Genomic DNA, 56998 nt, shown 5'->3' on the forward strand with positions numbered 1-56998 from the left:
ACGCCGATCACCGGAGCGTCCTCGCGGAGGAGGGTGCGCTGCAGGAGCGGCAGCGCCTCACCGGCGAGCCCACGCGGGGTCAGTCCGTCGCGGGCGATGAGCGCCGCCGCCGTCCCCACCGCCTGGCCCTGGGTCGCGCAGGTCGCCATGACCCGCGTGGACCCGAACGCGACGTGCGACGCGGAGATGTTGCGACCGGCGAAGAGCAGGTTGCCGACGTCCCGTGAGTAGAGGCTGCGGAACGGGATGCCGTAGGTGCCGTTGCTGAAGCGCTGCTGGGCGCCGGCGGTCTCGGCGTAGACGCCCTCGACCGGGTGCAGGTCGATCGACCATCCGCCGAAGGCGACGGTGTCCTCGAAGTCGACCTGGTCGAGGAGGTCGTTCTGCGTGAGCGTGTGGTCGCCCAGCAGCCGACGGTACTCGCGCTTGCCCGGGATCGATCCGACCCACTCGAGCGTGAGGGTGTCCGCGTCGAATTCGCCGGAGTTCTTGATGTAGTCCCAGATCCCGAAGACGACGCTCCACAGCTCGTCGCGGATCTGCTCGTTCTCGGCGACGGTGTCGAGTTCGCCACCCCACTCGATCCACCAGTAGTTGCAACCGTTGTCGCCGGTGCGGATGATCCGGTTGGTGAGGATCGGGGTGTCGCGGATGTCGCGGGCGATGTCGGGCGCGACGAAGCGCTCGGGTCGTCCCGTGTCCTTCGTGTAGAAGAAGATCGAGCTGCCGAGGAGCTCGTCGTCCGCCACCTCGGGCGCCCAGGGTTCACCGTGCTCGGCGCGGCCCTCCCGGCCGATCCGCGAGGTCGCGCCGGCGAGGTGGCCGACGAGTCCGTCTCCGGTGCAGTCGATGAAGACCGGTGCGATGAACTCGGTCTCGATCTCGCTCCCCATCGTCCAGCCGGTGACGGACGCGATCCGCGGTCCCTCCGACGACTCATCCCCCGTCGGCTCCGCCATCGTGACGATGCGGACGTCCGTGTTGAGGTGCAACTGCACGTTCGGCTCGGCGCGCACGAGGTCGAGGACGGTCTGGTCCCAGTAGAACGGGTTGCCCTCGGGGTTGCGGTACTGGTTCTCCAGGAAGAGCTCGCCCATGATCCCGGTCTCGCGGGCGAACCGCTGGTGGCCGTGCGCGGTCGCTCCGACGACCCACACGCGCACCTCGCTCGAGGAGTTGCCCCCGAGGACCGGGCGGTTGGTGATGAGCGAGACCCGGGAACCGAGACGGGCGGCAGCGACGGCGGCGGAGACCCCCGCAAGACCTCCGCCGATGACGACGACGTCGGCGGACTGGGTGCGGTGCTGCATGGACGACACTCCTTCGTGATGCGTGATCCTGGAAGCCGTCAGATCGGTGTCGACCTGCGGGCTGCTCCCACGCTACCATTCAGCGGTACGAGTTTCCCATTCAGTGGGTATGCTACGTCAGCAGGTGAACTTCCAGACACCCCGACAACGATGTGAGGACCGATGGACGACAGCAGGACACAGACCGAGACCCTGGCGGAGGCCGCCGCGCACAGCGCGCAGACCCCCTATGACGACGCGGAGCGCTCGCGCCGCATGCGGAAGGTCATCTGGGCCGCGGGAGCCGGCCACTTCGTGGAGTGGTTCGACTTCGGGCTCTACGGCACCCTCGCGACCGTCATCAGCCTCAACTTCTTCGAGCAGGGCAACCCGCAGGCCGCGCTCCTGTCCGCGTTCGCCGTGTTCGGAGCCGGCTTCGTGATGCGCCCGCTCGGCGGCCTCTTCTGGGGATCGCTCGGGGACCGCATCGGACGCAAGACCATCCTCGCGACGGTGATCCTCGTGACGTCCGGGGCGACCGTCGTCATGGGTCTCCTGCCGACGTTCGACATGATCGGCCTATGGGCGCCGATCCTGCTCGTCATCGTCCGGCTCGTCCAGGGCTTCGCCGCCGGCGGCGAGAGCTCGGGCGCCACCACGCTCCTCGCCGAGTACGCCCCCTCCAACCGGCGTGGCTTCGTGACGAGCTTCATCGACGTGTTCGGGTTCGCGGCCTTCGTCGTCGGCGCGGGTCTCGTGCTCCTCTTCACCTCGACACTCGGCGCCGAGGCGCTCAACGACTGGGGCTGGCGCGCCCTCTTCTTCCTCGCACTCCCCCTCGGGCTCGCTGGGCTCTACCTGCGGAACAAGCTCGAGGACACCCCGGAGTTCCAAGCGATCCAGGCCAAGGGCGCCGTCTCGAAGTCACCGCTGCGGACGTCGTTGCGCACCTCGTGGAAGGCCCTGCTCTTCTGCGTCGGCTTCGTCGTGATCAAGGCGGTCGGCCACTGGATCCTGCAGACCTTCATGCCGTCGTACCTGCAGACCGACCTCGGGTACTCGCAGCCGCTCAGCTACGGCGTCACGGTCCTCGGGCTCCTCGCGATCGCGATCCTCGTGCCGTTCATGGGCCTGCTGAGCGACCGGATCGGACGGAAGCCGGTGATGATCGCGGGCTGCGTCGGGTTCCTCGTCCTGACCTACCCGACCCTGATGCTCATGAGCGCAGGCAACTTCGCCGCAGCCGCCGTCGCGATGGTCATCCTCGGCGTGTTCATGGCCGCGTACGACGGTGCATCGAGCGCGGCGATGGCGGAGCTGTTCCCGACCAGCATCCGCTACGGCTCGATGGCGATCGCGTACAACCTCTCGGTCGCCGTGTTCGGCGGGATCACGCCGTACTTCGCGACGTTCCTCATCGCCTCGACCGGCAACCGCTTCGCTCCGGCGTTCTACGTGATGGCGGCGGCGCTCATCACGCTGATCGTCGTGCTGCGGGCGCGGGAGACGGCGAAGCTGCCGCTGCCGCGCTGAGCGGACCGGAACGAGCGCCGGCGTCGACCCGAGGGGTCGACGCCGGCGTTGCCGTGTGGGGACGACTCAGCGGGAGAAGTCGCGCAGATCCAGGTCGGGATCCTCGAGGACGTCGGAGGTCTCGATGGAGTCGCGAGGTTCGTACGCCGTCGTGGACGGGCGGATGTCATCGAGGTAGCCCTGGAGACGCGATTCGGCCTCACTGAAGTCCGGTACGGCCTGATCCCAGGCGTGCGGCACGGACAGCACGTCGTTGCCGAGACCGATCACGAGCTGAGCCGATGCGTCTTCGACATCGGAGTCGACGACGATCGGGATGGTGACCGCTTCAGCGCGGCCGCGCTTCGCGAGCTCCGCCGTCAGTTCGACCAGCAGAGCCGCGACCTCGTCGGTCGTCACAACATTCTCACCCGCGTATGTAATGCATCGCATGCATCCACCCTGCCGGATCGAGCCTGGAAGCTCAGGCCCCTTGACACCCGGCGGGGCCGGATGACTAGGCACCCTCGCGACTGAGCTTCCTCGTCCGGAAGGAGCGCCACGCTCCCGTCGACCAGAGCGCCCACACGACGAGGAGGGGTTGGAAGAGCAGCCGGATGGCGCGGGCGGCGTCGCTGTCGAGCCCGAAGGCGTCGGTCCCGCTGACGAACTGCTCGACGTTGCCGGGGAACACGGCGACGAAGAAGGCCGCCACGACCCAACCGACCACGACCCGGTGCCGTCCGAGGAGCAGGAGCGAGAGGCCGAGCAGGATCTCGACGACCCCGGACGCGAGCACGACGAGGTCGACGGGCAGCGGCAACCACTGCGGCACCTGGGCGACGAACGACTGTCGAGCGAAGGTGAGGTGGCCGACGCCGGCGAACACGAGGGCGGCCCCGAGGAGCAGGCGTGCGGCGGTGCGGACGACGCCCATCTCAGTTCGCCGCCGTCACGGCGTACTTGAAGCCGCGGTGCGAGCCGACGAAGCCGAGACGCTCGTAGAAGCGGTGGGCGTCGATCCGGGCCTCATCGGAGGTCAGCTGCACGATCGACGACCCCGTCGCGGGGGCGGCGACGTCCGTCACCCAGCGCATCATGGCCGAACCGACACCGCCGGACCGCAGCGCGGAGGAGACCCGCACCGCCTCGACGAGCATCCGGGTCGAACCGCGTCGGGCCATGCCGGGGATACGGGTGAGCTGCATCGTCGCGATGACGGCACCGGCGGCGTCCTCGACGAGCAGGATCTCGTTCGACGGGTCGTCGATGAGGTCCGCGAGCGCGCGCTCGTAGGCGGGCAGGTCGCTCTCCTGGGCTTGGTCGCCTCGCGCGGCACTGATCGGGTCGTCGGCGAGCAACGCCATCAGGGCGTCGAGGTCGCCGAGGCCGGCCCGGCGGAGGACGAGCGTCTGCTCGCGGGTGGTCAGGGTGGCGGGGAGTTCGAGTGCGGCGATCACCACCCCAGCCTCCCACCTCCGTCGACCTCGGTGGACGAAGGCCGACAGGCACGCGTCGCCGCGATCTGCGAGAGTTGACGGGTGAACTACGACCTCAGCGCTCCCGCTCGCCGCGACATCAAAGGTCTCACGGCCGCCATCGAGTCGGCCGAGGACACCGCTTCCCTGCAAGCGCGTCTGAGCGTGCCCCGCTACGGCGTGTTCGACCTCGCCGGCCGAGCCCGTCGGTCACCGATCATCGGCGGCCTCCTGCTGGCCGGCACGGCACTCGATCAGAACGGCAAGCCGACGAAGCCCCTGCAGGTGCTCGAGACGATCCCCGAGCTGGATCCCGTCGACCCCGACCCGGGCGCCGTCACCGCTCAGCTCGCCGAGCTCACCCACGGCGACCTCGTCACGGTGCGGTTCTCCGACGGTGCCTACGGCGATTTCGGCGTGACCGGGATCGCCGTGTGGTCCGTCCCCGGCACGACGTTCCTCGTCGGCGGTTGGCTCATCGGTGAGGCCGGCGCTCCGGCCCCTCGGGTCACCGAGCTCGTCCGCCTCGCGCCGGTCGGCGACCACCCGTGGCCGGTGCCCGCGCAGATCACCGTCGTCGGCGAGGACATCGGCATCGACTGAGCGCGCTTCGTTCGCCCAAACATGGGCGAACGAACACACACTCGCCCAAACATGGGCGAATGAACGGCGGCCGGGCATGGGCACTCCTCCCCATTCGGTGTTCGACGCGCTCGACCTACGCTCGTGATGTCCGAGCAGTCGAACGAGAGGAACATCATGACCACACGAACGATGCGCAGCAGGATCGCCGTCGCGGGTGCCGCCCTCGGCCTCGCGATCGCCGGCTCCCTGGGCGGTGTCGCGACCGCCGCACCGGCGTCCGCCGCCGGCCAGTGCGTCGACTACCAGTACTCCGTCGGCGGCGACGGTGGGTGCGTCGCCAACATCCAGACGCTCCTCAACGCCTTCGGACCGAGGATCCCCGGTGGTGTGTCCAACCTGGAGGTGGACGGCCAGTTCGGCGAGCAGACCCGAGCAGCCGTCGTCGCCTTCCAGACGTACTGGGGCATGCAGGTCGATGGCGTCGTCGGTGCCGAGACCTGGAACATCCTGTGCGCGCCGCAGATGGGACCCGGTCCGGTCGACTGGTTCCCCTACGACGCGGCTCGCGCCTCCGGCTGCAACATCTGACCGAAGCTCGCGCGACCGAGGACTCCCCCGCCTGAACCTGGGCAAGGGAGTCCTCGTCCGTAGCGGCTAGTCCGCGTCGAGCGTGAAGAGCTGCGCCTGCTCGGGGGCGAGGAGCGGCATCGCAATCCCGACCTCGGCCAACGCGCGGCCGGTGAGCACGATCGAACCCTCGGCCAGCCACGTCGGCGGTGCGTCCTGGATCGACCGGGCGGGCGCGCCGAGGTCGAGCGGACGGACGCGATAGAGACGCTCGGGATCGAGGCCCGGCACTCGGAGCGGCGCAGGAACAGCCGTCCGAGGTGCGGCGAGCGCCACCTGCGCGACGATCGCGGAGGAGCGGTCCTGGGCGATCACCCCGTGCGCCTGCAGGGCGGGGTCCGCGCCGTCCATGCGGACGACCGCGCCCGAGTGCAGCAGCGGGCGGAGGCGCTGGTAGTGGCCGATCCAGGCCGCGATGAGGTCGAGCTCGTCCTCGCTCGCCTCGTTGAGGTTCCACTCGATGCCCGCACTCCCGAAGAGTGCCGTGGCGAGCCGGAACGCGAGGTCCGAGGTCCGCCAGGTGGTGTGCGAGCGGGCGGCGCCGAGGTGTCCGCCGAGATACTCCGGCGGGATCACGAGGCCCGTGTACCGCTGGATCGACTGGCGCTCCAGCGGGTCGTTCGTGTCACTCGTCCACACCCGCTCGACGCGCTCCAGGATGCCGAGGTCGATCCGCGCGCCACCCGAGGCGCACGACTCGATGTCGACCCCGGGGTGCAACGCGCGCACCTCGTCGAGCAGTCGGTAGAGCGCCGCCGTCTGCCGGTGTGCCGAACCGCCGAGCAGGTCGCGGTTGTGATCCCACTTGAGGAACGCGATGTCGTACTCGGTCAACAGTGCGTCGAGTCGGCCGAGGAGGTAGGCGAACGCGTCCGGATGGTCGAGGTCGAGCACCCGTTGGAAGCGCCAGGTCGGGGCGTCCGGGTGCCCCAGCACCCAGTCGGGGTGGGTGCGGGCGAGCTCGGAGTCGGGGTTCACCATCTCGGGTTCGACCCACAGCCCGAAGTCCATGCCGGCACCGGTGACCGCGTCGATCAGTGGTGAGAGCCCGCCGGCCCAGCGTTCCGGGTCGACGAACCAGTCGCCGAGTGCGCGTCGGTCGTCGGTCCGGCCCGCGAACCACCCGTCGTCCAACACGAACCGCTCGACCCCGACGCGCTTCGCCTGCTCGACGAGCGACAGCAGGGTGGGCAGGTCGTGGTCGAAGTACACGGCCTCCCAGGTGTTCAGCACCACGGGGCGGGGCTTCGTGATCGTGCTCCAGGAGCGGATCCAGGGGTGCAGTCGCGCGGAGACGCCGTCGAGACCCGCGTCGGAGTATACGGCGACCGTCCATGGCGATTCGTAGCGCTCGCCTGGCGCCAGGACGACCTCACCGGGGGCGAGGAGTTCGCCGGAGCCGGTGGCCGCGGGTCCGAGCGCCGAACGCTCGGTCCAGAGCACCTGGTCGCCGCTCCAGGCGAGGTGGGTCGCCCACACCTCACCCGTGCGGAAGCCGAAGCCTGGGGCTCCGACGACGGACAGGAAGGCGGCGTCGTGCCCCGGCCGGCCGTGACGGTGCTCGCGGGTCCAGGCGCCCTGGCCGAGGCGGGGACGCTGCGGCGTGCGCTCGTGGGTCCAGAGGCCCGTGAAGTCGAGGAGTTCGGTGGCGCGGTCCGGGACCGGCAGGACGACGGCGAGAGCGTCGACGGCGAGCGGTCGGTCGACCTCGGCGTCGACCTCGGCGTCGTTCCGCACCGCGTGCCGGACTCGCAGCACGCCCTGCGGGGTCAGCTCGATCGTCGAGACGACCGTCACGGCGGCGCGCTCGTCGGACGTCGTCAGGATCAGGGAGGTGTCGGTGGCCTGCTGGTCGAGCAGCCGCAGTGCGAGCAGGTTCGACGCATCCGGTCCGCCCGGCCGGTGCACGCCGACACCCGGGCGGCCGCTCCAACCGTCGAACACGGTGGGCAGCAGGCTGAGGCGGGGCGGGGCGTCGATGGACGACGGCGGGATCGCGGGCGTCAGGCCATCGGCGAGTGCGGTGAGGGAGGCGGCGGCGAGTTCGCCGACATCGGCTCCCCAGTGGAGGATGGTGGGCACCTCCGTGCCACGGGCGTCGACGATCAGGCTGACGCCCGCGGCACGAAGGTGATGGATCACGGTTGCATTACTCCTTGACGGGGATGGACTGCGCCTTCAGGGCGTCGATCGTCGCCGACTGGCCCTTGGTGAGGGCGTCGAGCAGGGTGCCGTTGCCGGACACCGCCGCCTTGAAGCCGTCGGACACGTCGTTGTACGTCTGCGTCATCGTCGGACCCCAGGCGAAGTCTTCGGACACCTCGGAGGAAGCCTCCGCGAAGACATCGTAGATCGGCTGGCCGCCGTAGAAGTCGACGCCCTCCTTGAGGACGGGGAGGTTCAGGCCTTCCTTCGTCGCCGGGTAGATGTTGGCGCTCTTGTTGAGCATGGTGAGCGCCTCATCGGAGGTGTTCAGCCACAGGGCGAACTTCGCAGCCTCGTAGGGGTGCTCGGAACCGGTGAAGACCGCGGTGGACGAGCCACCCCAGTTGCCGGCGGCGGAGTCGCCGGCCTTCCACTGCGGTGCCTTCGCGACGGCCCACTTGCCGGCGGTGTCGGGCGCACCGGAGGCGATGGAGTTCGCACCCCAGACCGCCGAGTTCCAGGTCCACGCGGCGCTGGAGTTGTAGGCGTTGTCCCACTCGGTCGTCCAGGTCGGCACGGTCGAGACGAGGTCCTCGTCGATCAGGTCCTGCCAGTAGTCGGCGACCTGCTTGGAGGCGGGGTCGGTCAGGTCGACGGTCCAGTCGCTGCCGTCGTTCTTGAACCAGCTGCCGCCGGCCTGCCAGACGAGACCCGCGAACTGGTTGATGTCACCCTGCGAGAAGTTGGTGATGTAGGCGCCGGTGGCACGCACCTGCTTGGCGGCCTCCTTGTACTCGGCCCACGTCGTCGGGATGGCGATCCCGTTCTGCTCGAAGAGGTCGGCACGGTAGAACATGGCCATCGGGCCGGAGTCCTGCGGCACCGCGTAGACCGAGTCGGACTCGCCGAGGGAGACCTGACCCCAGGTCCAGTCGACGAAGTCGTCCTTCGCGGCCATGACCTCGTCGCACGCACCGAGGTCCATGAGGCCGTTCTGCACGCGGAAGTTCGGGAGGGCGTCGTACTCGATCTGACCGAGGTCGGGCGCGTTGCCGGCCTTCAACTGGTTGAAGAAGTTCTGGTACGTGCCGCTGTTGCCGTTCGGGCCGGTCTGGACCTTGACCTGGATGTCGGGGTTCTCCTTGTTCCAGACGTCCACGACCTCCTCGATACCGGGGATCCAGGAGGTGAAGCTGAGGTCGACCTTGCCCTCCGCCGGGGCACAGGACGCAGCAGCACTGCCGCCGTCCGACCCGGTGGAGGAGCAGCCGCTCAGGACGACGGCCGACAGCACCGCTGCGGCGACCGCTGTTCTCTTGAGGTTCATTGCGAATCCGTTCTTCTGTGAATGGTGAGGGATGGTGTTGCTGGTGCGGGTGGTTCGGGAGGTGCTGATTGTCGGGCGGTCACTTCACGGCGCCGGCACCGAGGCCGGACCGCCAGAACCGCTGGAGCAGGAGGAAGGTGATGACGAGCGGGATGATCGACAGGAACGCGCCGACGAGCACGTACAGGCGCAGTTCGGGGATCTGGTTGACCTGCGAGTTCCACGAGTAGAGCCCGAGGGTGACGGGGAACAGGGCTTCGTCGCGCAGCATGATGAGCGGCAGGAAGAAGTTGTTCCAGATGGCGACGAACTGGAAGAGGAACACGGTGACGAGCGCCGGGAACATGAGTCGCACGGAGATGGTGAAGAAGGTCCGGACCTCCCCCGCACCGTCGAGCCGAGAGGCCTCGAGCAGTTCCTCCGGCACGCTCGACGCCGCGAAGATGCGGGTGAGGTAGACGCCGAAGGGGCTGACGAGTGACGGCAGGAACACGGCCCAGAAGGTGTTCGTGAGACCCACCTGGCTGAAGATCAGGAACAGCGGCAGGGCGAGCGCCGTGGCCGGCACGAGCACACCACCGAGCACGACGTTGAAGATCAGGTCGCGGCCCGGGAACCGGTACTTGGCGAGCGCGTAGCCGCACATCGCCGCGAACAGGGTGCCGAGGAGTGCGCCGAGCCCCGCGTACAGCACCGAGTTCAGCATCCACTTCAGGTAGACGCCGTCGCGGTAGGCGACGAGCTGTCCGACGTTCTCGAAGAGGTTGAAGTCGGCGAACCAGAGCGGCGCGGTGTTCGAGAACTGCGACGACGACTTGGTCGACGCGATGAACAGCCACCAGATGGGGATGAGGAAGTAGAGCGTGAAGACGAGCATCACGATGAGCGCGCCGGCACGCGACAGGCGGCTCTCCTGCGGGCCGCGGCCGGTGGACAGGATGGCGGTCATTTGCCTTCCTTTCGCTGCGTGAACTTCAGGAACCCGAACGAGAGGACGAAGGTCGCCAGCGCGAGCACGACCGAGAAGGCGGCTGCGAGGTTCACGTTCGGGATGGACGAGGTGGTGTAGACGGTGAGGTTCGGCGTGAAGGTGCTGCTCACGGCCGAGCTGAAGGACCGGAACACCTGCGGTTCGGCGAGGAGCTGGAGCGTGCCGATGATCGAGAAGATCGCGGTGAGGACGATCGCGGGCATCACCAGCGGGATCTTGATCGACCAGGCGATGCGGGCCTGGCCGGCGCCGTCGAGTCGCGCTGCCTCGTAGATCTCCGTCGGGATGGAGAGGAGCGAGGAGTAGATGATGAGCATGTTGTAGCCGACGAACACCCAGGTCACGACGTTCGCGATGGCCCAGAGCACGAGGTCGGCGGAGAGGAAGTTGACGTTCTGCGTGATCGCGGTGAACGGCGACAGGTTGGGCGAATAGAGGAAGCCCCACATGATGGCGGCGATGACGCCGGGGACCGCGTACGGCACGAAGAAGGCCAGGCGGAAGAACCGCTTGCCGCGGAGCAGCGGCGAGTCGAGCAGCAGGGCGAAGAGGAGAGCGAGGCCCAGCATCACGGGCACCTGGACGACACCGAACAGGAGCACCCGACCGACGGACTGCCAGAACGGTCCGTTCTGGAAGACCTGCACGTACTGGGCGAACCCGCCGAACACCTCACGGGCCTGGCCGAAGGTGCCGTCACGCTCGATCACGAGCAACGACTGGTAGACGGCGTAGCCGATCGGCACGAGGTAGAACAGGGCGAACAGGACGGCGAACGGGACGATGAAGAAGGCGATCGCCCGCTTGTGCTGCACCACCGCCTTCGGCAGTCGCGCTGCCGTCCGCCGGCGGGACGGACGTGGTGACGTAGCCTCCGCCGTCTCGATGTTGACGCTCATCGCGTGCGGTCCTCTCTGATGACGCGCACGGCGCCGGCTGGCACGCGTGCGATGGAGTCGACGGGTTCGCCGGTGACGAGCTCGTGCCCGGTCGCCGGCAGCTCGACGTCGTGCGTCGAGTGGTTGATGAGGAAGCGGTAGCTGCGGTCGTCGCCGACGCGGCGGATGACCTCGAGGCCCGGCAGCCGCTCGTCGCCCTGCGGCACGGCGCCCGCGCCTGCTGCGGCGTCGCGCAGGACGTCGTCGAGGGCGTCGGCGTCGAGGTTCGTCGCGAGGTACCAGGCGTCCCCGCCGCGCGCGAGGCGGTTACGGGTGATCGCCGGCCGGCCGATCGAGGGGCCGTCGGCGAAGGTGTCGAGGACCTCGGCGCCGCGGGCGCGGGTGCGCTCCGACCAGGCGGTCGCGGTCTTCCCGGAGGCGAGCGTGAGCGGCTGCCCCGGCAGGACGGGCGCGAACTCCTCCGTGTTGACGCCGAGCAGCTCGCGGAAGGCGCCCGGGTACCCGCCGGGGCGGACGCGGTCCTCTTCGTCGGCGATCCCGCTGAAGAAGGTGATCACCGCGTGACCGCCGGCCGTGACGAAATCGGAGACGACCGCGGCCTCGCTGTCCCGCACGAGGTAGAGGTTGGGGACGACGACGAGGCGGTACGCGGAGAGGTCCGCTCCGGGACGGACGACGTCGACCGTGTGGCCGAGTCGACGCAGCGAGGCGTGGGCGGCGTGCACCTGCGAGAGGTAGTCGACCGCGTGGGTCGGGCGGCTCTCGCCGTCGGCGGCCCACCAGTTCTCCCACGAGAACATGAGCGCGACGTCGGCCTGCACGCGCGTCCCGACGATCTCGTCGAGTCGATCGAGGGTGCCGCCGAGCGCGACGACCTCCCGCCAGACGTCCGAGTCGGTGCCGGCGTGGGGCAGCAGGGCGGAGTGGAACTTCTCGGAGCCCTGCAGGGAGGCCCGCCACTGGAAGAAGCAGACGGCTTCGGCTCCCTTGGCGACGTGCGTCAGCGAGTTGCGGGTCATCTCGCCTGGCGCCTTGGCGAGGTTCTGCGGCTGCCAGTTGACGGCACCGGTCGACTGCTCCATGAGCAACCAGGAGCCGCCGCCGGCCAGCCCGCGCGTGAGGTCGCTCGCGAAGGAGAGCTCCGCGGTCGGGTCGGCGAGCCGGTTGTCGAGGTAGTGGTCGTTCGCGACGACGTCCATCTCGGGGGCCCACTGCCAGTAGTCCATGTTCCGGATGTGCGCAGTGACCATGAAGTTGGTGGTGACCGGCACGGTGCTGTGGCGACGCAGGACCTCGAGCTCGGCCCGGTAGTAGTCGAGCAGTTCGTCGGAGGAGAAGCGGTGGAAGTCGACGACCTGGCTGGGGTTGCGGCTGGACAGGGTGAGACGCGGCGGCAGGATCTCCGCGAAGTCGCTGTACTGCTGGCTCCAGAACGAGGTGCCCCAGGCGGTGTTCAGGCGTTCGATCGTGCCGTAGCGGGCGCGGAGCCAGCCGCGGAACGCTTCGGCGGACTCGTCGTCGTAGCAGAGCGCGTTGTGGCAGCCGAGCTCATTGGAGACGTGCCAGAGCTCGACGGCCGGGTGGGCGCCGTACCGCTCGGCGACCCGCTCGACCAGTTCCAGGGCGTACCGGCGGAAGACCGCGGACGACGGGCACCAGGCCTGGCGGCCGCCGGGGAAGCGCGTCGTGCCGTCCTCGGTCTCGGGGAGGATCTCGGGGTGGCGGAAGGTGAGCCACGGGGGTGCTGAGGCGGTGCCGGTTCCGAGGTTGACCCGGATGCCCGCCGCGTGGAGCAGGTCGAGGATCTCGTCGAGGCCGGAGAACTCGAACTCGCCCGGGCGCGGCTCGAGGTGCGACCACCCGAAGATGTTGAGGGCGACGAGGTCGACGCCGGCTTCCTGCATGAGGGCGACGTCTTCGCGCCAGACGGACCGGTCCCACTGCTCGGGGTTGTAGTCGCAGCCGTAGGCGATGCCGTCGTGGCTGAACGTGGGGGTGGAGCTCATGGTGCCTTCCGCGATCTGTGAACGTGCACAGATCGAAGAGCGACAACTCCACGTTGAGAGTCTGTGAACGTACACAGAGTACGGTCGGATTTCAGAATCTGTCAACACGACGAGCGCCGTGGCGCGTTCGGCGCGGCGCTAGGGTGGAGCCGTGACCCCTCCGCCGACTCGACGCAAACGGGCCACCGTGCACGATGTCGCGGTCGAGGCCGGCGTCTCGCGCGGCACTGTCAGCCGGGTCGTCAACGGCGAGCGGTACGTCTCGGCCGAGGCCCGCGAGGCGATCGAGGCCGCGATCGAGAAGGTCGGGTACGTGCCCAACACGGCCGCCCGGAACCTCGTCATGCAGCGCACGCAGGCCGTCGGGTTCGTCGTGCACGAGCCCCACAGTCTCTTCGTCGACGATCCCAACATCGGCAACATCCTGCTCGGCGCGAACGAGGCCCTCTCGCAGGCGGACCACCAGCTCGTCTGCCTGGTCGTCGACTCGGAACGCGACACCGACCGCATCACCCGGTACCTCTCCGGCGGCTTCGTCGACGGGGTCATCATGGTCTCCGCGCGCGAGAACGACCCGATCACCCGGGTGATCGAACGCCTCGGGCTCCCGGCGACGTTCGTCGGCCACCCGCCCGACCTCCGCGAACTCCCGTTCGTCGGGATCGACAACCGTGCCGCGTCTGCCGACATCACCCGCGAGCTGATCGGTGCCGGCCGGGGGCGTATCGGCATGATCGCGGCGGCGCTCGACCGCGACTCCGGCTCAGACCGACTCGCCGGATTCCGTGACGCGCTCGGCGACCGGTTCGACGAGCGGCTCGTCGTCGAGGTCCCGTTCTACTCCCACCAGGACGGCTTCTCCGGCATGACCGAGCTCCTCGCACGAGTACCGGAGATCGACGGCCTCTTCGCGGCGTCCGACGCGGTCGCAGCAGGTGCCCTCGAGGCGTTGCGCGCCGCCGGTCGGCGGGTCCCTGAGGACGTGTCGGTCGTCGGCTTCGACGACTCGGCCTGGGCCCTGCGCTGCCACCCGCCGCTCACGACCGTCCATCAGCCGGCAGCGGCCGTCGGTCAACGCGCGGCCGAGGTGCTGCTCGCGCAGTTGCGGGGCGAGACCATCTCGCCCACCGGCTCGTTCGTCCCGACGTCGATCGTGCGTCGCGGGAGCGTCTGAACCCGTCAGCGGTAGCAGCCCTCATCGGAGATCAGCACCACGTACTCCCGGGCCCCCTCGGTGTACGCCTGCACACCGAGGGCGTCGTCGAAGCTCTGCAGGTCGATCGCCTCGGCCGACTCCGAGAGGTCGAAGCTGATCCAGGTCGGCTCGTCGGTACCACCGAGGTAGACCGGCCAGCCTTCGTCGGCGAAGAAGTCGGCGATCGTCTGCTCGCTCGACTCGCTCGTGCCCGGAGCGACCTCGAACGTCTTCATCGAGCGCGCGAAGGAGACCTCGCTGCCGTCCGAAGCAGCTGAAGAGCACGCCAACTCATCCCATTCGCCCTCTTCACTGATGATCGTGTTGAACGGGATGAGGGAGGAGGCCACGGTGAGCGTGGCGTTCGCCTGGGCACGAGCTTCTGCAGGCGAGGGCATCGACTCGTCGATGAACCCGTCCTCGAGGAGGTCTTCACCGGTGAACCCTCGAGCGTTCAGCTCGGCTTCGACGGCCGCCGCGAATGGAGCGGCGCCGGCGATCATCATCGCGAGCGGTGCCGCGTAGCCGACGAGCTGCAGCACGACCGCCGCGATGATCACGGTCACCAGGCCTCCACCGAGCGGAGGTCGATTCGTCGACGGCGGCGAGTGTTGGATCACGGAGTGCCCTTTCGTCCGGGCCCGGTTCACGCGGTTGCTCCCGGAGCAGGCAACCGCGTCGTGCTGCAGATGGCGACACGACGGATCGCGTACCATCCGGGCGACACTGCATGATCTCAGATCTCGCCGCGGCCGATCGACGACCCCGCGCCATCATGTCGAACGGACCGACCCACACGGATCCCCCAGCAGGGCACGCCTAACGTTGGTCTGATGATCGGCTCGGGAATCACACGGCGCCTCCGCGCCACGCTCGTTGCGGCCACCGTGGCTGCCGCGGCGATCGGTCTGTCGGGATGCTCACCCGAGCAGATCGAGCAGCGCTCCGACGACGCGTCGATCCAGGCGCAGCTCGACTACGTGCACGCGCACTGGAACGCCTACAACGACGCCGAGTACGGCGCGCTGCCGGACTCCGACTGCGTCAACTTCGCCAGTCAGTCACTCATCGCTCGTGGGTGGCAGATGGACGATGGCTGGTCGTTCGACACCGATGCCGACGGCGACCACGAGTATTCGGACGCGTGGGTGAGCTCGACACTGTTCGAGCGCTATCTCCGGGCCCACCCCGAACGGGCGACGGAACTCGCCGCCACCGACCTCAGCGCGTTGCAGCTCGGCGACATCGTCCAGTTCGATTGGGACGACTCCGGCGACGAGGATCACACCGGCATCGTGACGAGGATCGTCGGTGATGGTGCCGACCGGCAGGTGTACTTCGCCGGCCACACACTCGACAGCCACTACCGTTCTGTGACGAACGCGATCACCGAGACCTATCCGGGCGCGCGAGTCACCTACTGGCACCTCGCAGCGCCCGCGAGCTGAGCAGCCGCTCGCGCATCCCCTTCATTCGCCCATGCTTGGGCGAATGAGCACTCCGTCGCCCAAACATGGGCGAATGAACGCTGGTAGAGCGAGTCAGAGCAGCAGCGTTGGGCGCCGGACGGCGGCCCGCTTCGCCTCGTCGAAGGTGTCGACGTGCAGCCATTCGGGCGGGCTGGGCGCCACGATGAGGACGTCGTACCCGGTGCCCTGCGCCTCCACGTAGGCGAGTCGACATTCGGGCGATGACGGGTCGGCGTCGTTCGAGATCCGCCACTGGCGGGTCCCGATCGGGACGACATGATGACGCTCGGCCGAGTCCTCGACACGTGGGAACGGCGACTCGAGCGACACTGCTTGAGCATGCTTCGTAACCATGCCCTCAGGCTAGGCGGCCGAGTGGAAGGCGCCTGCAGGCTTGACTTCCCAGGTTCGCGGCGACGCGCCGATGGTGGGCCTGCACTCAGCGGCTCGGGCGGCGCACGGTCTCGAGGCCCAGCAGCACGAGGGCGAGCACGATCGGCCCGTAGACGAAGACGTCGGTGAGCGTCAGCGACTCCCCGAGGAGCAGCACCGCGACGAGCACCAGCAGCACCGGTTCCAGGTAGCTGAGCAGCCCGAAGACGCCGAACGACAGCAGGCGGCTCGCGACGAGGTAGAGCACGAGGGCGACGCCGCCGATCACGCCGAGCAGGAGGATCCCCCACCCCAGCTGCGGGTGCGCGGCCAGCACATCGAGCGACGACGGTTGCAGGGCGAGCACGACCGCGACGGGCACCAGGACGAGCAGCTCGAAGCAGAACGCGCCGATGGAGTCGAGCCCGGCCCGGCGACGGATCGCGAAGTACACCGGGTAGCCGAGCGCGACGGCGACGGTCGCCCACGAGAGTCCGCCGGCGACCACGATCGCCGCAGTGACCCCGACGGCCGCAGCGGCCACCGCGGCGATGCGCAGTGGGGCGAGGCGTTCCCGGTGCAGGACGACGCCGACCACGACCATCGCCAGCGGCATCAGCAGGTACCCGAGCGCGAGCTCGAGTCCGTGACCGGTCTGCGGTGCCCACCCGAACAACCACAGCTGCACCGACAGCAGGAGCCCGTCGAGCACGATCACCAGGACGAGGAGCGGGCGACGAGCGAGACGGAGCGCGATGTCGCGGACGTCCCGCCACCAGCCGAACGCACCCACGAGTGCGGCGAGCACCGGCACCGTGGCGATCACCCGCCAGGCGAGGATCTCGTTCGCCTCGAACGGTTCCAGCAGCGGCGGCAGGAAGAACAGCGCCGCGAACAGGAACGAGGCGACGACGGAGACGAGGACCCCGCGAGGCGTCGTCTCGCGGTGCTCAGGGGGAAGGGCGTCCGTCACGGGTCCTCACCCTATCGTCGGTCGTGTCCCGGGGATCCGGCTGCGGATCACTCGCGGTCGAGGTCCTCGTGCGCGCCATGGCCGGTGCCGCCCCGCGGTCGGTCGCGAGTCTGGATTCGCAGCTCATCGTCCGCGAGTCGACGGCGCCACCGCGACGGTCCTGAGCCGCCGGCATCACGCCAGGCGTTCGCGCCCACCCCAGCGGTGGAGTCGTCCGACGGCGAGACCCGCCACGAGCGCGCAGGCCGCCAGGAGCCCCCACATCACCGCGAGCGGTGCCGGTGGCGGCGTCTGCGAGAGGATCGCGTCGAGCGTGCCGACGATCCACGTCGAGGGGAGGACGCGGAAGATCCCAGCGGCCCACTCGGGGAGGACCGAGAGCGGGAAGAGCGCCCCGGACGTCACGAGGGCGAGCATCGGCAGCAGGTACGTCAGCTGCATCGCGACATCCGGGTTCGACAGCCGGGTGGCGAGCAGGTATCCGAGCCCGAGCAGCATGGCACCGCCGAACAGGACCGTGACCGCGACGGCCACGAGGTCGCCGAGCGGACGCTCCGGCGACGTCCAGGCCGCGAGGGCGACGATCACGACCGTCTGCCCCACGACCACGCCGAGGCGGATCGGCAGGTGCCCGAGCAGGTACGCGTCATGACGCGCCGGCGTCGTCGACAGGGCGCGCAGCAGGCTGGTACCGCGATGCCGGACGAGCGGGACCGTGGTGAGCATGAATGCGACCGCCATGAGCCCGGTCGTCGCCACCAGGGGCAGGCCGCGCTCGAGTACCCCGGCCGGGGCTCCACCGGCTCCCGCCACGATGACGTCGACGACCCAGAGCAACCCGATCAAGCCGAGGAAGCTGGCCACGAGGATGATGGCCGAGCTCGGGTCCCGGAGGAGGTCGCGCGCGTGGGCCGTGGTGAAGCTCCGAAGCTGCGACCGGAACGTCTGCATCGTGCTCGTGCTCACCGCTCGTGCGCCCGCTCGCCCTCGGCCGAGGATCGCGGGCGGTTCGCGAGGTCGATGAAGAGGTCCTCCAGCGAGCCGTGCGCGACGCGGAACCCCCGCGGCCGGAGGCCGGTGGAGAAGGTGAGTCTGCGGAGGACGGCGTCGGGATCGTCGGTCACGACCTCGACGAGGCTGAGCGCGCCCTTCGCCGTCACGGTGATCGCACCGGGGATGTCGTGGGATTGCAACTCGGCGACCGTGGTCGCATCGGGGATCTCGAACGTCACGGTCGCCGTGGAGGCGTGCTCCCGGACCAGTGTCTCCGGCTCCCCCATGGCGGCGATCGACCCGTCCACGAGCACCGCGATCCGGTCGCAGACCTGCGTGGCCTCGTCCATGTGATGCGTCGACAGCAGGATCGTGGTGCCACGTTCCTGCTGGCGCCGGATGATGGACCACAGGTTGCGGCGAGCCTGTGGGTCGAGTCCGGCGGAGGGTTCGTCGAGCACCACGATCTCGGGGTCGCCGATCAGGGCGATGGCGATGAGCAGGCGCCGCTCCTGCCCGCCGGAGAGGTGCTTCACCCGCCCCCGGCGGGCGTCGCCGAGCTCGAGTTCGTCCAGGACGTCCTCGGGCGGGCGGACGCGGGCGTGGAACGAGGCGAAGAGCTCGAGCGTCTCCGCGACGGTCAGCGTCGGGAACAGCGTGGCGGCCTGCGGCTGCACCGCCAGGCGCTCCGTCACGAAGCGGCGGTCGCTCGCGGGGTCGTGGTCGAGCACCCGGACGGTTCCGGCGCTGGGTCGCCGGAGTCCGACGATGGTCTCCAGCGTGGTGGTCTTCCCGGCACCGTTCGGCCCCAGGAGTCCGAACACCTCGCCCTCCCGGACGCTCAGGGAGACGTCGCGCAGGACGGTCCGGTCTCCATAGTGCTTGCTGAGCCGATCGACGGTGATGACAGCTCTGGCGTGGTCGTTCATCGTCGTCCTCCAGACGGCGGGGCATCGTGTTCGCCCGGGAAGAAGATCTCCTCGATCGGGCGCGCGAGGAGGGCGGAGACACGGAACGCCAGGGGCAGCGACGGGTCGTAGCGGCCGGTCTCGAGGGCGTTCACGGTCTGCCGGGAGACCCCGAGGGCCTCAGCGAACTGGACCTGGGTCCATCCGCGTTCGGTGCGCAGTGCGCGGACGTCGTTCTTCATCGGTTCGCCCGGAACGAGAGGACGCCGATGCTGACGCCCCAGACCGCCATCCCGCCGATGAACACCCACCACTCGGGCTGATCCACGACGATCGCCGCGGTCGAGAGGAACACGATCACGAGGCTGATCAGCATCGCCGCGCCGAACCCGATCGCGAGGCTCAGGAGCAGGAGTCCGCGTTGCAGCTCGTCGACACGGCCGACGTGGCGGATCAGCGCGACCGCGATCCAGACCACGGGGACGAGTGGGACGAGCGCGACGACCACGCCTGCGGCGGAGCCCGGTTCGGTCCGGACGATCTCCGGCAGGAAGAGGAAGGTCACGAGGAAGCCGATGGCCCCGGCCGCGATCTCCCACAGGTACCGCAGGGACGCTCGTCGCTCCTGCGGGGTCGATCCCCGGTCGGTGTTCGCTCTCATGCTGTGACCTCGCTTCGTGTGTCGGATGTCTCGGATGTCTCTGATGTCTCTGTCGCGCCCGGCCGGCGTTCGGACTGATCCCACTCGAACCGCCGCACGGCGAGCGCCCCGGCGGCGACGGTGACGACGGCCATGAGCCCCCACAGCGCCGGCACGGGCAGGAAGGGTTCGGCCCCGGTCAGGGAGGCGCTGGTGGCGGCCACGAACCAGGTGGTCGGCAGGCAGTTCATGACGACCTGCACCGCAGCGGGCAGGATCGCCTGCGGCAGCAGCCCTCCGGACGCGAAGACGAGTCCGAGGGTCACCATCACCATCGTCTGCTGGGTCGCCTCGGCGTTCCGCGATCGGGCGGCGGACGCCAGCGCGACGGCGAACAACATCGTCGTCCCCAGGAGGAAGGACGTGCCGAGGGTCAGCAGGTCGAGCCCGTCGACGTACCGGCGCCACACCGCGACCCCGGCGGTCAGGAGCAGGACGCCGACCGCGACGAACGCGCGGAGCGGGAGCTGCGCGAGCAGGAAGGTCGAGCGCCGGAGCGGTGTCGTCCCGAGCAGACGGAGGAGTCCGCGCTCCCGCATCGCGACCAGAGGGACGGTCGTCCCGATGAACGCGACGCTCGCGACCCCGACGAGCACCACGATCCCGAGGTTCTCCTGCAGGGGGTCGAGCTCGACGTCGCCCTCGTCGTCCACCACGGTCACGGCGTCGGCACGAACGCCCGCATCGCGGAGGCCCAGCCAGATCGGATCCCAGGCGGCCTGGTCGGACGCGTCGAGGACGACCAGCGCCTGACCATCGACGACCGTCACGACGGTGTTCCGCTCGGGTGCGTCCTCGGCGACCACGCGGACGCCGGCCCGTTCGAGGGCGGACGCGATGCGGGGGTCCGCAGCATCCACCGAGGCGACCGGAGCGGGCCCGAGCACGACGAACGCCAGCCACATCGACACGTAGATCACGAGGATGATGCCCGTCATGAACCACATCGAGACCCCGGTCAGGGGATTCCTCAGCACGTCGCGGGCACTCATCGTGGCGAGCCGCCGGAAGGCTTCGCGGCCGTGACCCTCGCGTCCGCCGGTCGCGGGCCTCACCGGGGCACCTCGACGGCTGGGACCGGAGTGACAAGGAAACCTGACATGCGTCAAGTGTGCTTGTCATCCCCGGGAGTGTCAAGTCCCCTTGGCATCCATTGAGGCGGCACACTGAGACCATGTTGAACCGACTGGGCCTCCTCCGCATGTCCGGCCGCGACCCCGGTGAGGGCCACCGCGTCGCGAGTCCTCTGGAGTTGCTCTTCGACCTCGTCTTCGTCGTCGCCGTCTCGCAGGCCTCGCAGAACCTCCACCACGGCATCGTCGAGGGTCATGCCGCGGAGACGACCGTCTCCTACGCGATGATCTTCTTCGCCATCTGGTGGGCGTGGATGAACTTCACCTGGTTCGCCTCCGCGTTCGACACCGACGACTGGCTCTACCGGCTGACGACCATTGTGCAGATGGCGGGCGTCCTCGTGCTCGCGGCCGGCGTGCACTACGCCATGGTGGAGGGTGATTGGGCGATCATCACCGTCGGCTACGTCATCATGCGCCTCGCGATGGTGGCGCAATGGGTCCGGCTCGCGCTGTCCGACCCGGAGCAGCGGGCGGTCGCCCTCCGGTTCGCCATCGGCATCAGCCTGGTGCAGGTGCTCTGGGTGGCCCGCCTGGCCCTGCCGGTCGAGGGGCAGTTCTGGACCTTCTGGCCGGCCATGCTCCTCGAGGTGCTGGTGCCGGTGTGGGCCGAGCGGGTCCATCGCACGCCGTGGCATCCCCACCACGTCGCGGAACGGTACGGCCTCTTCACCCTGATCCTGCTCGGTGAGAGCCTGCTCGGTTCGGCGAACGCGATCATCGACGCCGCCAACACCGACCGGCGCATCGACGGTCTCGTGGGCCTCGCCGTCGCCGGGATCGTCCTCGCGGCCGGCATGTGGTGGATGTACTTCAGCCGCGAGCAGGCGGACCGGCTGACGTCAGCACGGCAGGGCTTCACCTTCGGGTACGCGCACTACTTCGTCTTCGCCGCCGCCGGAGCCGTCTCGGCCGGGATCGAGGTCGAGCTCGACCTCCTGACCGAAGCCGGCGAGCATCTCACTGCAGCCGACGCCTCGTTCGCGCTCACGGTGCCGGTCGCCGTGTTCATGGTCGCGGTGTGGTTCGTCCTCCTCCGCGGGCGGATCTCCATCGGCGCCTCCGCGCTGTTCCTCGTCGCTGCGGCGGTCGTCCTCGCGTCGGCAGTCCTCCCGGTCGTGACCGTGCTCGCAACGGCCACTGCGGTCGGCATCGCGGTCGTCGTCCTCGAGGTGCAACGCGTCCGCGAGCGACGGGAGCCCGCGCGCTGAGCGATCCCGGACACGACGAAGGCCCCCGATTCCTCGGGGGCCTTCGTATCACATCCACTGGTGGGAGGGTTCATGAAATCCGCGATCCCAGTCGGGAGTAGGGCTCGCAGAAGGGGGTTTTGGCGCTTTCCACGCTAAGCCCCGGGTCGTGTGCTCATGCTGCCATGAACGTCGCCTTCACGCAGGAACGTGTTGCTGCGCGCACAGTGTCCGGTAGAGCTCGCATCTGTCGAGGAGCTCGTCGTGCGCACCGACGTCCACGATGCGTCCGTGCTCCATCACGATGATCTTGTCGAAGTCGCGTACCTCCGCCAGACGGTGGGAGGCCATAACGATGGTCTTCGCCTGCGCACGCTCCCGCAGCAGCGACGACAGTCCCTCGGCGGAGATGGCGTCAAGGCTCGATGTCGGTTCGTCAAGGAGCAGCATCTCTCGGTCAGAGAGCAACGCTCGGGCAACACCCAGCCGCTGCCGCTCACCTCCTGAGAGGTTGCTACCTGACACTGCGACAGGTCGGTCGAGGACGTCCCCGCCTATGCTGGCGAACAGCCCCACGTCCGCCAACGTCTGCAAGAGCGCACTGTCCGGAAGGCCGCGGTGCTCGATGTCGAGATTGTCTCGAACGGTTCCTCCCACCGGCGGCGAGTTCTGCGGCACCCACGCCATACGAGCTCGGTAATCGCCGAGCGGGCCGTCGTGAGCCGGCACTCCACGCATCCGTATGGTGCCACTGCTGGGTTCGTAGAACCTCTCGAGAAGAGCGAACACGGTGGACTTCCCAGACCCGGACGGGCCCACGAGAGCGACGTGCTCACCGTCACGGATCGTGATATCGAGCGGCCCGATGCGAGTCGCCGACGCGGCCGACGCTTGCGGATACTCGAAAGTAACGCTCTCGAGTTCGACGAGCACCTCACCCGCGCACCCCAAGTCGGTATGAGTGCCATCCGACAGGAGATCGCTCTCTTGCGGCGCGGAGACAATTTCATCGACGCGGTCTATCGCCGCAAGTCCCGTCTGAATGCTCACGAACGTCGAACCGACCTGAGAGACCGGTCCGACCATCATCATGAGGTACATCATGAACGCGATCAGCCCTCCGAGTGACAGGCTGCCCTCAGCGACTCGGACGCCACCGAGAGCAAGCGTGACGATGAGGAGTGCTTGGGTGGCGAGGGTCATGACTGGTTGCATGTATGCACCCAACCGCGCCACCTTGATTGCGTTCGTCCTGACGTCACTAGCGTCGGCTGCGATGAGGGCAAGCTGCTGTCGGCCCACTCCGTAGGCTCGGATCAGCGGCAGCGCAGTCAGCGTGCGTTCGAAGCTGCCTGCGAGCGTCGCGGTCGCCGCCTGAGTTCTCCCGGACGCTGAGCGCACCAGTCGCCCCATGACGGTGGACAGCACCGTAGCAACAACGGTGATCACCAACGACAGAGCGAACAGAATCGGGTCGATGGTGGCCATGAGGACGGCCGCGACCGCGAAGGTGACGACCGCAGCAAGGAGTTTGAATACACCCGTCGTCAGAACGGATGATGAGGCGGCGGTGTCGGAGATCATTCGAGAGAGGAACTCACCCTGTGGCACCCGTTGCACGCGACTCATTGGCAACGACACGATGCGTGCCGACACGCGTGTCCGCAGTTCGAGGATGAGGTCGTGTGCGGTGCGAGCAAGAGCATACGACTCCACCCCGGCGAGTAACGCCTGAGCGACAACCACCGTAGTCAGGATCAGCACCGCAGGAAGCGGCACTGACCCGGAAGTCAAGGCATCGAACAGCTGTTGCAGCAGCAACGGTTGGGCAAGCCCCAGCCCCGCCCCCACGAGGGACAGCGCCACCAGTCCTCCGAGTCGCCAACGATGGCGTCGGATGAAGTCTCGGAGGGTGTTGCTTCGGATCATCGCTGGGTGTTCCTGGTCGCGACCACTGCGGCGATGAAAACTGTGGCGGTGAAAAGGAGACCCATACCCACAAACGTGAGAGCGATGTCGCCCCATGGAATGGCGCCGACAGCGGTGGCCATCTTCGTCGGGTCTTGCGCGAGATATCGCCATGCAATGAAGGCGAACGCGCCGGCAAGCAGCACACCGCTGGACACGATGAGAACGAGGGCTTCTGAGAACAGTGTGCCTATCGTCCGAGCGCGGGATATCCCGAGCAGGCTCAGGAGTCGGAACTCGCCCCGGCGATTCATGACGGACGCGGTGAGGCCTTGGATCATGGCGACGATGGCGAGACCATAGATGGTGCCGAACAAGGCGATGTTTCCGGTGGCGGCGTTGCTCTGGCGAAGCTCGACACGCGTCTGGATGAACTCGTCTTTCGTCATCGTCGGGGCGAGGTCGTCGACGCGCGCGGTGATGTCGGAGACGGCGGCGGAGTCCGCACTCACGAACACACGGATGTCCCACACCTCCGGGTCCAGGGTCTGCAGCATCTCCCAGTCGACGAGGAGTCCGGTGTAGATCCGGGAGGTGATGACGGCGGCGACGGTGAGGGTGGCCGTGGTTCCGCTCGGTGCCTCGACCGTGACGGTGTCTCCGACCGTGTCGCTCTCCCGTGTGGAGACGACGGCCGCGCCACCGGCGCTGTCGAAGTCGCCTGTTGTCACGTCCGTCTCGAAGACGTCCTGGTAAGCGTCGAGGTCTACGAAGTTGAAAACGGTGAGGAACGTGCCGTCCGCGCGCCCCTGCTCGATGAGCCGGGTAGTTGCTGCGGAACGTACCACCGCGTTCACGCCCTGCATATTCCCGATGTCGCCGGTGACGGTGTCGGCATCCTTGACGGATGACGGCTCGACGATGAGGTCGGCATCCAGCTTGGAGTGATAGTCATCCTGCATGGTCGCCTGATCAGGCCCTGCACCGATGGCGAACCCGCCCATGACGCCCATCAGGATGAGCAGCGGGAGGACGTTGGATGCGAACCGTTGCGAGTCGCGGGAGGCGCGCTGCGCGACGAGGACACCCGAGCCGCCGATCAGGGGCCTGAGGAGCCAGCCCAACGCTCGCGCGACCACCGGAACGAGTACTGGTGCAAGTGCGCCGAGGGGGAAGATGATCAGCAGCGGGACGATGATTGAGGCGACAGGGTTCTCACTCCCGGTATCCGGCATGAAAATGAGGAATGCGGCGAGCCCGACGACGGACGCGGCTGCGATGACGATACGAATCGCGCTCATCTTCTTGCCCTGTGTGCCCGTCGCAGACGCCTCGAGAGCGGCGAGAACATCGTTGGTCTGCTTGGAGCGAAGGCTCAACCACGCGGCGACCATAGAGCAGAGGATCATCCCTCCCGCGACCAGGCCCAGAGTGAGGACCGGGAAACCGAAATCCACCCGCAGGGTCTTCCCGAACACGCCCACGGCCTGGAGCAGGAGATAGAAGGGGTGGGCGAGCAGCCCACCGATGAGGACACTCGGGATCACGACCAACGTGGCGAAGACGAACGCCTCACCGGTGACCAACACGCGAACGCGCAACACACTCGCTCCTGCGAGACGAAGCTGGCCGAGTTCTCTGCGCCGCAAGGCGAGCATGTTCCGGAAGCCCAAGTAGACCAGCACGAGTGCGATCACCACCGTGGTGAAGCACATGACCTGCAGGATGCCCTGCGATGCGCTGACAGCGGCCCGAACGACGCGGGCATCGAACTCCGACATCGAATCGATCCGGACCGCCTGCCCGCTTGCAAGGCCGGTGAACAAGACCATCTCCGCAGTCGCGACGACCGTGGCGATACTGAGAAGGATGGCGACTCCGACATACGCCGCTCGATGGCGACGCACGAACGCCAGAGACACGGGCAGCTGCTGAGCCATAGTCATCGCGCGGCGCTCTCCAGCCCCGTCATGCGAGAGCTGACGGCCTCCGCTGTCGGGGCGTCCATCGTGTCCACGAGTCGCCCGTCGACAAGGAACAGGACCCGGTCGGCGTATGCAGCGATCTGGGGATCATGAGTGACCATGACAACAGCAGTGCCGACGTCCCGGAACCGACGAAGCTGGTCCATCACCAGGAAACCGCTCTTGCGGTCCAGCGCTCCCGTCGGTTCATCGGCGAAGATCACGCGCCTGGTCTGAGCGAGGGCGCGTGCGATGGCCACGCGTTGCTGCTGCCCACCGGAAAGCTCTGCCGGGTACGACTTGACCTTCTCCGAGAGCCCAACGTTGGCCAGGGCATTCACGGCCTGCTCACGCGGTATCGCCGGTCCCCCAAAGAGGGAGGGCAGTGTGACGTTCTGCAACGCTGTCAGAGCATCGATGAGATTGAAGCTCTGAAAAATGAAACCGAACTCGTCACGTCGGAGAAGATCGAGCTGACGTTGCTTCGCGGTGGTCAATTCCGTGGCGTCGAAGGCGACGGATCCCGCTGACGCGCGGATGAGACCGGCGAGGCAGTAGAGGAGGGTGGACTTCCCGGAGCCAGACGGGCCCATGATGGCGGTGAACGAACCAGGCTCGAATGCGCAGCTGACACCGTCAAGCGCGAGCGTCTCCACCCGCCCGTTCGAGAACGTGTGCCCGAGTCCGGCTGCTGTGAGCATGTGCTGCCCTTTCGTAGAAGAAGGGTGGGACGCGCGTCGCCGCGCGCCCCACACGTCCGTGTATCAGTTCGGTCCGCAGGAGATGCTGATACCGCTGTTGTCGCCGTCACACCACATGCTGATGCCGGATCCGAAGACACCGACCTCAGGCCCGGACTCGTTCGACAGGCCCTGCAAAGAAAGCAATGCGCTCATTGTGTTCACCTCCTTCCATGTCATCGTCAAGTGGTCTGGGAAGAGTCACCGGGAACCAGTCGTCCGGGTTCTCTTCGAATAAGGCGAGGAGCGCGCCGACGTAGCCGGCAGCTCCCGTGGAGTAGTCCGCGGAGAGGTGGTATCCGTTGTCTCCGAGCATCACCAGCGCGTCAGGGTCGCTCCCACGGAAGAGGAAGTTCTCGGCGGTGAAGGACATCAACCGGACCCGTTCGCTGCCCCCATAAGAGAGCGGAGCGGACAGGAGCGCGCAGGCGATGCCAGCAGTCCCCCGAAACAGGCCGCCGTTCATGCTGATGATGCCGTCGACCGTCTGAGCGAGTCGTGCGATCTCGTCCCGGTAGTGGGTCGGCGCGCACTGTGCGAGAGCGAACGCGATCCCCGCGGCACCCTCCGACAGGTAGCCGTAGGAGACACGCGAGTAGTCCACTCGAAGGGTCCCGTTGTCCGCTTCGGTGAGCTGCTGCAGCTCGCGCTGGAAGCAGAGGTGCATCAGGTGATCCCAGGAGGCGTCCCCGGTGACTTCCGCGAGCTGGCGGCAGACCATTCCGACACCCGACCACCCGTCGAACAACCCGATGGTGTTACCGGTTTCCGAGTGAGGGCTACGGAGGTCCCCTCCGCCTGTGACACGGGCGGCGAGCAACGAGGCGTATCGGTCGCGCATGTCGCGAGCGGAGTCCGTGTCCGCGAAGGCAGCATCGCACAGAGCGAGGATCGTGCCTGCCAAGCCACTCCGCACGGATAAGTCAAGTCCGGGGTCGGCGCTTACCTCTCCAGCCGCGAGGATCACTTCGGCACTTGCAGTGTCGCCGAGCTGGGCGAGTGCGGCCGCGATGCCCACGGTTCCGCGGAGGAGACCGTGAAACGGAATGTCGTCCACTTCTCGAAGGCGCGCGCTCAACCATCTGCGGTCCTGCGTGACGTCGCGGCCGGCTCTTGCGAGCATGAGGATCACGCCTGCGGCTCCCGTCTCGATGTTCAGCAAGGCGCTGGCTCCGTCTGCGAACTGTGTCGCGTCCCCGGGGAATCGGCGGGGTCCGTCACGTCGGGTTCCTTCGATGCCGTTACACACCTGCTCCAAGACTTGTCTACCTGGAGTGAGAGCAAGGCCTGTGGCGTGGCGGTACGGGTGCGACGTTGCCATCGCGTCCAGGGGCACAGCGTCGACCAAGGTGTTGACGACGTCCGCGACGTCTTCCGGGAATTGCTCCGCAACCTTCTGTGCCCGGTAGGTCAGCACGGACGGGTCGAACGCCCCGGCCAGCGACGGCCAGAACAAGTGCAGGACAACGGCAGCGAGCGCGTACCTGTCGCGGTCACGGTTCGAAGTCTGCGCGTGGGGTATGAAGCCCGGGGTGCCGATACTGCCGACCGCCGAGGCATCCATCTCACGGGCGGCTTCGAGGTCGATGAGTCGGACACGGTCGCCGTCGACCAGGATGTTCTTCGGCTGCAGGTCGAGAATGCTCCAGCCTGCATCATGAATCTGATCGACCGCGGTGATCACCTGCCGGGCGAGTGGCAGAGCTCGTGCAGCGTAGTCGGCGAGGACAGTCTCCTCCGTGCTGAACGGATAGTTGCTGGCTGCCCAGGACTGGAGCGTGAGCCCGGGAATGTACTCCTCGACGAGAAACTCATGGTCGCCGATAACCCGGTACTCGATGGCATTGACGACGGCACCCACGCTGGCGAGATGCTTCAGAGCCCGGTGTTCACTCCGCAGCCGCAAGGTCGCGTCGGCGGAGTCCGAGCTGTACGCCGACCATCGCCGCGCCTCCTTCAAGACCACCTGACTCGATCCGGCGTCAGCAAGGTACACACCGCCGGCATTGCTGAAATGCAAGCTGGAGCGCACGACGTACGGATGCAGAAGTTCTTCCAGCACCCCCGGCGTCGGACTGAGTCGCTCTTCGACAAGTTCACGGATCAGGGCCGGGGGATCAACGAAGCTCGGCAGCGTGAAGACGGCGGCGCGACTGTCGTGAACTTTCTCTCCGTCTGGGCTCTGAATGGCGTAGCCCGCCGAACCGTCCGCATGCTCGAAGCGGTCCAGGAAGAAGGCGCCGTAACGGAAGTAGACGGGACTCTCGCCGAACTTCACATCCGACAGAATGTATGGGCCGTCGAATCCGCGAAGAGCCTCATCGAACAGTGGCAGGAGTTCGCAAAATTCTTCATCGGTGCGGGGGAAGACAGTGATGAACTTGCCTGCCGACCCACGGTTGGCGTACTTCATGCTGGTTCGGCGCAGTTCGGTCTCGTCAGAGAGGTACTTGAAGGGGACACCACGCTCGACGCAGATGTCGCCGACGATGCGGAGCGCGTCTCGCGCCTGCTCCGGGCGAGTGCTGACGTGTACCTTCCACCCCTGGCGCGGGAGAACGCCACCATCGTCCGGGTGAAGCGTCGCCCATGGGCCGAACTTCGAGAGCGACCAGGTGGGGGGCGCGGGGTGTGAGAAGTGGCGACCCGATGCAGCGGTGGTCGACTGTTCGTAGTACGCCTCGCCGGGCGTGCAGTGCTGCAACCGCAGCATGGAGTGATTGCGGTACATCAGGCCTCACGTGGCTGACTGGTCCGGGCGACCCGCACCGGCTTTGTCGCTGAGGCCCCGAGCGCTGACGATGCCTGACATCGGCTGTCTGTCATGGCATCTCCTTCCGCTGCGTTCCTGGCTGACTCCTCCTGGTGGGTGGCGCCTGACGTCCATCGAACCTCAGCCCTGGGCACCCGCACGATGAGTCCTGCCCTACTCTTCGAGGTAGGGCTGGCTATACCTTTCGGTGCCGCTGGCGATGCCCGGCGTGGGGGATCCCTAGGCTGGACCCATGACGACGGCGGGTCACGTGTGGAAGGCGATGAGGTTGCCCCCGTGGCGCTTCGTTCTCAGCCGCTGGCCGTGGCGGGCACTCATCTACCTGATGCTGAGTGTGCTCGTTGGAGCAGCTCTCGTCCCGCTTGTGATTCTAACATTCCTACTGTTGCCATTCTGGGGTCTCGTCCTCGGATCCATGGAGCGCCGACGCACACGCCTCCTCGGGTTCCCCGTGCAGATGAGCGAACACGCCGCGGTCGATACCAGCGAGCGTCACCACTGGATCAACATCCGCCTCACAGAACGTGCGACGTGGCGCGAGGCACTGGCGCTCATCTGGGACCTTGTCTGCGCTCTCCTCGCACTCATCGTGCTGTTTTTCGAGACCATCACACTTCTGGCGCTCGGCATGGTCGCTGCCGCCGGTATCACCGGACCCACACCGACCCAGTTCTTCGGAGACGCCGAAGGGGTTATGACCCCCACAAACTGGTGGCCAGTCGCGCTCATCACCCTCGTCGTGCTGATCCTGTTCGGCTACATCAACGCGTGTCTCGCAACTGGCCAAGCATGTGTGTTGCGACTCCTGTGCGGGCCGAAAGCACGCGGCGTCGACGCGAACATCCAGCGTCTCATCAACTCGCGCCGTGCCCTCGCCGAGTCGTCAGACGCGGAGCGCCGTCGCATCGAACGGGACCTGCACGACGGCGTACAGCAAGAACTCATCGCACTCGGCGCACGACTGGGGATGATCGGCCTCGAAGTGGACGAGCTCGCCGCGAGAGGCACTGACACCACTCAGCTATTGCGAGCGGTCGACGAAGCCCAGGTTCAGGCGGAGCATGCGATGACGACCCTCCGTGACACGGCCCGCGGGATCCACCCTTCAGTACTCACCGACTACGGACTCCGCGCGGCCCTCGAGGAGCTCGCTGAGCGCAGCGACATTCGAGTGACCGTCGAAGGGAACCCCAGCGTTCACCTCCCCGCCGCACACGAGACCACCGTCTACTATCTGGTCGCAGAGGCCCTCACGAACATCGCCAAGCACGCATCCGCCTCCTCCGCCGTGGTCGCCACCGGCACCGATGGCAAGACGTTCATCGTCACCGTGACCGACAACGGAACAGGCGGTGCCGACAAACGGAACGGAACCGGACTACGAGGACTCACCGAACGTGCAGAGGCTCTCAACGGTCATCTGAAAGTCACAAGCCCCGCCGGCGGACCCACCGTCCTGCGAATGGACCTCCCCCTACCCGAAGAAGGGAACGCCTTGCATGCGAATACTGATCGCTGAGGACTCAGCGCTACTGCGTGAAGCACTCATCGCTCTGCTCGAGCGGCTGGGCCACACGGTGGTGGGCGCCGCCGAGACGGCACCCCAGCTGGAGGAAGCGTACGCGCGACTGGACAGTGCTCCCGACATCATCATCACCGACGTCCGCATGCCACCCGCGAACAAGGACGACGGCCTGCAGGCCGCCCTTCGCATCCGGGAGCAGCACCCGCACCAGCCGATCCTCGTCCTTTCGCAGTACCTCGCGGACACGAACGCCCGCCGTCTCCTCACACTGCCCGAAGGTGCCGTCGGGTATCTGCTCAAGGACCGCATTAACCGGGTGCGTGACTTCGCCGGCGCACTGCAGAACATCGCCAGCGGGGGGACGACTATCGACCCTCATGTGGTCCAGCACCTCCTCAGCAGCGCACACCCCGGCCCGTTGGATACGCTCACGCCCCGGGAGACCGAAGTCCTCATTCTCATGGCGGACGGCCAATCAAACGCCGCCATCGCCGAGAAGCTCGTGCTCAGCGACCCCGCTGTCGGGAAGCACGTCGGACGCATCTTCCAGAAGCTCGGCCTGAGCCCCGTAGATGAGAACCGGCGTGTGAAAGCAGTGCTCACGTACCTGCAAGCATCACGTACCCCCTGATCTCCCCGACAGCACCGCAGAAAAGCACGATGTTCCTGGAAAGACTCACGCTCCAGAACTTTCAGAGCTTTGGCCCCGACCCGGAGTCCATCCGCTTGCGGTCGGCTGTGGCGTGCCGCGCAATGGTCCGATGCGTTCGGTGAGCATCTCACGAAAGCAGCCGACGAGCTCTCGGAGAAGTTCAAGAAGGAGAAGGTCGTCCGCTCAGTCACTCACGTCATCACCGAACGTTGGCGCGAACTCCACCACATGAGGAGGGAAACCACCCCCACCTTCGAGCCGATCACTCGGGAGTTGCGGGTCCCGGTATCAATCACGGAACTGTTGTTCGAGCCGTCGCCGACTGTGCGGACGCGTCCTGCAGCAGAACTCAGTCACGAACCACGCTGAGGCCCGAAAATGAAGCGGCGGTTGCCTCGGTTTTCACCGAGGCAACCGCCGAACTCGCATTTCATGAACTGATTCGGGTTTTTACGTGAACCCACCCTGGTGCGCGAGGCGGGACTTGAACCCGCACGCCCTTTCGAGCACTGGCACCTGAAGCCAGCGCGTCTGCCAATTCCGCCACTCGCGCGAGACACCAGACGTCACCGCTCTCGCGGCAACTTATCGAGGATAGCACGCGGAACCCACGACGGAGAACACCGGAGATCCGCGCCAGAGCGGCACGAAACCGCCACGATGCTCCTCCACGGGGCCCGATCCCGGCCTGCCGAGCGGGTGAACACCTGGCGTCGGCACCGGCGTCGATTGGCCTCCTGTACAGCCAAACCGTCTAACATTGCCAGGACACCGACACGAATCGAGAGACCGTGGGCATTCTGGACAACTTCGAGAAGGGACTCGAACGCGCCGTCAACGGCGCCTTCGCGAAGACCTTCAAGTCCGGACTCCAGCCGGTCGAGATCACGAGCGCCCTCCGACGCGAGCTCGACACCAAGGCCGCCGTCGTCTCCCGCGACCGCATCCTCGTGCCCAACAAGTTCACCGTCCGCATGTCCCCCACCGACTTCGAGCGCATGGACGCCATCGGGCCCTCGCTCATCGACGAGCTCGGTTCGCTCGTCCAGAAGCACGCCAAGAGCCAGGGCTACTCCTTCCCCGGTGCCGTGACCATCCGGCTGTCCGGCGACCGCTCCCTGCCCGACGGCCTCGTCCAGATCGACAGCGTCAACCTCAAGGGCTCCGTCACCTGGGCGCCCGTCCTCGACATCGGCGGCAAGCGCTACCCGATCACGCAGGCCCGCACCGTCATCGGCCGCGGCACCGAGGCCGACATCACCATCCCCGACACGGGCACGTCGCGGAAGCACGTCGAGATCCTCTGGGACGGCAACGCCGGACAGGCGCGCGACCTCGGCTCCACGAACGGCTCGAAGCTCAACGGCCAACCCTTCCGTCAGGCGGCACTCTCCCCCGACGCCGTCATCGAGATCGGCCGCACCCGGATCGTGTTCCGGGTCGTGGCCCAGGCCGCCGGATCGGACCGACGGATGAGCGACGCGACCCGGCGTCACGACGTGTCGTCCTTCAGCGACTCGTGGGGAGACGGCGCGTGAGCGAACTGACCCTGCTGGTCCTCCGCATCGGCTTCCTGCTCCTGCTCTGGACGTTCGTCTTCGGCATCGTCTACGCCCTCCGCACCGACCTCTTCGGTCCGCGCACCCGGAAGCCGCAACCGCAGTCGTCCAACGGCGCGCCGGCCACGCCACCGCAACCGATGCGGGCGGCGACCGCGCCGGCTCCCAGCCGACCGGCGCCGAGCGGCTCGAGCGGTACGCCCGCGCGTGCGACGGTCGACAACACGTCCCGCCTCGTCATCGTCTCCGGTCCGAAGCAGGGCACGGAACTCCCCCTCGGACGCGAGCCGATCACCATCGGCCGCTCGGCCGATTCGGGACTCATCATCCGCGACGACTACACCTCGACCCATCACGCACGCCTCATGCTCTGGAACGACGAGTGGATGGTCCAGGACCTGGATTCCACCAACGGCACCTTCCTCGCCGGCAAGCGCGTGAGCGTCCCGACGCAGATCCCGCTCGACACCCCCGTCAAGGTCGGCCAGACCAGTTTCGAGCTGCGGCGGTAACCCGGTGACGACCAGCGGCGCCGGCGCGGCGCTCTCCCATGTGGGTAAAGTGCGCTCAAACAACCAGGACTCCGGGTATTCCGGGCGTCACCTGTTCGTCGTCGCCGACGGCATGGGTGGCCACGCCGGAGGCGACGTCGCCTCCGCGATGGCACTGAACCGCATCATCGAGGCCGACGAGCCGTATCCCTCGTCGGAGGCGGCCGAGGCGACGCTGCAGGCGGCCATCCTCGCTGCGAACTCCATCCTCGGCGAGACGGTCTCGAAGCACCGGGAACTCACGGGCATGGGCACCACGGTGTCCGCCCTCGCGGTCATCGGCAACGAGGTCGCCATCGCCCACATCGGCGACTCCCGCATCTACCTGTTCCGCGAGGGCGAGCTCAGCCAGATCACGGTCGACCACACCTTCGTCCAGCGACTCGTCGACTCCGGCCGGATCACGGCGGAGGAGGCGATGGTGCACCCGCGTCGATCGGTGCTCATGCGCGTCCTCGGTGACGTCGACGCCTCGCCCGAGATCGACACGATGACGCTCGGCACGCAGCCAGGCGACCGCTGGATCCTCTGCTCCGACGGCCTCTCCGGCGTCGTCGACGAGCCGCACATCGCCGCGACGCTCACGGAGGAGTTGTCGGCGCAGCGGACCGCCGAGAAGCTCGTCCGACAGAGCCTCGACCGCGGCGCACCCGACAACGTGACGGTCGTCGTCGTCGACATCGTCGACCAGCCGGTCGGCGACGCCGATCCCGTCGTCGTCGGTTCCGCCTCGAAGCCCGTCGCCTTCGCCCTCACCCCCTCGGTGAAGAAGCCCTCGCTCATCCCGAACAGCTGGCTGCATCCCGGGCGGGTCACCTCGCTCGGCAACTCCCACTTCGAGCCGGCGTCGGAGGACTACCTCGACGAGCTCATCGAGGAGGACGAGCGCCGTGCGCGGCGCCGCCGCATCACCTGGCTCGTCGGCCTCATCGTCGTCATCGTCGCGATCGTCGGCGGCGTCGTGCTCGGCTACGCCTGGACCCAGACGCGCTACTTCGTCGGTGGCGACACCGACACGGTCGTCATCTACCAGGGCATCCAGCAGGACGTCGGGCCCATCCAGCTGTCGAGCGTCAAGGAGGACACGGGCATCCCCCTCGGTTCGCTCTCCGACTTCGACCGCCAGGCGGTCGACCAGACCATCAGCGCGTCCTCGTTCTCCGAGGCCCTCGACATCGTGAAACGTCTGCGGGTGACCGATGACCAGTGACGTCGCAGCCCCGATCCAGGCCGACACCGGCGTCATCAAGACGATGCGTCGGCTCCGGCTCCCGAAGAAGCTCCGCAACCTCGAGCTGGCCCTGCTCATCTTCGCGTTCGCGATCAACGCGGTCGCCGTCATGCTCGTGCAGCTCGGCGCGCTCGGTCATCTCGACTTCGCCCTGATCACCTTCGGCTCGGGGCTGTCGCTCCTCGTCCTCGCGTTCCACATCGTGCTCCGCTACACGGCGGCGGAGGCCGACCCGTTCCTCCTACCGATCGCCACGGTGCTCGGCGGGATCGGCATCGCGGAGATCTACCGGATCGACATCGCCCTCGGCGACTCCGGCTGGGAGAGCGCCGCCGTCCGCCAGATGGTGTGGAGTGCGATCGCCATCGGCGGGGCCATCGCGGTCGTCCTCATCATCCGGAACCACCGCATCCTCTTCAAGTACACCTACGTCGCCGGTCTCTTCGCGTTCGTGCTCCTCCTGCTGCCCCTGCTCCCGGGCATCGGCCGGGAGGTCAACGGTGCACGCGTCTGGATCGGTATCGGTGACGCGGTCACCTTCCAGCCCGGTGAGATCGCGAAGATCGCCCTCGCCGTCTTCTTCGCCGGCTACCTCGTCCGCACCCGCGACAGCCTGTCGATGGTGGGCAAGAAGTTCCTCGGTGTCCAGTTCCCCCGGCTGCGCGACCTCGGCCCGATCCTCGTGGTGTGGGCGATGGCGATGGGCGTGATCGTCTTCCAGCGCGACCTCGGAACGGGTCTGCTCTACTTCGGCATGTTCCTCGTCATGCTCTACGTCGCCACGAGCCGCGCCAGCTGGATCATCATCGGCCTCACCATGTTCTTCGCCGGCGCGTTCATCGCCGGCCAGACGCTGTCCTACGTCGCCGGTCGCTTCCACAACTGGTGGGACGCCTTCAACCCCGAGGTCTTCGACCGCGACGGCGGCAGCTACCAGCTCGTCCAGGGGATCTTCGGCCTCGCCCACGGCGGGCTGCTCGGTACCGGTCTCGGCCAGGGCATGCCGGAGATCACGCCGGTCCCGCAGAGCGACTACATCATCGCCAGCCTCGGTGAGGAGCTCGGTCTCGCCGGTCTGTTCGCCATCTTCGCGCTCTACCTGCTGCTCGTCTCCCGCGGATTCCGGGTCGGCTACGCGGGCACCGACGACTTCGGCAAGCTGCTCTCGATCGGCCTGGCGTTCACGGTCGCCCTGCAGGTCTTCGTCGTCGTCGGCGGCGTGACGCGCATCATCCCGCTCACCGGTCTCACCACGCCGTTCCTGGCCGCCGGTGGATCGTCCCTCGTCGCGAACTGGATCATCATCGCCGTGCTGCTGCGCATCTCCGACACGGTCCGAACCCAACCCAAGGCGGTGGTCTCATGAATCGTGAACTCAAGCGGGTGAGCATCGTCGTCCTGGCGATGTTCCTGGCCCTGTTCGGGTCGACGACCATCATCCAGATGTTCCAGGCCGACACCCTCAACGCGGACGGCCGCAACACGCGCACGCTGTACGACAGCTATCGCACGGAACGCGGTCCCATCCTCCTGACGGACGGCACCGCGATCGCCTCGTCGGTCGCGAGCGACGACGAGTACAAGTACCAGCGGGTCTACGCGAACGGTCCGTTGTACGCGCCCGTCACCGGTTACTTCTCGCCGACGCAGGGGTCCTCCGGGCTCGAGCTCGCCACGAACGACTACCTGAGCGGTACGTCGAACTCGCAGTTCCTCGACTCCATCAACCGGCTCATCTCCGGGCAAGCTCCCAAGGGTGCCGCCGTCGAGGTCACGCTCGACCCCGTCGTGCAGCAGGCCGCGTTCGACGCCCTCGGCGACCAGGAGGGCGCGATCGTCGCGATCGAGCCGAAGACCGGCAAGATCCTCGCGTCGGTGTCGAGCCCCGGCTACGACCCGAACGTGCTCGCGAGCCACGACAACGCCGCCGTCCTCGACGCCTACCGCGCCCTCGACGACGACGACCGTCAGCCCTTGCTGAACAAGGGTGTCGACGGCGACCTCGATCCGCCCGGGTCCACGTTCAAGCTCGTCACCGCGGCGGCCGCGTTCGCCTCCGGCCAGTACACGCCGGAGTCGGAGTTCCCGAACCCGTCGACGTACACCCTCCCCGGCACGAGCACCGTGATCCGCAACTCGGAGGGCGGCAGCTGCGGCGGTGGGGCGACCGTCTCCATCGCGACGGCCGTCCAGCTCAGCTGCAACATCCCGCTGGCGGAGCTCGGTGTCGAACTCGGCTACGAGAAGATCCGCGACATGGCGCAGAGCTTCGGCTTCAACATGGACGTGAACATCACGGGCACCGGCCTCAACCCCATGCCGATGCAGCCGAGCACGTTCCCCAACGCGCTGAGCGACGACCAGACCGCCATGGCCGCCTTCGGGCAGTACACGGTCCGGGCCTCGGCGCTCCAGATGGCCATGGTCTCCGCGGGTATCGCGAACGGCGGTGTCGTCTGCAACCCGCAGCTCGTCAACCGCGTCGTGAACCCGGATCTGAGCGTGCTGAAGGAGTTCGAACCAGCGCAGTTGTCGCAGCCGATCACGAGCGAGGTGGCCAAGGAGATCACGGACATCATGGTCCAGGGCGTCCAGAGCGGTGCTGCGACTAATGCAAGAATAGATGGGGTCGATGTGGCTGGAAAGACAGGCACGGCACAGAACGGATCGGACGATCCGTACACGCTGTGGTTCACCGGTTTCGCGCCCGCGGACGACCCCAAGGTCGCCGTGGCGGTCGTTGTTGAAGATGGCGGTGGACTCGGACAGGACGGTTACGGCAACCTCGTGGCCGCGCCGATCGCGAAGAAAGTACTAGAGGCGGTGCTGAATAAATGAGACCGACAGCCGGGCTGACCTTCGGGGGTCGCTACGAACTGCAATCTCGTATTGCGATCGGTGGAATGGGCGAGGTGTGGCAGGCCACTGACCTCGTCATCGGCCGGACCATCGCCATCAAGATCCTCAAGGACGAGTACATGGGGGACCCCGGGTTCCTCGAGCGCTTCCGTGCCGAGGCTCGGCACGCCGCCCTGGTGAATCACGAGGGCATCGCCAACGTCTTCGACTACGGCGAGGAGGACGGCAGCGCCTTCCTCGTCATGGAGCTCGTCCCCGGCGAGGCGCTCTCGACCGTCCTCGAGCGCGAGCGCGTGCTCCCCACCGACAAGGTGCTCGACATCGTCGCGCAGACCTCGTCGGCACTGCAGGCCGCGCATGCCGCCGGCCTCGTCCACCGCGACATCAAGCCGGGCAACCTGCTCATCACGCCCGACGGCCGCGTCAAGATCACCGACTTCGGCATCGCCCGCATCGCCGACCAGGTGCCGCTCACCGCGACCGGTCAGGTCATGGGAACGGTCCAGTACCTCTCGCCGGAGCAGGCGAGCGGGCACCCGGCGTCGCCGTCGACCGACATCTACTCGCTCGGCATCGTCGCGTACGAGTGCCTGGCCGGACGTCGTCCGTTCACGGGCGAGTCGCAGGTCGCCATCGCGATGGCCCAGATCAACGAGGCCCCGCCGGAGCTCCCGGTCACGATCGCCGAGCCGGTCCGCCGTTTCGTCATGTCGATGATCGCCAAGAACCCGGTCGATCGTCCCGCGTCCTCCGCGCACGTCGCCCGGGCCGCCCAGGCCCTCCGCCGTGGCGACCTCAACGCTGCGGCCGCAGCCGTCCCGATGATCCTCGGTGGAGCCGGCGAAGCCGCGACCACCGTGATGGACCAGACGCGCCGCATGCCGGCCGCCGACGACGCCACCACGCAGCTGCTGTCGGCCGCGGAGGCCGAGCAGTTCGAGGACGACGCAGCGGTCGAGGGCGAGAAGAAGAAGCGCAGCAAGTGGACCTGGCCGCTCATCGGTCTCGTCGCGCTCCTCGTCATCGTGCTGGTGGGTTCGCTCATCGCGGTGTTCGCGAACCAGGGGAACGATGCCGGCGGGACCACGCCGTCGGCGACCGCCAGCTCCGCCACCCCGACGAAGACCAAGACCCCGACGCCGACACCCACCCCGACGCCGACCGTCTTCCCGATCAACCTGAGCGACCTCCAGGGCCGGTCCTTTGAAGAGCTCAACACGATCTTCAGTGCCCCGCCCTACAACTTCAGCGTCTCGAAGAACGTCGGCAACCCGGCGACGTCTCCCGAGCAGGTCGACACCGTCTACGACGTGAACCCCACGGGCAACGTCAAGACCGGTTCGGCCATCACGCTGACCGTCTACGACGAGGTCGCCGTCATCGACCCGCCGACCGAGGCGCCGAAGCTCGACCAGTCCTCGCTCGACGACGGATCGCTCGTCATCCCGAAGGACGCCACCTCGACCACGATCAAGGTGGACTGGCTCGCGCTGCAGAACGCCTGCCCGACCGGTGCGGACTTCCTCGGTTACACCGTCGCCGTCTCCGGTGGGTACTTCCAGAACAACTCCTCCGGGCAGTTCGACGCGAACACCACCACCGGCACCATCACGGTCGACGCCGTGGGGCAGCTGACGGTGTCGTACGCGGTCCGATGCAGCACCGGCACCTCGTCCGGATCGCCGTCGTCGACCGCGGTCAACGTCATCAAGGAACAGTAGGCCGATGCCTCCGCGAGTGCTCTCAGGGTCATCCCTGAGAGCGCTCGAAGGGCGCGCGAGTAAGCTGTTAGTGTTTGTCCTCCAAGCGAATTCAGGGGTGGTACGTGGCTGACGATCAACGCCTGCTCGCAGGTCGATACGTCGTCGGCGACCTCATCGGTCGCGGAGGCATGTCCAACGTCTTCCGCGGTGTCGACACCAAGCTCGGGCGCACCGTCGCCATCAAAGTCCTGAAGTCGACGCTCGCTACCGACCCAGCGTTCCGGTCCCGCTTCCGCCAGGAGGCACAGGCCGCGTCGCGCATGGCGCACCCCACGATCGTCCGTGTGTACGACGCCGGCGAGGAGCGCGTGAAGGACGGCTCCGGCCACGATCTCATCGAACCGTTCATCGTCATGGAGTACGTCGAAGGGCGGATGCTCAAGGACCTCATCGCCGAGGGCCCGGTGGCAGCGGACGAGGCGGTACGGATCGCGCACAGCATCCTCACCGCGCTCGAATACTCGCATCGTGCCGGCGTCGTCCACCGCGACATCAAGCCGGGCAACGTCATGATCACGACGGCCGGCGACGTCAAGGTCACCGACTTCGGCATCGCCCGCGCCGTCTCCGACTCGTCGACCACCGTCGCGCAGACCACCGCCATCCTCGGTACGGCCGCCTACTTCTCCCCGGAGCAGGCCAAGGGCGAGACGGTCGACGCACGGACGGACCTCTACTCGACCGGTGTCGTGCTCTTCGAGATGCTGACGGGCAAGGCGCCGTTCCGCGGCGACACCGCTGTCGCCGTCGCGTACCAGCACGTCAGCGAGCGACCGGTGAAGCCGAGCTCGATCAACCCGAAGGTGTCTCCTGCCCTCGACCAGGTGGTGCTCCGCGGCCTCGCGAAGGACCGCTTCGAGCGCTATCAGAGCGCGGTCGAGTTCCGCGAGGACCTCGACGAGGCCGGCGCCGGTCATGTCCCCGTCCGTCGCGACGACCACGACTCCCTGTTCGGCCCCTCGCCGACGGCCGCTTCGAGCACCGAACAGGCGATCCGCCAGCTCACCTCCGACGACACGGTCACGCGCACCCAGCGTCGGCCACCGGTCGTGTGGATCTGGGCTGCGGTCGCCGGTATCGCGGTCATCCTCTTCTCGCTGGTGTTCTGGGTCGTGCAACTCCCGCCGGCCACCAGCATCTCCACCGACTCCCGCGAGGTCCCCGATCTCGTCGATGCCACGTGGGAGAGCGCCAACAGCACGATCGAGCAGCTCGAGCTCGTGCCCACGAAGTTCGACGAGGCCAGCAGCGACTACGAGGCCGGGCACGTGATCCGCACCGATCCGCCGAGCGGCACGACGGTCACGAAGAACACGCAGATCAAGGTCTACGTCTCCACCGGCCGTGTGCAGGTCGAGATCCCGGACGTCACCAACCAGTCGTCAGAGGCCGCCTGGGCCGCCATCGCCGCCGCAGGGCTCACCCAGGGCTCCGTGACGCGCGAGAACTCGCCGACCGTGCCGGCAGGTGTGGTGCTCCGGATGGATCCCGCAGCGGGGACCTCGGTCGATCAGGGCTCCGCGGTGAACCTCGTCGTGTCGAGCGGCAACGTGACCCTGACGGACGTCGTCGGCCAGCCGCTCGTCGATGCGACCAACTACCTGCAGGACTCGACGAGGCAGTTCGTCGTGCAGCCGCAGGCGGATGCGACCTGCAAGGCCGTCGCCGGCGATCCGGTGAAGGCGATGTCACCTGGCCCGGGAGACGTCCCGCAGAAGTCCGTCATCACCCTGACGTACTGCACCGGCCCGTAGGCCTCCTCGACCCCTGAGCCGCCTGCCCGTCCCTGAGCTGCACCCCGGCACCTGAGCCGCACCCCGCGGTCCCTGAGCTTGTCGAAGGGCCCGTCCCTCAGCGAACCCCGGCCCCTGAGTCCCGGTCCCTGAGAGAACCCCCGCTCCCTGAGCCTGTCGAAGGGCCGTAGCCCGGCAACCGGCCTCAGCCCCTCAGCGCACCCCGGTCCCTGAGCTTGTCGAAGGGCTTCGCTGCATGAGTGGGCTGAGCCCCGCCGCCCGCTGCCTGGCGCCCTGCAGCCCGGCTGTCTCGAGCCAGTTCGCCAGGAGGCGATAGCCTCCCTCGGACAGCACGGACTCCGGATGGAACTGGACGCCGTGGATGGGCGCCTCGCGGTGTCGGAGCCCCATGATGACGCCGCCGACCGTCCGACTGGTGACCTCGAGGTCTCCGGGGACGGTGCCGTCGACGACGGCGAGGGAGTGGTAGCGAGTGGCGCTGAAAGGGTGGGGGACGCCTTCGTAGAGCATGCTGCCGTCGTGTTCGATCGACGAGGTCTGGCCGTGCATGAGTTCCTCGGCGGTGCCGACCGTTGCCCCGAACGCTTCGGCGATCGCTTGGTGCCCGAGGCACACGCCCAAGAGCGGGGTGCCGGTGGTGTGCGCGGCCAGTACGGCGGCGACGGAGATGCCGGCGTCCGAGGGACGTCCTGGTCCAGGTGAGACGAGAACACCGTCCACCTCGCGGATGCGGTCCTCGAGGTCGTCGACGTCGATGCCGTCGTTCCGCACGACGGTGGTCTCAGCGCCCAGTTGCTCGACGTATCCGATCAGCGTGTAGACGAAGCTGTCGTAGTTGTCGATGACCAGGATGCGGGTCATTCCTCGCCGACGGTCACGTTCTGATCGACGATGAACGAGTCCACGTAGGGGAAGACCCAGGTGAAGAGCGCGGCCACCACGGCCACGAACAGCACGATGAGGATGATGATCCTCAGCCACACGGGTCCGGGGAGGACCCTCCAGAGTGCGCCGTACATCGTCAGCCTCCTGCGGCCGCGACGGACGCGGCGATCTCGGCGGGCGGTCCGGCGGACAGTGGCTGCCAGGACTCGTACACCGCGTAAGCGATACTGCGTTCCGCCGTCGAGTAGAGCGGGTTGCAGGTGGTCAGGGTGAGGATGCGCTGTGTGGGCGCGACGCCGTCCAACTGGGGAACCGGGTTCAGCACCTCGACCTGTGTGGGCAGGACGTAGGTGATGTTCCGGAACACGTAGGTGTAGTAGCCGTCTGCGGTCTGCACGTAGACGCGGTCGCCGATCTGCAGGTCGCTGATCAGCGTCATCGCGCCGCCGTAGGCCTTGCGGTGTCCGGCGACCACGAAGTTGCCGACCTCACCCGGCATCTGCGTGCTGGGGTAGTGACCGACGCCGAGGTCGAAGCTGTTGAGGACGGTCGCCGTGTCGACGCCCTCGGCGACGACGCGACGGTAGTCCGCTCCGTACCGGGGCACGTAGAGCACGGCGAAGGGATCGCCGGGGGCCGGGCGGGCCGTCACCGGCGGTTCGCCGTAGTTGGGGGCGCCGCTCGCATCGACGGTCGGCTCCGGTGCCGGCTCCGTCTCGGCGTTCGCGATCCACTGCTGTGACTGGTTGGATGCGGCGTTCGCCTGGCTGCCGGCCATGATCATGTCGTTCCACCAGAGCTGCCAAGCCAGGAACAGCAGGACGACCATGCCTGCCGTGATGAGGAGCTCTCCCGCGACGCCGAAGACGCTGATGCGGTGCTTCGCCGGGGCGCGGCGCTCGGAGGCGCGTGCGCTCGCTCGCGAGGGAAGGTCGTCTGTCACCCATGGATTCTACCCAGAAGAACCTCGGTTCAGCTGATCCTCAAGGCAGCGATTGAGCTGAACAGGTAGAATGTCGGCATGGCACGCACGAAGGCACGCACCAAACCGTCCCGCGAACCCGAGCAGAGGAGCGGCGAGCCCGCACCGAACGCCGTCTGGTTCAAGCCGGTCATGTTCGGGTTCATGCTCCTCGGCCTCGCCTGGATCGTCGTCTACTACCTGAGCGGCACGCTGCTGCCGGTGCAGTCCCTCGGGCCGTGGAACATCCTCGTCGGCTTCGGCATCGCCTTCATCGGGTTCCTCATGACCACCAGGTGGCGCTAGCCCCACCCCAATACTTCGTGCACAGCGGGTCGTCCTTCGGACGGCCCGCTGTTTCGTGCGCGGAGCACCCAGCCGACCGAGTTCTCCACAGGAATGTGGAGAACTTCCCGGTTATCCACACCGCGCTGTGGAGAACTCCACAGGCCCGCGGAAACACGGGGAATGACAACCGTGTAATTATCCCCAGTGTTCATAACTCTGTGGATAACTCTCGCAACCTTCAACGTGGGCTGCATGGTTGAGCCTTCGTGGGCTCGGCGCACACGAACGCTCCGACGGCCCCGACCGATGGACGCGAAGCGAGTGTGGTTCGGGATCGCCGACGAGGCCAGGTCGGCAGCCCCGACCAGGTCACCGAGCTGGACCAGGTCAACGAGCTGGACCCGGTCACCGAGCCGGACCCGGTCACCGAGCCTGTCGAGGTGCGTCAGACCAGCGCGGGGACCAGGCTCGCGCCGACCAAGGCGAGGCTCACGGCGCCGATGAGGACCACCTGGAGGGGCTGCTGCGTGCGCTTCCGGGTGTTGACGAGGATGAGGCCGATGAGGGCGCCACCGACGAGGCCGCCCAGGTGGGCCTGCCACGCGATGTTCACACCCGGGATGAACCCGATCACGAGGTTGATGCCGAGGAGCACCAGGAGCCCGCGGGTGTCCGCGCCCATCCTGCGTTGGATGACGAGGAACGCGCCGAGGAGGCCGAAGATGGCTCCCGATGCACCGACGACGGCGGTCTGCGGGGCGGAGAGGAACAACACGCCGAGGGAGCCCGCGAACCCGGCGACGAGGTACAGCGCGAGGAAGCGCCAGTGGCCGAGCATGGTCTCGAGGATCCGGCCGAAGATCCAGAGCGTGTACATGTTCAGCAGGATGTGGAAGATGAACCCCTGCGAGTGCACGAAGACCGCGGTCAGCATCCGCCAGGGCTGGAAGGCGCCGTAGGCGGGATCCGAGTACACGCCGGCGTACAGCAGGGCGTTGGTGACGCCGAGCCCGGGAATCCATTGCAGGAGGAACACGAACGCCGTCACGGCGATGATCGCGTAGGTGACGATCGGGGAGGAGTTGCTGATCCTCGCGCCGATCCGGTTGCGCGGGGCGCTCTGGCGTTGCGCCTTCATGTCCTCGGGGCAGATGAAACCGACTGCCCCGGGCGTCTGGCATTCGCCGCAGATCGTCCGACCACAGCGCTGGCAGAGCACGAAGCTCTGACGGTCTGGGTGGCGATAGCAGACGTTGGCCGACGGATCCCGGGGCAGGGTCACGGTCTGTCCTCCGAGTCGGGTCTACGCCTCGGAAATGGTGACGCTCTGCAGGACGACCGGCTCGATCGGCTTGTCGCCGGCACCGGTCGGGACTGCCTGGATGGCGTCGACGACGGCGCGGGAGTCGGCGTCGGCGACCTCACCGAAGATGGTGTGCTTGCCCTGGAGCCACTGCGTCGGAACGGTGGTGATGAAGAACTGCGAGCCGTTGGTGCCTTCGACGGCACCGGTGATCGCGTTGCGGCGCTTGCCGGCGTTCGCCATGGCGAGGATGTAGGGCTCGTCGAAGGTGAGCTCCGGGTGGATCTCGTCGTCGAAGTTGTAGCCCGGGCCGCCGGTGCCGGTGCCGAGCGGGTCGCCGCCCTGGATCATGAAGGCGGGGATGATGCGGTGGAAGATGAGGTCGCTGTACAGCGCGTCGTTCCGGGTCTGGCCCGTCTTCGAGTCCGTCCACTCGCGCCCGCCGGTCGCCAGGTCGGTGAAGTTCTTGACCGTCTTGGGAGCGTGGTCTCCGAAGAGGTTGACCTTGATCTCACCGTGGTTGGTGTGCAACGTGGCGACTGCGGTGTGCTTTGACATACAGACAATTCTTGCACAAGGGTTCGGGACTCTCGGATGGTATCCAGGGGTCTAAGTGGCAAGATGGAGGTTACGTTGTTGCCGCGATCATTGGAGATGACCACATGAGCCTGTCACGCAAGCGCCGGAAAGAGCTCAAGAAGCTCAAGGGTTCCGCTGCCGACCTCTGGGACTCCCAGCAGGATGTACTCAACCACGCCAACGAGGTCGCTCGTGAGGTGAGCCGTCAGCTCGGGAACTTCTCGAAGGAGCAGGTGGCGCCTGTCGTCCGCGACACCTACGAGCACCGCGTCGTCCCCACGGTCGACCGCGGTATCAAGTACTCGCGGAACGCCGTCGACGGCGTGAAGCACGGCATCTCGCACGGCGTCGTCCCCGCTGTCGGTGGCGTCGTCGGCACGGTGCTGAGCATCGGCGACATCGCGAAGGACACGCGCGTGCAGTCGGCGCTGCGTCGCCTCCACGTCCCCGAGCAGGTGCTGCCCGCCAAGAAGGGTGCCGGTGCCGGTACCGTCATCGCGATCGGCCTGGGCGTCCTCGCCGCGGCCGGTGTCGCGTACGCCGTCTGGCAGACGTTCCGTGCCGACGACGAGCTCTGGGTCTCCGACGAGGAGCCCGCGGCTTCCTGAGTTCGCTTCGCACGACGCAGCCCCTCACCGGTTCCGACCGGGGAGGGGCTTTGTGTTGTGCGGGCCGCGTGTGCCGCGGTCGCTTGCCTCAGATGAGGCCGGCGAAGCGTCGGCCGACGTCGACGAGGCTGACGCGGTCGAGCGAGCCGACCTCCTCGAGCGGGTACCACGCCGCATAGTCGGTGCTGCCATCGGCCTCATAGGTCAGGGTGCCGCCGGTGAGGTGCGCCCGGTACACGATCCGCAGGGTGTGGAGCGGCCCGGTGGCCGTCGAGCTGAGGCGACGCTCAGCGGGCACGACCTGCGAGTCGACGCCGATCAGCTCGTCGAGCTCTGCGTGGTACCCGGTCTCCTCGAACACCTCGCGGACCGCCGCGTCGGCCGGGTCCTCACCAGGGTCGATCCCGCCGCCGGGAAGCGTCCAGCCGCTGTGTCCGCTTTCGTTCCAGTGGGAGAGCAGCATGCCCCGTTCGTCGACGATGACGGCATATGCAGCGACGCGGATGTCCATGTCGCCAGCTTAACCGCCGTCGCTCGGGGAACGGGCAACGCTGCTACCGTCGAGCCTCCGGCGGGGGCCGGTGAGACGGGGGCACCATGCAGGCGACGAGGCGACGACGCACTTGGACGGCGGCTGTCCTCATCGCTGCGGCCGTGGTGCTGGACGTCTCGCTGCATCTCTACCCGCTTCGGCTCCTGATCCTGGATTTCGGACGCGCCGAGGGCGCCGCCGTTCCGTCCACCGAGGCGATGCGGTTCCCACACGGCACCACGCTGATGAGCGTGCGGAGCGAATGCGCCAGCGGCGGGTGCTGGTCGCTCTTCACCGTGAGACCCCCGGCAGGATCCGATCGAGCGGCGTTCGAGGACACCTACCTCGTCGACCGCGGCCGATTGGACGGCACCCTCTGGGATCCACGGCCGATCACCGTGTCGGCTGAAGAGTTCGGCGACGATGTGTGGGTCGTGCGCGGCGACTACTGGACCGACTGGTTGTGGCGGCCGAGCGAGTGACACATCGTAGACGGCGATGTAGCGGTGCTCGCGAGCTGCTTGCTCGAACAAGAACAGCCCCCGTCGAGTGACGGAGGCTGCTTCTCGATTGTGGAGCCTGGGAGAATCGAACTCCCGACATCCTGCTTGCAAAGCAGGCGCTCTACCAACTGAGCTAAGGCCCCGAACAGATCCGGATGCGAGATCCTGATCCATCGAGTGTGTTGCGTGTCGTGCAGGGTGGGGCTACCAGGACTTGAACCTGGGACCTCTTCGTTATCAGCGAAGCGCTCTAACCGCCTGAGCTATAGCCCCGTTTTGAACCTTGATGAGACTACCCGATTCCCAGCGCAACTCATAATCGAGCGACGCTGGGACCGGGAGGAAGGTCAGTTGTTGGTGAACCCGACGAGGAGACCACCCGTGATCTTCACGCTGAGGTTGTAGAGCCCCGCGAGGAGGGCACCCATCAGCGTGATGACGATCAGGTTGAGCAGCGCCACGATTCCGGCGAAGGCCATGACCTGCGGCAGGTTGACGTACTGGAGGATGTTGTTTCCGGGGCCGGCGATGTCGGTGAAGAGCCCGCCCACCTTGGTGAAGACACCCGTGGTGTTGAGCACGGTGTACACCAGGAAGAAGAACACCACGATGACCACGGCGACCGCGATCGCCGCCAGGAACGACAGCTTCACCGCCGACCAGAAGTCGATGTACACCAGCTTGAGGCGCACCTGCTTGGTGCTGGTGCGTTTGGTCGACTTCTTGGCCAACTTCTCTGCGACGCTACTGCTCATCTACTTCTTCCTTCATCGCCGGAGTCTCGTCCGGCACGGATGCTTCGGGTTCTGCACCCTCCAGAGCCGCTGCGTCTGCAACCGTCTCCGGAACATCCTGGGTCTCAAGGTTTCGGTCACTGTTCTTGGCCAGCGCGATGATTCGGTCGCTCTCCGCGAAACGTGCGAAGACGACGCCCATCGTGTCGCGCCCCTTCGCTGGAACTTCGGCCACGGCAGACCTTACCACCTTGCCACTGGCAAGAACCACAAGGACCTCGTCGCCCTCATCGACGATCAGGGCGCCGGCGAGCGTGCCTCGATCGTCGTTCAGCTTGGCCACCTTGATGCCCAGACCACCGCGGTTCTGACCGCGGTACTGGTCGATGTTGGTGCGCTTGGCGAACCCGCCTTCGGTGACGACGAACACGAACGCTTCCCGTTCCTCGCCCTCGAGCGACGGCAGGACCGAGGCGGACAACAGCTTGTCCTCGTCTCGGAAGTGCATCCCGATGACGCCGCTGGTGGCACGTCCCATCGGTCGCAGCGTCTCGTCGCTCGCGGTGAAGCGGATCGACATCCCCTTGCGGGAGACGAGCAGGATGTCGCTGTCGTTCTCCACGAGGAGGGCCGAGGTGAGCTCGTCGCCCTCGCGCAGGTTGATCGCGATGATGCCGCCGGAGCGGTTCGTGTCGTACTCCGAGAGGGCCGTCTTCTTGACGAGACCGTCGTGCGTCGCGAGGACGAGGTAGGTGGCCGCCTCGTAGTCGCGGATGTCGAGGATCTCGGCGATCTCCTCGTCGGGCTGCATGGCGAGCAGGTTCGCGACGTGCTGGCCCTTCGCGTCGCGGCCGGCCTCCTGCAGCTCGTACGCCTTCGCGCGGTACACACGACCCTTGGTGGTGAAGAAGAGGAGCCAGTGGTGCGTCGTCGTGACGAAGAAGTGGTCGACCACGTCGTCCGCGCGCAGCTGGGCACCCTTCACGCCCTTGCCGCCGCGGTGCTGCTGACGGTAGTTGTCGCTCCGCGTCCGCTTGATGTATCCGCCGCGGGTGACGGTGATGACCATCTCCTCCTCGGGGATGAGGTCTTCCATGTTCATGTCGCCGTCGAAGCCGAACATGATCTCGGTGCGGCGGTCGTCACCGTACCGGTCGACGATCGCGGTGAGCTCCTCGCTGACGATCTGCCGCTGGCGCTCGGGCTTCGCGAGGATGTCCTTGAGGTCGGCGATCTGCGCCTCGATCTCGGCAGCCTCGTCGATGATCTTCTGACGTTCCAGCGCTGCGAGACGACGCAGCTGCATGTCGAGGATGGCGCTCGCCTGGAGCTCGTCGATCTCGAGGAGGTCCATCAGGCCGGTCCGCGCCTCGTCGGCCGACGGCGAGCGACGGATGAGGGCGATGACCTCGTCCAATGCGTCGAGCGCCTTGAGGTAGCCGCGGAGGATGTGCGCGCGCTCCTCCTTCTTCCGCAGGCGGAACACCGTACGGCGGACGATGACCTCGACCTGGTGGGTGACCCAGTTGGTGATGAAGCCGTCGAGCGGCAGGGTGCGCGGGATGCCGTCCACGATCGCGAGCATGTTCGCACCGAAGTTGTCCTGCAGCGGCGTGTGCTTGTAGAGGTTGTTGAGGACGACCTTCGCGACCGCGTCGCGCTTGAGCACGATCACGAGTCGCTGGCCGGTGCGGCCGGAGGTCTCGTCGCGGATGTCGGCGACGCCGCCGAGGCGACCCTCCTTGACGAGGTCGGCGATCTTCAGCGCCAGGTTGTCGGGGTTCACCTGGTACGGCAGCTCGGTGACGACCAGGCAGGTACGACCCTGGATCTCCTCGACGTTCACGACGGCGCGCATCGTGATGGAGCCGCGGCCCGTCCGATACGCGTCCTGGATGCCCTTGATGCCGAGGATCTGGGCACCGGTGGGGAAGTCCGGTCCCTTGATGCGCTGCATGAGCGCCTCGAGGAGCTCCTCACGGCTGGCGTCGGGGTTCGACAGGTGCCACAGGGCGCCGTCGGCGACCTCGCGCAGGTTGTGCGGCGGGATGTTGGTGGCCATGCCGACCGCGATACCGACGGAACCGTTGACGAGCAGGTTCGGGAACCGCGCCGGCAGGACGACCGGCTCCTGCGATTCTCCGTCGTAGTTCGGCTGGAAGTCGACGGTCTCCTCGTCGATGTCGCGCACCATCTCCATCGCGAGCGGCGCCATCTTCGTCTCGGTGTACCGAGGGGCCGCAGCGCCGTCGTTACCGGGCGAACCGAAGTTGCCCTGGCCGAGCGCGAGCGGGTAGCGGAGGCTCCACGGCTGGACGAGACGCACCAGGGCGTCGTAGATCGCGGTGTCGCCGTGGGGGTGGAACTGGCCCATGACGTCGCCGACCACGCGCGCGCACTTGGAGAAGGAGCGGTCGGGACGGTATCCGCCGTCGTACATCGCGTAGATGACCCGGCGGTGGACGGGCTTCAGGCCGTCGCGGACGTCCGGAAGCGCACGGCCGACGATGACACTCATCGCGTAGTCGAGGTAGCTGCGCTGCATCTCGAGCTGGAGGTCGACCTGGTCGATGCGGCCGTGTACGCCGTGGTCCTCGTCGGGGACCACTACCTCGTCGTTGGTTTCGTCTGCCATGTTCTCTACGTTCTCTCGATCCTCGAGCGGTTCGAGTGTTGATCAGTGTCGTTGCGCGGTGACAGGGTTCTGGTCCCGGTCCCTGAGCCCGCCGGAGGGCGGTCCCTGAGCCTGTCGAAGGGTCTAGATGTCGAGGAAGCGGACGTCTTTCGCGTTCTTCTGGATGAAGGTACGGCGGGACTCGACGTCCTCACCCATGAGGGTGGAGAAGATCTCATCGGCAGCCGCGGCGTCGTCGAGCGTGACCTGGAGGAGCGTCCGCGTCTGCGGGTCCATCGTGGTCTCCCACAGCTCCTTGTAGTTCATCTCGCCGAGACCCTTGTAGCGCTGGATCCCGTTCTCCTTCGGGATGCGCTTGCCGGAGGCGACCCCGTCGGTGAGGAGGGCGTCGCGTTCGCGGTCGCTGTACACGTACTGGTGATCGGCGTTCGACCACTTCAGACGGTAGAGCGGCGGCTGCGCGAGGTACACGTACCCGAGGTCGACCAGCGGTCGCATGTACCGGAACAGCAGGGTCAGCAGCAGGGTGGTGATGTGCTGGCCGTCGACGTCGGCATCGGCCATGAGCACGATCTTGTGGTACCGCACCTTGTCGGGGTTGAAGTCCTCGCCGATGCCGGCGCCGAACGCCGTGATCATCGCCTGGACCTCGTTGTTCGCGAGTGCGCGGTCGAGGCGCGCCTTCTCGACGTTCAGGATCTTGCCGCGGAGCGGGAGGATCGCCTGCGTCTCGGGGTTGCGACCCTGGACAGCGGAGCCGCCTGCGGAGTCACCCTCGACGATGAAGATCTCGGAGAGCGAGGGGTCCTTCGACTGGCAGTCCTTGAGCTTGCCGGGCATGCCGCCGCCCTCGAGGAGTCCCTTGCGTCGGGCCGTCTCCCGGGCCTTGCGAGCCGCGAGCCGGGCGGTCGCCGCCTGGAGCGCCTTCCGGATGATCTCCTTGGCCTGGTTCGGGTTGCGGTCGAACCAGTCGTTGAGCTGCTCGCTCACGACCTTCTGTACGAAGGCCTTCGCCTCGGTGTTACCGAGCTTCGTCTTCGTCTGGCCCTCGAACTGCGGCTCGGACAGCTTGACGGAGATGACCGCGGTGAGACCCTCGCGGACGTCGTCGCCGGAGAGGTTGTCGTCCTTCTCCTTGAGGATGCCCTTCTCGCGGGCGTAGCGGTTCACGAGCGTGGTGAGCGCTGCGCGGAAGCCCTCCTCGTGCGTCCCACCCTCGTGCGTGTTGATCGTGTTCGCGTAGGTGTGGACGCTCTCGTTGTACGCCGTGGTCCACTGCATCGCGACCTCGAGCGCGATCTTGCGCTCGGTGTTCTCCGACTCGAAGGAGATGATCTCGTCGTGGACGAGCTCGGCACGCTTCGCCTTGTTCAGGTACTCGACGTAGTCCTCGAGACCGCGCTCGTAGAAGAAGACGTCCTTCCGCTGTGAGTGCGCAGCCGAGTTGTCGTCGGCGTCCTCGGCCTCGATCGCGTCGCGCAAGGGTCGCTCGTCGGCGAGTTCGATGCGGAGACCCTTGTTGAGGAAGGCCATCTGCTGGAAACGCGTGCGGAGCGTCTCGTAGTCGAACTCGGTGGTCTCGAACGTGTCCGGGCTCGGCCAGAAGGTGATCGTGGTGCCGGTCTCCGAGGAGGGCTCACCCTGCTCGAGCGGCGCGTCCGGCACACCGTGCTGGAAGCTCTGGCGCCAGACCGACCCCTGTCGGCGGACCTCGACCGAGAGGCGGGTGGACAGTGCGTTCACGACGGACGAACCGACACCGTGCAGACCACCGGAGACCGCGTAGCCGCTGCCGCCGAACTTGCCGCCGGCGTGGAGGATCGTGAGGACGACCTCGACCGTGGACTTCTTCTCGACCGGGTGGATGTCCACCGGGATGCCTCGACCGTTGTCGACGACGCGGACGCCACCGTCTTCGAGGATGGTCACGAGGATCGTGTCGCAGTAGCCGGCGAGGGCTTCGTCCACGGAGTTGTCGACGATCTCGTAGACCAGGTGGTGCAGACCACGTGGACCGGTGGACCCGATGTACATACCGGGCCGTTTCCGGACGGCTTCGAGACCTTCGAGAACCTGGATGGCACTTGCGCCGTAGTCAGACTCGTCGGCGTGCGTATTCGGTTCTGATGTCATTGAAAAGAGAGCTCCAAACCGTCGAGATTCGACCGCTCCATCCTACCAAACAGAGCTCGTCAGGCCGCGAGAAAACGCCCGTTTGAGACAGGTTTCCGAGCCTGGAGGGCGTATTTGCCTCCCTAGCCGTAAGTATCGCGTGGACCACGCCCTGGAATCGACCTGGGGCCTCTTTTCCAGGAGGGTGCTCCGGGGCCCTGAAAACGGATCGTGTCGACCCCTGCCTCCGGGTACCGTTCGGCGATGCGGACGAGTATCTCGTGACGCATGTGGCGCAACTGCGTCGCCCAGGCCGTCGACTGGCACTGCACGAGCAGCACGCCGTCGGAGATCGACACCGGTTCGGAGTACCTGGCGGTGTCCTCGCCGCACAGCTCCGCCCAGTTGCCGAGGAGGTCGTGTTGTGCGAGTGGGGAGTTCCAGCCGAGGCCGGCGGTCAGCGAGTCGATGACCGAGCCGAGCCCTTTCGGATCGCGTCCGACGCCGTAGGGGACGGAGTCCTGCGGGCTGGCCGCCGAGCGTTCTCGCCGTTTGCGGTCGCGCGACACCCGCTCACCGCCGAAGATCTCCTTGAACCGGAGGTAGACCGCCGCGGACAGGTCTCCGGCCGGATCGGCGTCGCGACCGAGTCGTCTCGGCTCAGTCATGGGTCGCCTCCGGAACCGGTGACACGACCGCCGGTGACGTCGCATCCTCGGTGTCGTCGACGATCCGACCGGCCTCGATACGCACCACGTGGGCGGTGAACCGTTCCGGGACGTCGTCGAAGACCGCCGCCGTGATGATCACCTGGTCGTACACGGCCACGGCCGCCGCCAGCCGTTCGCGACGACGCGAATCGAGTTCCGCGAAGACATCGTCGAGGATCAGCACCGGGTCGCCGAGAGAGGAGTCCGCTCGGAGCAGCTCCGCGGAGGCCAGTTTCGCCGCGAGCGCGAACGACCAGGACTCGCCGTGACTGGCATAACCCTTCACCGGCAGTCCGTTGAGGCCGAAGAAGACGTCGTCGCGGTGGGGCCCGACGAGTGTCAGGCCGCGCTCGAGCTCGGCGGAACGTCGGCTCGTCAAGGCCGCTCGGAACCGTTCAGCGATGAGGGCCGAGTCGACCGGCGCACCCGGTTCCGGGGTCTCCGTCGGATCCGCCACGGCGGACTCGTCTTCGGCGTCCGTCCCGGAGATGCTGAGGACCGGCAACAGGACGGGCCGGTGATCGTCGCCGGCGACGGCTCGATACGCAGCTCGGAGCGGGCCGCCGAGCATGGCGATGAGCTGCAACCGTTCCGCGATGATCTCGGTGCCGTACTGCACGAGTCGGTCGTCCCACAGGTCGAGCGTCGCCAACGGACCGGATTTCAGGCCCCGTGCGCGCGCCGATTTCAAGAGCGAGTTGCGCTGTTTCAGCGACCGGTCGTAGTCGGCCATGACGCCGGCGAGCCGCGGGATGCGCTGGACGAGCAACTGGTCGATGAACCGTCGTCGCGCGGACGGGTCGCCGCGGACGATCAGCAGGTCTTCCGGTGCGAACAGGACCGTCGAGACGTAGCGCGGCAGCTCGCGTGGCTTGATCTGCGAGCGGTTGACCTGGGCCCGGTTCGCCGAACCGCGGTTGAGCTGCACCTCCGCGAGGAGCTCGCGACCGTCGTGCACGATTCGAGCCCTGATGATCGCCGCATCAGCGCCGTGTCTGATGAGCGCCTGTTCGGAGGAGACCCGGTGCGAACCGAGACTGCTCAGGTAGCCGATCGCCTCGACGAGGTTGGTCTTGCCCTGACCGTTCCGCCCGACGAACAGATTGGGACCGGGTTCGAGCGCCACATCGACCACCGCGTAGTTGCGGTAGTCGGTGAGATTCAAGTGCCGCACGATCACCACGTCACCCTACCGTCTCGCCCCGACGCCGGCCTCCTGCGCGCTCGACGACACCGGCGGCACCGCCGACTGAACGGCGCACGGTGAACGAAAACGACCCTCCCGGCGAGCACACAGCCGCGGGAGGGTCGTTTCGTTCGCCAGGAGGCGACGTGAATCAGTCGTCGGCCTTCTTGACCGCGTGTCCGCCGAACTGGTTGCGGAGTGCCGCGACGGCCTTCATCGCCGGTGAGTCCTCCTGGCGCGAGACGAACCGCGCGAAGATCGACGCGGAGATCGTCGGGACGGGCACCGCGTTGGCGATGGCCTCCTCGATCGTCCAGCGACCCTCACCGGAGTCCTCGACGTACCCTTCGATCTGCTCGAAGTCCGGGTCCTCCTCGAGGGCGCGGACGAGGAGCTCGAGCAGCCAGGACCGCACGACGGTGCCGCGCTGCCAGGCCTTGAAGGTGCCCGGGACGTCCTTGATGATGTCCTCGCGCTTGTCGAGGAGCTCGAACCCCTCGGCGTACGCCTGCATGAGGGCGTACTCGATGCCGTTGTGGACCATCTTGGCGTAGTGGCCTGCGCCGACCTCGCCGACGTGGACGAAGCCCTCGTCGCGCGGGCCCTCAGGGCGAAGCGCGTCGAAGACCGGCATGACCCGCTCGACCTGCTCCTTGGAGCCGCCGACCATGAGGCCGTATCCGTTGTCGACACCCCAGACACCGCCCGAGACGCCGGCATCGATGTAGTCGATGCCCTTGGCGGAGAGCAGCTCGGCGTGCTTGAAGTCATCGGTGAACCGGCTGTTGCCGCCGTCGATGACGAGGTCGCCGGCTTCCAGCAGACCGTTGAGTTCCTCGACGACCGAGTCGGTGATCGCTCCCGCGGGAACCATCACCCAGACCGTGCGAGGTGCCGGGAGTGCAGCGACGAGGTCGCTGATGGTCGCGACATCCGTGACATCCGGGTTCCGGTCGAAACCGGTGACCTCGATGCCGTTCGCACGCAGACGCGTGCGCATGTTGTTGCCCATCTTGCCGAGACCGACGAGACCGATGTGCATGGTAAATCCTTTGCGTGTCAGCGCAGCAGCAGGTTCGGCTGCAGCAGGTACTTGTAGCTGTCGGCACCCGGCTGATCCTTGGAGGATTGGCTCGTGATGAGCATGGGTCCCGGCTTGTTCGTGTTCTCCGTCTTGGTGAACGAGAAGCGCACGTACTCGCTCCGGACCGCGGTCAGACCGTCGATCAGGAACTGCGGCTTCAGGGAGAGCACGATGTCGTCGCCGGTGAGGAGGGCGTCGATGCCTTCCGATGCCTGCGCCTGCTCGGATCCGACGGCCTCGAGCGTGAGCCCGTCGATGGTGAAGGTGAAGCGGAGGGCCGCTTCGCGCTCGAGGACCAGCGACATGCGTCGGGTCGCCTCGATGAGTTCCGCGGTGTTGATGATCGCGTAGTTGTCCGTCGTCTCGGGGAAGAGTCGCTTGACCGGCGGGAAGTTGCCCTTGATCAGGAGCGAGGTGACCGTCTTGCGGTCGGCCCGGAACGCGATGAGCTCGCGGTCGTCGCGATTCGTGATCGCGACGTTGATGTTGCCGCTGTGCCCGAAGGTCTTGCCGACCTCCTGCAGGGTGCGGGCGGGCACGAGCGCCGTGACCGTCTCGCTGGATCCGTCGCCCTGACCGGAGTCCCAGTCGATCTCGCGGACCGCGACCCGATACCGGTCGGTGGCGACGAGGCTGAGGCTCGTCTTCGAGACCTCCAGCTGCACGCCGGTGATGACCGGGGTGACGTCGTCGCGGCTCGCCGCGACGGCGACCTGGCTCACTGCGGTCGCGAACTCGTCGGCTGGGACGAGCCCGAACTCCGCGTCGACCTGAGGGATCGTCGGGTACTCCTCGACGGGCATCGAACCGAGCGTGAACCGTGCGGAACCGCAGGTGACCTCGATGCGGTTCTCGACCTTGCTGAACCGGACCGGCGCGTTGGGGAGTCGGCTGGCGATCTCGGAGAGCAGGCGGCCGTTGACGAGCGCGGTACCGGACTCCTCGACCTCGGCTGCGATGCCGGTCTGGCTCGAGACCTCGTAGTCGAACGAGGACAGGATGAGACCGTCGTCGCCGGCTTCGATGAGGATGCCGTTGAGGATCGGCAGCGTCGGGCGCTGCGGGAGCAGCTTCACTGCGAACGAGACGGCTTCGCTGAATACATCCCGGTTGACGCTGAATCGCACGACAAGTCCCCTGTCTCTGGCTCTCGATGACGTCACCAATGCTAGTGGGTCGGCCTCCGGCGTCGAGTGGCGTCGCGGCTGTGGAGAAGCGAGCCTGGGGAAAGGTTGTTTGCCGGAGAGATCATTGAATTAACGGTTAACAGTCTTAACCGGTGTGGAAACTGTGGATAAGTCGCCCGAACCCGCTCGAACACAGGGAACTACATGTGTGTAACTTGGTGGCGGCCTGTGGAGAGAGCTCCGCGGGTGTGTGGGACTCGAGTGCCGGTGAATGCTGTTCACTCACAAGGTGGTCCGATGCTTCCACATCTCTCCACAGGTTATCCACAGGGCTGGGACGGCGGAATGTGGAGAGATCCGATGTCGATCCGAGCTCCGGAGTCGTGCTCGTCGACGCCTGATGAACGAAAACGGCCCCTCGAGCCCGTCATGGGTGTCGAGAGGCCGGAAACGTTCATCAGGACGCGTCAGGACGGATGCGGGATTCAGGAGCCGTAGCGGAGGTTCTGCTTGATGCGGCTCGTGAGCTCGGTGACCTGGTTGTAGATCGAGCGCTTCTCCTGCATGAGGTCCGTGATCTTCCGGTTGGCGTACATGACCGTCGTGTGGTCGCGGTTGCCGAACAGCTGGCCGATCTTGGGCAGGGACAGGTTGGTCAGCTCGCGGCACAGGTACATCGC

At 67.1% G+C, this 56998-nt stretch carries 53 protein-coding genes and 3 tRNA genes (2 of these 56 only partly in view); 18 read left to right on the forward strand and 38 right to left on the reverse strand.

The window, feature by feature from the left end:
* On the reverse strand, positions 1 to 1319 hold the 5' portion of the coding sequence (locus ASF68_RS10910) for an FAD-dependent oxidoreductase (protein ID WP_369796447.1). Its footprint begins 1039 nt before the window's first position; 1319 of the gene's 2358 nt are visible here — the first part of the coding sequence; the start codon lies at positions 1317 to 1319; the stop codon falls past the left edge of the window.
* A 153-nt stretch (positions 1320 to 1472) separates the two neighbouring features.
* On the opposite strand from ASF68_RS10910, the gene ASF68_RS10915 reads away from it, so the two are divergent.
* Positions 1473 to 2822, forward strand: a complete 1350-nt coding sequence (locus ASF68_RS10915; protein ID WP_082498577.1) for an MFS transporter — start codon at positions 1473 to 1475, stop codon at positions 2820 to 2822.
* Between the two features lie 66 nt (positions 2823 to 2888).
* Here the strand turns inward: ASF68_RS10915 and ASF68_RS10920 are convergent, their stop codons facing one another.
* From ASF68_RS10920 to ASF68_RS10930, 3 genes are all read right to left on the reverse strand, one after another.
* Entirely contained in the window at positions 2889 to 3221 is a 333-nt protein-coding gene (locus tag ASF68_RS10920; protein ID WP_157579937.1) for a hypothetical protein, read from the reverse strand.
* A 97-nt stretch (positions 3222 to 3318) separates the two neighbouring features.
* Positions 3319 to 3738, reverse strand: a complete 420-nt coding sequence (locus ASF68_RS10925) for a hypothetical protein (RefSeq protein ID WP_056010113.1) — start codon at positions 3736 to 3738, stop codon at positions 3319 to 3321.
* A 1-nt stretch (position 3739) separates the two neighbouring features.
* Positions 3740 to 4261, reverse strand: a complete 522-nt coding sequence (locus ASF68_RS10930) for a GNAT family N-acetyltransferase (RefSeq protein WP_056011818.1) — start codon at positions 4259 to 4261, stop codon at positions 3740 to 3742.
* An 81-nt stretch (positions 4262 to 4342) separates the two neighbouring features.
* Between ASF68_RS10930 and ASF68_RS10935 the strand changes: the two genes are divergently transcribed.
* Both ASF68_RS10935 and ASF68_RS10940 read left to right on the forward strand, forming a co-directional pair.
* Positions 4343 to 4882 carry a hypothetical protein gene (locus tag ASF68_RS10935; RefSeq protein ID WP_056010116.1) on the forward strand — a complete coding sequence of 180 codons (540 nt, stop codon included), beginning with the start codon at positions 4343 to 4345 and terminating at the stop codon, positions 4880 to 4882.
* A 156-nt stretch (positions 4883 to 5038) separates the two neighbouring features.
* On the forward strand, positions 5039 to 5452 hold the full coding sequence (locus ASF68_RS10940) for a peptidoglycan-binding protein (RefSeq protein ID WP_162239355.1): 414 nt from the start codon (positions 5039 to 5041) through the stop codon (positions 5450 to 5452).
* 66 nt (positions 5453 to 5518) lie between these two features.
* Here the strand turns inward: ASF68_RS10940 and ASF68_RS10945 are convergent, their stop codons facing one another.
* The 5 genes from ASF68_RS10945 to ASF68_RS10965 form a co-directional block, all read right to left on the reverse strand.
* Positions 5519 to 7633, reverse strand: a complete 2115-nt coding sequence (locus ASF68_RS10945; RefSeq protein WP_056010121.1) for an alpha-galactosidase — start codon at positions 7631 to 7633, stop codon at positions 5519 to 5521.
* Between the two features lie 7 nt (positions 7634 to 7640).
* Positions 7641 to 8963, reverse strand: a complete 1323-nt coding sequence (locus ASF68_RS10950; protein ID WP_056010124.1) for an ABC transporter substrate-binding protein — start codon at positions 8961 to 8963, stop codon at positions 7641 to 7643.
* 79 nt (positions 8964 to 9042) lie between these two features.
* Complete coding sequence (locus ASF68_RS10955) at positions 9043 to 9912, reverse strand: carbohydrate ABC transporter permease (protein WP_082456000.1); 870 nt, start codon at positions 9910 to 9912, stop codon at positions 9043 to 9045.
* A complete protein-coding gene (locus ASF68_RS10960; RefSeq protein WP_056010127.1) occupies positions 9909 to 10853 on the reverse strand; it encodes a carbohydrate ABC transporter permease in 945 nt (314 codons plus the stop codon). Before ASF68_RS10960 ends, ASF68_RS10955 begins: the two co-directional genes overlap by 4 nt.
* Positions 10850 to 12859 carry a beta-galactosidase gene (locus ASF68_RS10965; protein ID WP_056010132.1) on the reverse strand — a complete coding sequence of 670 codons (2010 nt, stop codon included), beginning with the start codon at positions 12857 to 12859 and terminating at the stop codon, positions 10850 to 10852. Before ASF68_RS10965 ends, ASF68_RS10960 begins: the two co-directional genes overlap by 4 nt.
* A gap of 151 nt (positions 12860 to 13010) precedes the next feature.
* Between ASF68_RS10965 and ASF68_RS10970 the strand changes: the two genes are divergently transcribed.
* Positions 13011 to 14033, forward strand: a complete 1023-nt coding sequence (locus tag ASF68_RS10970; RefSeq protein WP_056010135.1) for a LacI family DNA-binding transcriptional regulator — start codon at positions 13011 to 13013, stop codon at positions 14031 to 14033.
* Between the two features lie 5 nt (positions 14034 to 14038).
* Here the strand turns inward: ASF68_RS10970 and ASF68_RS10975 are convergent, their stop codons facing one another.
* Positions 14039 to 14620 carry a hypothetical protein gene (locus ASF68_RS10975; RefSeq protein ID WP_056010138.1) on the reverse strand — a complete coding sequence of 194 codons (582 nt, stop codon included), beginning with the start codon at positions 14618 to 14620 and terminating at the stop codon, positions 14039 to 14041.
* A 267-nt stretch (positions 14621 to 14887) separates the two neighbouring features.
* Between ASF68_RS10975 and ASF68_RS10980 the strand changes: the two genes are divergently transcribed.
* Complete coding sequence (locus ASF68_RS10980; RefSeq protein WP_056010141.1) at positions 14888 to 15502, forward strand: amidase domain-containing protein; 615 nt, start codon at positions 14888 to 14890, stop codon at positions 15500 to 15502.
* Positions 15503 to 15595: 93 nt separating this feature from the next.
* Here the strand turns inward: ASF68_RS10980 and ASF68_RS10985 are convergent, their stop codons facing one another.
* From ASF68_RS10985 to ASF68_RS11015, 7 genes are all read right to left on the reverse strand, one after another.
* Positions 15596 to 15877: a hypothetical protein gene (locus tag ASF68_RS10985; RefSeq protein ID WP_157580308.1), complete on the reverse strand. Its 282-nt coding sequence runs from the start codon at positions 15875 to 15877 to the stop codon at positions 15596 to 15598.
* A gap of 85 nt (positions 15878 to 15962) precedes the next feature.
* The gene (gene rarD, locus ASF68_RS10990) at positions 15963 to 16868 is read right to left on the reverse strand and encodes an EamA family transporter RarD (protein WP_056010147.1); all 906 of its coding nucleotides are present in this window, start codon (positions 16866 to 16868) and stop codon (positions 15963 to 15965) included.
* A gap of 174 nt (positions 16869 to 17042) precedes the next feature.
* A complete protein-coding gene (locus tag ASF68_RS10995; RefSeq protein WP_056010150.1) occupies positions 17043 to 17834 on the reverse strand; it encodes an ABC transporter permease in 792 nt (263 codons plus the stop codon).
* Entirely contained in the window at positions 17831 to 18790 is a 960-nt protein-coding gene (locus ASF68_RS11000) for an ABC transporter ATP-binding protein (protein WP_056010153.1), read from the reverse strand. The genes ASF68_RS10995 and ASF68_RS11000 overlap by 4 nt, the downstream gene beginning before the upstream one ends.
* Complete coding sequence (locus tag ASF68_RS11005; RefSeq protein ID WP_056010156.1) at positions 18787 to 19011, reverse strand: helix-turn-helix transcriptional regulator; 225 nt, start codon at positions 19009 to 19011, stop codon at positions 18787 to 18789. Before ASF68_RS11005 ends, ASF68_RS11000 begins: the two co-directional genes overlap by 4 nt.
* On the reverse strand, positions 19008 to 19430 hold the full coding sequence (locus tag ASF68_RS11010) for a hypothetical protein (RefSeq protein ID WP_056010160.1): 423 nt from the start codon (positions 19428 to 19430) through the stop codon (positions 19008 to 19010). Before ASF68_RS11010 ends, ASF68_RS11005 begins: the two co-directional genes overlap by 4 nt.
* Positions 19427 to 20524 carry an ABC transporter permease gene (locus ASF68_RS11015; protein WP_056010162.1) on the reverse strand — a complete coding sequence of 366 codons (1098 nt, stop codon included), beginning with the start codon at positions 20522 to 20524 and terminating at the stop codon, positions 19427 to 19429. The genes ASF68_RS11010 and ASF68_RS11015 overlap by 4 nt, the downstream gene beginning before the upstream one ends.
* Positions 20525 to 20643: 119 nt before the next feature.
* On the opposite strand from ASF68_RS11015, the gene ASF68_RS11020 reads away from it, so the two are divergent.
* The gene (locus ASF68_RS11020; RefSeq protein ID WP_235526790.1) at positions 20644 to 21813 is read left to right on the forward strand and encodes a low temperature requirement protein A; all 1170 of its coding nucleotides are present in this window, start codon (positions 20644 to 20646) and stop codon (positions 21811 to 21813) included.
* A 177-nt stretch (positions 21814 to 21990) separates the two neighbouring features.
* On the opposite strand, the gene ASF68_RS11025 is transcribed toward ASF68_RS11020, so the two are convergent.
* The 4 genes from ASF68_RS11025 to lanKC all read right to left on the reverse strand — a co-directional run bounded on the left by ASF68_RS11025 (position 21991) and on the right by lanKC (position 29117).
* Positions 21991 to 23658 (reverse strand): ABC transporter ATP-binding protein, encoded by a 1668-nt coding sequence (locus ASF68_RS11025; RefSeq protein ID WP_056010164.1) that lies wholly within the window; start codon positions 23656 to 23658, stop codon positions 21991 to 21993.
* Positions 23659 to 23717: 59 nt separating this feature from the next.
* On the reverse strand, positions 23718 to 25622 hold the full coding sequence (locus tag ASF68_RS11030; RefSeq protein ID WP_162239356.1) for an ABC transporter permease: 1905 nt from the start codon (positions 25620 to 25622) through the stop codon (positions 23718 to 23720).
* Between the two features lie 20 nt (positions 25623 to 25642).
* Positions 25643 to 26365, reverse strand: a complete 723-nt coding sequence (locus ASF68_RS11035) for an ABC transporter ATP-binding protein (RefSeq protein WP_056010168.1) — start codon at positions 26363 to 26365, stop codon at positions 25643 to 25645.
* A 145-nt stretch (positions 26366 to 26510) separates the two neighbouring features.
* Complete coding sequence (lanKC, locus tag ASF68_RS11040) at positions 26511 to 29117, reverse strand: class III lanthionine synthetase LanKC (RefSeq protein ID WP_162239357.1); 2607 nt, start codon at positions 29115 to 29117, stop codon at positions 26511 to 26513.
* Positions 29118 to 29409: 292 nt separating this feature from the next.
* Here lanKC and ASF68_RS11045 point away from each other — a divergent pair, with 292 nt between their 5' ends.
* Entirely contained in the window at positions 29410 to 30696 is a 1287-nt protein-coding gene (locus ASF68_RS11045; protein WP_082498580.1) for a histidine kinase, read from the forward strand.
* Positions 30677 to 31333, forward strand: a complete 657-nt coding sequence (locus tag ASF68_RS11050) for a response regulator transcription factor (protein ID WP_056010174.1) — start codon at positions 30677 to 30679, stop codon at positions 31331 to 31333. Before ASF68_RS11045 ends, ASF68_RS11050 begins: the two co-directional genes overlap by 20 nt.
* A 487-nt stretch (positions 31334 to 31820) precedes the next feature.
* Here ASF68_RS11050 and ASF68_RS11055 read toward each other — a convergent pair.
* Positions 31821 to 31907, reverse strand: a tRNA-Leu gene (locus tag ASF68_RS11055).
* 238 nt (positions 31908 to 32145) lie between these two features.
* On the opposite strand from ASF68_RS11055, the gene ASF68_RS11060 reads away from it, so the two are divergent.
* From ASF68_RS11060 to pknB, 7 genes are all read left to right on the forward strand, one after another.
* Complete coding sequence (locus tag ASF68_RS11060; protein WP_056010176.1) at positions 32146 to 32892, forward strand: DUF3662 and FHA domain-containing protein; 747 nt, start codon at positions 32146 to 32148, stop codon at positions 32890 to 32892.
* Entirely contained in the window at positions 32889 to 33425 is a 537-nt protein-coding gene (locus ASF68_RS11065; RefSeq protein WP_056010178.1) for an FHA domain-containing protein, read from the forward strand. The genes ASF68_RS11060 and ASF68_RS11065 overlap by 4 nt, the downstream gene beginning before the upstream one ends.
* A gap of 4 nt (positions 33426 to 33429) precedes the next feature.
* Positions 33430 to 34674 carry a Stp1/IreP family PP2C-type Ser/Thr phosphatase gene (locus ASF68_RS11070; RefSeq protein WP_056010180.1) on the forward strand — a complete coding sequence of 415 codons (1245 nt, stop codon included), beginning with the start codon at positions 33430 to 33432 and terminating at the stop codon, positions 34672 to 34674.
* Entirely contained in the window at positions 34664 to 36061 is a 1398-nt protein-coding gene (locus ASF68_RS11075) for an FtsW/RodA/SpoVE family cell cycle protein (protein WP_056010182.1), read from the forward strand. The genes ASF68_RS11070 and ASF68_RS11075 overlap by 11 nt, the downstream gene beginning before the upstream one ends.
* Entirely contained in the window at positions 36058 to 37533 is a 1476-nt protein-coding gene (locus ASF68_RS11080; RefSeq protein WP_056010184.1) for a penicillin-binding protein 2, read from the forward strand. Before ASF68_RS11075 ends, ASF68_RS11080 begins: the two co-directional genes overlap by 4 nt.
* Positions 37530 to 39275, forward strand: coding sequence for a protein kinase domain-containing protein (locus ASF68_RS11085; protein ID WP_056010185.1), 1746 nt, complete (start codon positions 37530 to 37532; stop codon positions 39273 to 39275). The genes ASF68_RS11080 and ASF68_RS11085 overlap by 4 nt, the downstream gene beginning before the upstream one ends.
* A 104-nt stretch (positions 39276 to 39379) precedes the next feature.
* Positions 39380 to 41071 (forward strand): Stk1 family PASTA domain-containing Ser/Thr kinase, encoded by a 1692-nt coding sequence (gene pknB, locus ASF68_RS11090; protein WP_056010187.1) that lies wholly within the window; start codon positions 39380 to 39382, stop codon positions 41069 to 41071.
* 192 nt (positions 41072 to 41263) lie between these two features.
* Here pknB and ASF68_RS11095 read toward each other — a convergent pair whose 3' ends face one another.
* Genes ASF68_RS11095 through ASF68_RS11100 form a run of 3 tightly spaced genes read right to left on the reverse strand, consistent with a single transcriptional unit; the run spans position 41264 to position 42899 of the window.
* Complete coding sequence (locus ASF68_RS11095) at positions 41264 to 41932, reverse strand: aminodeoxychorismate/anthranilate synthase component II (protein WP_056010189.1); 669 nt, start codon at positions 41930 to 41932, stop codon at positions 41264 to 41266.
* Positions 41929 to 42090 carry a hypothetical protein gene (locus ASF68_RS19080; protein WP_164488336.1) on the reverse strand — a complete coding sequence of 54 codons (162 nt, stop codon included), beginning with the start codon at positions 42088 to 42090 and terminating at the stop codon, positions 41929 to 41931. The genes ASF68_RS11095 and ASF68_RS19080 overlap by 4 nt, the downstream gene beginning before the upstream one ends.
* A 2-nt stretch (positions 42091 to 42092) precedes the next feature.
* Positions 42093 to 42899, reverse strand: a complete 807-nt coding sequence (locus tag ASF68_RS11100) for a class E sortase (RefSeq protein WP_157580311.1) — start codon at positions 42897 to 42899, stop codon at positions 42093 to 42095.
* Between the two features lie 78 nt (positions 42900 to 42977).
* Between ASF68_RS11100 and ASF68_RS11105 the strand changes: the two genes are divergently transcribed.
* On the forward strand, positions 42978 to 43223 hold the full coding sequence (locus tag ASF68_RS11105; RefSeq protein WP_056010191.1) for a cell division protein CrgA: 246 nt from the start codon (positions 42978 to 42980) through the stop codon (positions 43221 to 43223).
* 427 nt (positions 43224 to 43650) lie between these two features.
* On the opposite strand, the gene ASF68_RS11110 is transcribed toward ASF68_RS11105, so the two are convergent.
* The gene (locus ASF68_RS11110; RefSeq protein WP_235526791.1) at positions 43651 to 44343 is read right to left on the reverse strand and encodes a rhomboid family intramembrane serine protease; all 693 of its coding nucleotides are present in this window, start codon (positions 44341 to 44343) and stop codon (positions 43651 to 43653) included.
* Positions 44344 to 44508: 165 nt separating this feature from the next.
* Positions 44509 to 45066, reverse strand: coding sequence for a peptidylprolyl isomerase (locus tag ASF68_RS11115; RefSeq protein ID WP_056010195.1), 558 nt, complete (start codon positions 45064 to 45066; stop codon positions 44509 to 44511).
* Between the two features lie 104 nt (positions 45067 to 45170).
* On the opposite strand from ASF68_RS11115, the gene ASF68_RS11120 reads away from it, so the two are divergent.
* The gene (locus tag ASF68_RS11120) at positions 45171 to 45695 is read left to right on the forward strand and encodes a hypothetical protein (protein ID WP_056010197.1); all 525 of its coding nucleotides are present in this window, start codon (positions 45171 to 45173) and stop codon (positions 45693 to 45695) included.
* A gap of 88 nt (positions 45696 to 45783) precedes the next feature.
* Here ASF68_RS11120 and ASF68_RS11125 read toward each other — a convergent pair whose 3' ends face one another.
* Positions 45784 to 46206 (reverse strand): NUDIX hydrolase, encoded by a 423-nt coding sequence (locus tag ASF68_RS11125; protein WP_056010199.1) that lies wholly within the window; start codon positions 46204 to 46206, stop codon positions 45784 to 45786.
* Positions 46207 to 46292: 86 nt separating this feature from the next.
* Between ASF68_RS11125 and ASF68_RS11130 the strand changes: the two genes are divergently transcribed.
* Entirely contained in the window at positions 46293 to 46709 is a 417-nt protein-coding gene (locus ASF68_RS11130; protein WP_056010200.1) for a hypothetical protein, read from the forward strand.
* A 91-nt stretch (positions 46710 to 46800) separates the two neighbouring features.
* On the opposite strand, the gene ASF68_RS11135 is transcribed toward ASF68_RS11130, so the two are convergent.
* The 10 genes from ASF68_RS11135 to dnaA all read right to left on the reverse strand — a co-directional run.
* Positions 46801 to 46873, reverse strand: a tRNA-Ala gene (locus ASF68_RS11135).
* Positions 46874 to 46929: 56 nt separating this feature from the next.
* Positions 46930 to 47003 (reverse strand) — tRNA-Ile (locus ASF68_RS11140).
* A gap of 74 nt (positions 47004 to 47077) precedes the next feature.
* Positions 47078 to 47485 (reverse strand): DUF3566 domain-containing protein, encoded by a 408-nt coding sequence (locus ASF68_RS11145; RefSeq protein WP_056010202.1) that lies wholly within the window; start codon positions 47483 to 47485, stop codon positions 47078 to 47080.
* Complete coding sequence (gyrA, locus tag ASF68_RS11150) at positions 47475 to 50099, reverse strand: DNA gyrase subunit A (protein WP_056010204.1); 2625 nt, start codon at positions 50097 to 50099, stop codon at positions 47475 to 47477. The genes ASF68_RS11145 and gyrA overlap by 11 nt, the downstream gene beginning before the upstream one ends.
* A 123-nt stretch (positions 50100 to 50222) precedes the next feature.
* Positions 50223 to 52232 carry a DNA topoisomerase (ATP-hydrolyzing) subunit B gene (gyrB, locus tag ASF68_RS11155; RefSeq protein WP_056010206.1) on the reverse strand — a complete coding sequence of 670 codons (2010 nt, stop codon included), beginning with the start codon at positions 52230 to 52232 and terminating at the stop codon, positions 50223 to 50225.
* 122 nt (positions 52233 to 52354) lie between these two features.
* The gene (locus tag ASF68_RS11160; RefSeq protein WP_056010208.1) at positions 52355 to 52879 is read right to left on the reverse strand and encodes a DUF721 domain-containing protein; all 525 of its coding nucleotides are present in this window, start codon (positions 52877 to 52879) and stop codon (positions 52355 to 52357) included.
* Positions 52872 to 54101 (reverse strand): DNA replication/repair protein RecF, encoded by a 1230-nt coding sequence (recF, locus tag ASF68_RS11165; RefSeq protein ID WP_056011829.1) that lies wholly within the window; start codon positions 54099 to 54101, stop codon positions 52872 to 52874. Before recF ends, ASF68_RS11160 begins: the two co-directional genes overlap by 8 nt.
* A 157-nt stretch (positions 54102 to 54258) precedes the next feature.
* Positions 54259 to 55149: a phosphogluconate dehydrogenase (NAD(+)-dependent, decarboxylating) gene (gnd, locus tag ASF68_RS11170; RefSeq protein WP_056010210.1), complete on the reverse strand. Its 891-nt coding sequence runs from the start codon at positions 55147 to 55149 to the stop codon at positions 54259 to 54261.
* A 17-nt stretch (positions 55150 to 55166) separates the two neighbouring features.
* Positions 55167 to 56318, reverse strand: coding sequence for a DNA polymerase III subunit beta (gene dnaN / locus ASF68_RS11175; RefSeq protein ID WP_056010213.1), 1152 nt, complete (start codon positions 56316 to 56318; stop codon positions 55167 to 55169).
* Positions 56319 to 56803: 485 nt separating this feature from the next.
* Positions 56804 to 56998, reverse strand: partial view of a chromosomal replication initiator protein DnaA gene (dnaA, locus tag ASF68_RS11180; RefSeq protein ID WP_056010215.1) — the final stretch only. The gene runs 1227 nt beyond the window's last position; the window shows 195 of its 1422 coding nt (coding positions 1228–1422); the start codon falls outside the window, past its right edge; its stop codon occupies positions 56804 to 56806.

The organism is Plantibacter sp. Leaf314 (genome assembly GCF_001423185.1).
GTDB lineage: Bacteria > Actinomycetota > Actinomycetes > Actinomycetales > Microbacteriaceae > Plantibacter.

What these genes read in the sequence shown, in the direction of transcription:
- ASF68_RS11110 (WP_235526791.1), bottom strand. Translation starts at nt 44,343, where the DNA reads ATGAAGGCGCAACGCCAGAGCGCCCCGCGCAACCGGATCGGCGCGAGG.
- ASF68_RS11115 (WP_056010195.1), bottom strand. Translation starts at nt 45,066, where the DNA reads ATGTCAAAGCACACCGCAGTCGCCACGTTGCACACCAACCACGGTGAG.
- ASF68_RS10965 (WP_056010132.1), bottom strand. Translation starts at nt 12,859, where the DNA reads ATGAGCTCCACCCCCACGTTCAGCCACGACGGCATCGCCTACGGCTGC.
- gnd (WP_056010210.1), bottom strand. Translation starts at nt 55,149, where the DNA reads ATGCACATCGGTCTCGTCGGTCTCGGCAAGATGGGCAACAACATGCGC.
- ASF68_RS11000 (WP_056010153.1), bottom strand. Translation starts at nt 18,790, where the DNA reads ATGAACGACCACGCCAGAGCTGTCATCACCGTCGATCGGCTCAGCAAG.
- ASF68_RS11050 (WP_056010174.1), top strand. Translation starts at nt 30,677, where the DNA reads ATGCGAATACTGATCGCTGAGGACTCAGCGCTACTGCGTGAAGCACTC.
- ASF68_RS11145 (WP_056010202.1), bottom strand. Translation starts at nt 47,485, where the DNA reads ATGAGCAGTAGCGTCGCAGAGAAGTTGGCCAAGAAGTCGACCAAACGC.
- ASF68_RS11095 (WP_056010189.1), bottom strand. Translation starts at nt 41,932, where the DNA reads ATGACCCGCATCCTGGTCATCGACAACTACGACAGCTTCGTCTACACG.
- ASF68_RS11085 (WP_056010185.1), top strand. Translation starts at nt 37,530, where the DNA reads ATGAGACCGACAGCCGGGCTGACCTTCGGGGGTCGCTACGAACTGCAA.
- ASF68_RS10915 (WP_082498577.1), top strand. Translation starts at nt 1,473, where the DNA reads ATGGACGACAGCAGGACACAGACCGAGACCCTGGCGGAGGCCGCCGCG.
- ASF68_RS11130 (WP_056010200.1), top strand. Translation starts at nt 46,293, where the DNA reads ATGCAGGCGACGAGGCGACGACGCACTTGGACGGCGGCTGTCCTCATC.
- gyrB (WP_056010206.1), bottom strand. Translation starts at nt 52,232, where the DNA reads ATGACATCAGAACCGAATACGCACGCCGACGAGTCTGACTACGGCGCA.
- ASF68_RS19080 (WP_164488336.1), bottom strand. Translation starts at nt 42,090, where the DNA reads ATGTACGGCGCACTCTGGAGGGTCCTCCCCGGACCCGTGTGGCTGAGG.
- ASF68_RS11080 (WP_056010184.1), top strand. Translation starts at nt 36,058, where the DNA reads ATGAATCGTGAACTCAAGCGGGTGAGCATCGTCGTCCTGGCGATGTTC.
- ASF68_RS11010 (WP_056010160.1), bottom strand. Translation starts at nt 19,430, where the DNA reads ATGAGAGCGAACACCGACCGGGGATCGACCCCGCAGGAGCGACGAGCG.
- lanKC (WP_162239357.1), bottom strand. Translation starts at nt 29,117, where the DNA reads ATGCTGCGGTTGCAGCACTGCACGCCCGGCGAGGCGTACTACGAACAG.
- ASF68_RS11160 (WP_056010208.1), bottom strand. Translation starts at nt 52,879, where the DNA reads ATGACTGAGCCGAGACGACTCGGTCGCGACGCCGATCCGGCCGGAGAC.
- ASF68_RS11120 (WP_056010197.1), top strand. Translation starts at nt 45,171, where the DNA reads ATGAGCCTGTCACGCAAGCGCCGGAAAGAGCTCAAGAAGCTCAAGGGT.
- gyrA (WP_056010204.1), bottom strand. Translation starts at nt 50,099, where the DNA reads ATGGCAGACGAAACCAACGACGAGGTAGTGGTCCCCGACGAGGACCAC.
- ASF68_RS10980 (WP_056010141.1), top strand. Translation starts at nt 14,888, where the DNA reads ATGATCGGCTCGGGAATCACACGGCGCCTCCGCGCCACGCTCGTTGCG.
- ASF68_RS11075 (WP_056010182.1), top strand. Translation starts at nt 34,664, where the DNA reads ATGACCAGTGACGTCGCAGCCCCGATCCAGGCCGACACCGGCGTCATC.
- ASF68_RS11005 (WP_056010156.1), bottom strand. Translation starts at nt 19,011, where the DNA reads ATGAAGAACGACGTCCGCGCACTGCGCACCGAACGCGGATGGACCCAG.
- ASF68_RS11045 (WP_082498580.1), top strand. Translation starts at nt 29,410, where the DNA reads ATGACGACGGCGGGTCACGTGTGGAAGGCGATGAGGTTGCCCCCGTGG.
- ASF68_RS11125 (WP_056010199.1), bottom strand. Translation starts at nt 46,206, where the DNA reads ATGGACATCCGCGTCGCTGCATATGCCGTCATCGTCGACGAACGGGGC.
- ASF68_RS10940 (WP_162239355.1), top strand. Translation starts at nt 5,039, where the DNA reads ATGACCACACGAACGATGCGCAGCAGGATCGCCGTCGCGGGTGCCGCC.
- ASF68_RS10985 (WP_157580308.1), bottom strand. Translation starts at nt 15,877, where the DNA reads ATGGTTACGAAGCATGCTCAAGCAGTGTCGCTCGAGTCGCCGTTCCCA.
- ASF68_RS11020 (WP_235526790.1), top strand. Translation starts at nt 20,644, where the DNA reads ATGTTGAACCGACTGGGCCTCCTCCGCATGTCCGGCCGCGACCCCGGT.
- ASF68_RS10950 (WP_056010124.1), bottom strand. Translation starts at nt 8,963, where the DNA reads ATGAACCTCAAGAGAACAGCGGTCGCCGCAGCGGTGCTGTCGGCCGTC.
- ASF68_RS10960 (WP_056010127.1), bottom strand. Translation starts at nt 10,853, where the DNA reads ATGAGCGTCAACATCGAGACGGCGGAGGCTACGTCACCACGTCCGTCC.
- ASF68_RS10925 (WP_056010113.1), bottom strand. Translation starts at nt 3,738, where the DNA reads ATGGGCGTCGTCCGCACCGCCGCACGCCTGCTCCTCGGGGCCGCCCTC.
- ASF68_RS11035 (WP_056010168.1), bottom strand. Translation starts at nt 26,365, where the DNA reads ATGCTCACAGCAGCCGGACTCGGGCACACGTTCTCGAACGGGCGGGTG.
- ASF68_RS11105 (WP_056010191.1), top strand. Translation starts at nt 42,978, where the DNA reads ATGGCACGCACGAAGGCACGCACCAAACCGTCCCGCGAACCCGAGCAG.
- ASF68_RS10955 (WP_082456000.1), bottom strand. Translation starts at nt 9,912, where the DNA reads ATGACCGCCATCCTGTCCACCGGCCGCGGCCCGCAGGAGAGCCGCCTG.